Annotated in this window: 48 protein-coding genes and 5 pseudogenes (1 of these 53 only partly in view); 24 read left to right on the plus strand and 29 right to left on the minus strand. The window is 70.1% G+C overall.

The window, feature by feature from the left end; all coding sequences use genetic code 11:
• Positions 1 to 38: 38 nt before the first annotated feature.
• Both KUM49_RS34595 and KUM49_RS34600 read left to right on the plus strand, forming a co-directional pair.
• The gene (locus KUM49_RS34595; protein ID WP_217240920.1) at positions 39 to 1,379 is read left to right on the plus strand and encodes an MFS transporter; all 1,341 of its coding nucleotides are present in this window, start codon (positions 39 to 41) and stop codon (positions 1,377 to 1,379) included.
• Between the two features lie 51 nt (positions 1,380 to 1,430).
• Positions 1,431 to 2,660 carry a cytochrome P450 gene (locus tag KUM49_RS34600; RefSeq protein WP_217240921.1) on the plus strand — a complete coding sequence of 410 codons (1,230 nt, stop codon included), beginning with the start codon at positions 1,431 to 1,433 and terminating at the stop codon, positions 2,658 to 2,660.
• A 286-nt stretch (positions 2,661 to 2,946) separates the two neighbouring features.
• Here KUM49_RS34600 and KUM49_RS34605 read toward each other — a convergent pair whose 3' ends face one another.
• The 9 genes from KUM49_RS34605 to KUM49_RS34645 form a co-directional block, all read right to left on the minus strand.
• Positions 2,947 to 4,251, minus strand: a complete 1,305-nt coding sequence (locus tag KUM49_RS34605) for an NAD(P)/FAD-dependent oxidoreductase (RefSeq protein WP_217240922.1) — start codon at positions 4,249 to 4,251, stop codon at positions 2,947 to 2,949.
• Between the two features lie 64 nt (positions 4,252 to 4,315).
• On the minus strand, positions 4,316 to 5,326 hold the full coding sequence (locus tag KUM49_RS34610) for a zinc-binding dehydrogenase (protein WP_308406897.1): 1,011 nt from the start codon (positions 5,324 to 5,326) through the stop codon (positions 4,316 to 4,318).
• 32 nt (positions 5,327 to 5,358) lie between these two features.
• Positions 5,359 to 6,852, minus strand: coding sequence for an aldehyde dehydrogenase family protein (locus tag KUM49_RS34615; RefSeq protein WP_308406898.1), 1,494 nt, complete (start codon positions 6,850 to 6,852; stop codon positions 5,359 to 5,361).
• Between the two features lie 53 nt (positions 6,853 to 6,905).
• Positions 6,906 to 8,447, minus strand: a complete 1,542-nt coding sequence (locus KUM49_RS34620; RefSeq protein WP_217240923.1) for a GMC family oxidoreductase — start codon at positions 8,445 to 8,447, stop codon at positions 6,906 to 6,908.
• A gap of 62 nt (positions 8,448 to 8,509) precedes the next feature.
• A complete protein-coding gene (locus KUM49_RS34625; protein ID WP_217240924.1) occupies positions 8,510 to 9,754 on the minus strand; it encodes a cytochrome P450 in 1,245 nt (414 codons plus the stop codon).
• 118 nt (positions 9,755 to 9,872) lie between these two features.
• Positions 9,873 to 11,237, minus strand: coding sequence for an aspartate kinase (locus KUM49_RS34630; protein ID WP_217240925.1), 1,365 nt, complete (start codon positions 11,235 to 11,237; stop codon positions 9,873 to 9,875).
• Between the two features lie 102 nt (positions 11,238 to 11,339).
• Positions 11,340 to 12,452 carry a 3-dehydroquinate synthase II family protein gene (locus KUM49_RS34635; RefSeq protein WP_217240926.1) on the minus strand — a complete coding sequence of 371 codons (1,113 nt, stop codon included), beginning with the start codon at positions 12,450 to 12,452 and terminating at the stop codon, positions 11,340 to 11,342.
• A 115-nt stretch (positions 12,453 to 12,567) separates the two neighbouring features.
• Positions 12,568 to 13,401, minus strand: coding sequence for a 2-amino-3,7-dideoxy-D-threo-hept-6-ulosonate synthase (locus KUM49_RS34640; RefSeq protein WP_217240927.1), 834 nt, complete (start codon positions 13,399 to 13,401; stop codon positions 12,568 to 12,570).
• Positions 13,402 to 13,579: 178 nt separating this feature from the next.
• Positions 13,580 to 14,644, minus strand: a complete 1,065-nt coding sequence (locus tag KUM49_RS34645) for a ParB N-terminal domain-containing protein (protein WP_217240928.1) — start codon at positions 14,642 to 14,644, stop codon at positions 13,580 to 13,582.
• Between the two features lie 661 nt (positions 14,645 to 15,305).
• Here KUM49_RS34645 and car point away from each other — a divergent pair.
• Positions 15,306 to 18,818, plus strand: a complete 3,513-nt coding sequence (car, locus tag KUM49_RS34650; RefSeq protein WP_308406899.1) for a carboxylic acid reductase — start codon at positions 15,306 to 15,308, stop codon at positions 18,816 to 18,818.
• Between the two features lie 138 nt (positions 18,819 to 18,956).
• Complete coding sequence (locus tag KUM49_RS34655) at positions 18,957 to 19,562, plus strand: TetR/AcrR family transcriptional regulator (RefSeq protein ID WP_217240930.1); 606 nt, start codon at positions 18,957 to 18,959, stop codon at positions 19,560 to 19,562.
• An 86-nt stretch (positions 19,563 to 19,648) separates the two neighbouring features.
• Here the strand turns inward: KUM49_RS34655 and KUM49_RS34660 are convergent, their stop codons facing one another.
• The 3 genes from KUM49_RS34660 to KUM49_RS34670 form a co-directional block, all read right to left on the minus strand.
• Positions 19,649 to 20,392 carry an HAD family phosphatase gene (locus tag KUM49_RS34660; RefSeq protein WP_217240931.1) on the minus strand — a complete coding sequence of 248 codons (744 nt, stop codon included), beginning with the start codon at positions 20,390 to 20,392 and terminating at the stop codon, positions 19,649 to 19,651.
• The gene (locus tag KUM49_RS34665) at positions 20,389 to 21,624 is read right to left on the minus strand and encodes an acyl-CoA dehydrogenase family protein (protein ID WP_217240932.1); all 1,236 of its coding nucleotides are present in this window, start codon (positions 21,622 to 21,624) and stop codon (positions 20,389 to 20,391) included. Before KUM49_RS34665 ends, KUM49_RS34660 begins: the two co-directional genes overlap by 4 nt.
• Positions 21,625 to 21,929: 305 nt before the next feature.
• Positions 21,930 to 22,991, minus strand: coding sequence for a ScbA/BarX family gamma-butyrolactone biosynthesis protein (locus tag KUM49_RS34670; RefSeq protein WP_217240933.1), 1,062 nt, complete (start codon positions 22,989 to 22,991; stop codon positions 21,930 to 21,932).
• Between the two features lie 136 nt (positions 22,992 to 23,127).
• Here KUM49_RS34670 and KUM49_RS34675 point away from each other — a divergent pair, with 136 nt between their 5' ends.
• Together KUM49_RS34675 and KUM49_RS34680 are read left to right on the plus strand one after the other, a co-directional pair.
• Entirely contained in the window at positions 23,128 to 23,757 is a 630-nt protein-coding gene (locus KUM49_RS34675) for a ScbR family autoregulator-binding transcription factor (protein WP_217240934.1), read from the plus strand.
• Positions 23,758 to 23,805: 48 nt separating this feature from the next.
• Positions 23,806 to 24,819, plus strand: coding sequence for an aldo/keto reductase (locus KUM49_RS34680; RefSeq protein ID WP_217240935.1), 1,014 nt, complete (start codon positions 23,806 to 23,808; stop codon positions 24,817 to 24,819).
• A 61-nt stretch (positions 24,820 to 24,880) separates the two neighbouring features.
• Here KUM49_RS34680 and KUM49_RS49980 read toward each other — a convergent pair whose 3' ends face one another.
• Entirely contained in the window at positions 24,881 to 25,015 is a 135-nt protein-coding gene (locus KUM49_RS49980) for a hypothetical protein (RefSeq protein ID WP_302185529.1), read from the minus strand.
• Positions 25,016 to 25,294: 279 nt separating this feature from the next.
• Entirely contained in the window at positions 25,295 to 25,567 is a 273-nt protein-coding gene (locus KUM49_RS34685) for an alpha/beta fold hydrolase (RefSeq protein ID WP_217240936.1), read from the minus strand.
• A gap of 370 nt (positions 25,568 to 25,937) precedes the next feature.
• Between KUM49_RS34685 and KUM49_RS34690 the strand changes: the two genes are divergently transcribed.
• The 8 genes and pseudogenes from KUM49_RS34690 to KUM49_RS34725 all read left to right on the plus strand — a co-directional run bounded on the left by KUM49_RS34690 (position 25,938) and on the right by KUM49_RS34725 (position 35,101).
• Positions 25,938 to 26,585, plus strand: coding sequence for a choice-of-anchor M domain-containing protein (locus KUM49_RS34690; RefSeq protein WP_217240937.1), 648 nt, complete (start codon positions 25,938 to 25,940; stop codon positions 26,583 to 26,585).
• Positions 26,585 to 28,393, plus strand: coding sequence for a choice-of-anchor M domain-containing protein (locus KUM49_RS34695; protein ID WP_217240938.1), 1,809 nt, complete (start codon positions 26,585 to 26,587; stop codon positions 28,391 to 28,393). Before KUM49_RS34690 ends, KUM49_RS34695 begins: the two co-directional genes overlap by 1 nt.
• Positions 28,351 to 29,883: an anchored repeat ABC transporter, substrate-binding protein gene (locus tag KUM49_RS34700; RefSeq protein WP_217240939.1), complete on the plus strand. Its 1,533-nt coding sequence runs from the start codon at positions 28,351 to 28,353 to the stop codon at positions 29,881 to 29,883. The genes KUM49_RS34695 and KUM49_RS34700 overlap by 43 nt, the downstream gene beginning before the upstream one ends.
• A gap of 5 nt (positions 29,884 to 29,888) precedes the next feature.
• On the plus strand, positions 29,889 to 31,433 hold the full coding sequence (locus KUM49_RS34705; protein ID WP_217240940.1) for a TIGR03773 family transporter-associated surface protein: 1,545 nt from the start codon (positions 29,889 to 29,891) through the stop codon (positions 31,431 to 31,433).
• Entirely contained in the window at positions 31,426 to 32,181 is a 756-nt protein-coding gene (locus KUM49_RS34710) for an anchored repeat-type ABC transporter ATP-binding subunit (RefSeq protein WP_217240941.1), read from the plus strand. The genes KUM49_RS34705 and KUM49_RS34710 overlap by 8 nt, the downstream gene beginning before the upstream one ends.
• A complete protein-coding gene (locus tag KUM49_RS34715; protein ID WP_308406900.1) occupies positions 32,178 to 33,056 on the plus strand; it encodes an anchored repeat-type ABC transporter permease subunit in 879 nt (292 codons plus the stop codon). Before KUM49_RS34710 ends, KUM49_RS34715 begins: the two co-directional genes overlap by 4 nt.
• 134 nt (positions 33,057 to 33,190) lie before the next feature.
• On the plus strand, positions 33,191 to 34,015 hold the full coding sequence (locus KUM49_RS34720) for a class I SAM-dependent methyltransferase (RefSeq protein WP_217240942.1): 825 nt from the start codon (positions 33,191 to 33,193) through the stop codon (positions 34,013 to 34,015).
• 210 nt (positions 34,016 to 34,225) lie between these two features.
• Positions 34,226 to 35,101, plus strand: a pseudogene (locus KUM49_RS34725) (IS5 family transposase).
• On the opposite strand, the gene KUM49_RS34730 reads toward KUM49_RS34725, so the two are convergent.
• From KUM49_RS34730 to KUM49_RS34740, 3 genes are all read right to left on the minus strand, one after another.
• Complete coding sequence (locus KUM49_RS34730) at positions 35,092 to 35,553, minus strand: hypothetical protein (RefSeq protein ID WP_217240943.1); 462 nt, start codon at positions 35,551 to 35,553, stop codon at positions 35,092 to 35,094. The pseudogene KUM49_RS34725 and the gene KUM49_RS34730 sit on opposite strands and share 10 nt — an antisense overlap.
• A 258-nt stretch (positions 35,554 to 35,811) precedes the next feature.
• Complete coding sequence (locus tag KUM49_RS34735; protein WP_217240944.1) at positions 35,812 to 36,522, minus strand: AAA family ATPase; 711 nt, start codon at positions 36,520 to 36,522, stop codon at positions 35,812 to 35,814.
• A gap of 254 nt (positions 36,523 to 36,776) precedes the next feature.
• A complete protein-coding gene (locus KUM49_RS34740) occupies positions 36,777 to 37,151 on the minus strand; it encodes an HAD family hydrolase (protein WP_217240972.1) in 375 nt (124 codons plus the stop codon).
• A 602-nt stretch (positions 37,152 to 37,753) separates the two neighbouring features.
• Between KUM49_RS34740 and KUM49_RS34745 the strand changes: the two genes are divergently transcribed.
• Complete coding sequence (locus KUM49_RS34745; RefSeq protein ID WP_217240945.1) at positions 37,754 to 38,266, plus strand: NUDIX domain-containing protein; 513 nt, start codon at positions 37,754 to 37,756, stop codon at positions 38,264 to 38,266.
• 85 nt (positions 38,267 to 38,351) lie between these two features.
• Here KUM49_RS34745 and KUM49_RS50405 read toward each other — a convergent pair.
• The 4 genes and pseudogenes from KUM49_RS50405 to KUM49_RS34765 all read right to left on the minus strand — a co-directional run.
• Positions 38,352 to 38,486: pseudogene (locus KUM49_RS50405) on the minus strand (transposase); the annotation flags it as partial.
• A gap of 52 nt (positions 38,487 to 38,538) precedes the next feature.
• Complete coding sequence (locus KUM49_RS34755) at positions 38,539 to 38,673, minus strand: alpha/beta hydrolase (protein WP_374200236.1); 135 nt, start codon at positions 38,671 to 38,673, stop codon at positions 38,539 to 38,541.
• A 327-nt stretch (positions 38,674 to 39,000) separates the two neighbouring features.
• Positions 39,001 to 39,288: an antibiotic biosynthesis monooxygenase gene (locus KUM49_RS34760; RefSeq protein WP_217240946.1), complete on the minus strand. Its 288-nt coding sequence runs from the start codon at positions 39,286 to 39,288 to the stop codon at positions 39,001 to 39,003.
• A 111-nt stretch (positions 39,289 to 39,399) separates the two neighbouring features.
• Positions 39,400 to 39,879, minus strand: a complete 480-nt coding sequence (locus tag KUM49_RS34765) for a carboxymuconolactone decarboxylase family protein (RefSeq protein ID WP_217240947.1) — start codon at positions 39,877 to 39,879, stop codon at positions 39,400 to 39,402.
• A 181-nt stretch (positions 39,880 to 40,060) separates the two neighbouring features.
• Here KUM49_RS34765 and KUM49_RS34770 point away from each other — a divergent pair, with 181 nt between their 5' ends.
• Positions 40,061 to 40,993 (plus strand): RNA polymerase sigma-70 factor, encoded by a 933-nt coding sequence (locus KUM49_RS34770; RefSeq protein WP_217240948.1) that lies wholly within the window; start codon positions 40,061 to 40,063, stop codon positions 40,991 to 40,993.
• 729 nt (positions 40,994 to 41,722) lie between these two features.
• Entirely contained in the window at positions 41,723 to 42,265 is a 543-nt protein-coding gene (locus KUM49_RS34775; RefSeq protein WP_217240949.1) for a GNAT family N-acetyltransferase, read from the plus strand.
• Between the two features lie 203 nt (positions 42,266 to 42,468).
• Here KUM49_RS34775 and KUM49_RS34780 read toward each other — a convergent pair whose 3' ends face one another.
• Positions 42,469 to 42,942 (minus strand): GNAT family N-acetyltransferase, encoded by a 474-nt coding sequence (locus KUM49_RS34780; RefSeq protein WP_217240950.1) that lies wholly within the window; start codon positions 42,940 to 42,942, stop codon positions 42,469 to 42,471.
• A gap of 869 nt (positions 42,943 to 43,811) precedes the next feature.
• Between KUM49_RS34780 and KUM49_RS34785 the strand changes: the two genes are divergently transcribed.
• The 4 genes and pseudogenes from KUM49_RS34785 to KUM49_RS34800 form a co-directional block, all read left to right on the plus strand.
• A complete protein-coding gene (locus KUM49_RS34785) occupies positions 43,812 to 44,204 on the plus strand; it encodes an SgcJ/EcaC family oxidoreductase (RefSeq protein ID WP_151484518.1) in 393 nt (130 codons plus the stop codon).
• A 49-nt stretch (positions 44,205 to 44,253) separates the two neighbouring features.
• A pseudogene (locus KUM49_RS34790) lies at positions 44,254 to 45,178 on the plus strand (IS5 family transposase).
• 63 nt (positions 45,179 to 45,241) lie between these two features.
• Positions 45,242 to 45,811, plus strand: a complete 570-nt coding sequence (locus KUM49_RS34795) for a hypothetical protein (RefSeq protein WP_217240951.1) — start codon at positions 45,242 to 45,244, stop codon at positions 45,809 to 45,811.
• Positions 45,812 to 46,445: 634 nt separating this feature from the next.
• Positions 46,446 to 46,771, plus strand: a pseudogene (locus KUM49_RS34800) (transposase); the annotation flags it as partial.
• A gap of 499 nt (positions 46,772 to 47,270) precedes the next feature.
• Here KUM49_RS34800 and KUM49_RS48970 read toward each other — a convergent pair.
• The 3 genes from KUM49_RS48970 to KUM49_RS34810 all read right to left on the minus strand — a co-directional run bounded on the left by KUM49_RS48970 (position 47,271) and on the right by KUM49_RS34810 (position 51,093).
• Positions 47,271 to 47,564 (minus strand): hypothetical protein, encoded by a 294-nt coding sequence (locus KUM49_RS48970; protein WP_254402240.1) that lies wholly within the window; start codon positions 47,562 to 47,564, stop codon positions 47,271 to 47,273.
• Positions 47,561 to 47,878 carry a transposase gene (locus KUM49_RS48975; protein WP_254402241.1) on the minus strand — a complete coding sequence of 106 codons (318 nt, stop codon included), beginning with the start codon at positions 47,876 to 47,878 and terminating at the stop codon, positions 47,561 to 47,563. Before KUM49_RS48975 ends, KUM49_RS48970 begins: the two co-directional genes overlap by 4 nt.
• 368 nt (positions 47,879 to 48,246) lie before the next feature.
• Positions 48,247 to 51,093, minus strand: coding sequence for a helix-turn-helix transcriptional regulator (locus KUM49_RS34810; protein ID WP_217240952.1), 2,847 nt, complete (start codon positions 51,091 to 51,093; stop codon positions 48,247 to 48,249).
• A gap of 397 nt (positions 51,094 to 51,490) precedes the next feature.
• Here KUM49_RS34810 and KUM49_RS34815 point away from each other — a divergent pair, with 397 nt between their 5' ends.
• The 3 genes from KUM49_RS34815 (at position 51,491) to KUM49_RS34825 (ending at position 54,055) form a co-directional block, all read left to right on the plus strand.
• Positions 51,491 to 51,976 (plus strand): MarR family winged helix-turn-helix transcriptional regulator, encoded by a 486-nt coding sequence (locus KUM49_RS34815; protein ID WP_217240953.1) that lies wholly within the window; start codon positions 51,491 to 51,493, stop codon positions 51,974 to 51,976.
• A 97-nt stretch (positions 51,977 to 52,073) separates the two neighbouring features.
• Positions 52,074 to 53,567, plus strand: a complete 1,494-nt coding sequence (locus KUM49_RS34820) for an MFS transporter (RefSeq protein WP_217240954.1) — start codon at positions 52,074 to 52,076, stop codon at positions 53,565 to 53,567.
• A gap of 47 nt (positions 53,568 to 53,614) precedes the next feature.
• The gene (locus tag KUM49_RS34825; protein ID WP_217240955.1) at positions 53,615 to 54,055 is read left to right on the plus strand and encodes a pyridoxamine 5'-phosphate oxidase family protein; all 441 of its coding nucleotides are present in this window, start codon (positions 53,615 to 53,617) and stop codon (positions 54,053 to 54,055) included.
• A gap of 91 nt (positions 54,056 to 54,146) precedes the next feature.
• Here the strand turns inward: KUM49_RS34825 and KUM49_RS34830 are convergent, their stop codons facing one another.
• From KUM49_RS34830 to KUM49_RS34840, 4 genes and pseudogenes are all read right to left on the minus strand, one after another.
• A complete protein-coding gene (locus KUM49_RS34830; RefSeq protein ID WP_217240956.1) occupies positions 54,147 to 54,620 on the minus strand; it encodes a hypothetical protein in 474 nt (157 codons plus the stop codon).
• Positions 54,621 to 54,733: 113 nt separating this feature from the next.
• The gene (locus KUM49_RS34835; protein WP_217240957.1) at positions 54,734 to 55,657 is read right to left on the minus strand and encodes a hypothetical protein; all 924 of its coding nucleotides are present in this window, start codon (positions 55,655 to 55,657) and stop codon (positions 54,734 to 54,736) included.
• Between the two features lie 185 nt (positions 55,658 to 55,842).
• Positions 55,843 to 56,090 (minus strand): annotated as a pseudogene (locus KUM49_RS48980) (IS5/IS1182 family transposase); the annotation flags it as partial.
• A 474-nt stretch (positions 56,091 to 56,564) separates the two neighbouring features.
• A protein-coding gene (locus KUM49_RS34840; protein WP_217240958.1) for a GntR family transcriptional regulator crosses the window boundary here: on the minus strand, positions 56,565 to 56,962 show its 3' portion. Its footprint extends 286 nt past the window's final position; 398 of the gene's 684 nt are visible here — the last part of the coding sequence; its start codon lies beyond the right edge, outside the window — the gene reads right to left on this strand; its stop codon occupies positions 56,565 to 56,567.

The following is a 56,962-nucleotide window of genomic DNA, read 5'->3' on the forward strand; positions in this document are numbered from 1 at the left end:
CTCACCGGCACCGTCCACCACTGAGGCTCGGAGACGCCATGAATCATGTCCTCACATCCGAGGGGCAGCGCAGAAGCGCCGTACTGAGCAGCCTCATCGGCAACAGCATCGAGTTCTACGAGTTCCTCATCTACGGGGCGTTCTCGTCGCTGTATTTCGGCAAACTGTTCTTCCCCTCCTTCGCCCCCGCCACCGGAACGCTGCTGTCCCTGTCGACCTTCGCGGTCGCGTTCGTGGGCAGGCCCCTGGGCGCCCTCGTCTTCGGGCACTTCGGGGACCGACTGGGCCGCAGGACGACGCTGATCACCACGCTCACCGTGATGGGCGGCGCGACGGTCCTGATCGGTCTGCTCCCCACCCATCAGACGATCGGCGTCGCCGCTCCGATCCTGCTGACGGTCCTCCGGTTCGTCCAGGGGTGCTCGCTCGGCGGGGAGTCCAGCGGCGGATTCCTGATGGCGCTGGAGAACGCCCAGCCGGACAAGCGGGGCTTCCTCACCGCGATCGTCGGCACCGGAAACGCCTGGGGGCTGCTGCTGGCCAACGGCGTCCTGCTGCTCGTCACATTGCTGCCGGACCGACAGGTGCTGTCGTGGGGGTGGCGACTGCCGTTCCTGGTCAGCGCGGTGCTCGTGGCCTTCGCGCTGCGCGTCCGGCTGCGGCTGGCGGAGACCCCCGAGTTCGAGCAGGTGCAGTCCGCGGGCGCGGTCCGGACCGTACCGGCGCTCGAGGTCGTGTCGCGGCACGGTCTGCTCACGCTGTGCGCGTCGCTGTCGGCGCTCCCGATGTTCCTGGTGTTCTACCTCGGTTCGGTGTTCTCGCTCACCTACGCGTCGACCATCCATGTGAGCCGGTCTCAGATGCTGACGCTGCTCGCCGGGTCGTGCGTCTTCCTGATCGTCGCCATGCCCTTTTTCGGCCGGCTGGGTGACCGCCGCAACCGCAAGGCAGTCTTCGTCGGCGGCATCGTGGTCATGACGGCGGCCCCGTTCGCCTGGTTCCCGCTGCTCGGGACCAGGTCCTTCCCGCTGATGGCGCTCGGCTTCCTGGCGCTGTTCGCCGGGTTCGCCGCCAACTACGGCGTGCAAGGGGCGTTCTACCCGCAGCTGTTCCCCACGGCGCTGCGGTACTCCGGGATGTCCATCAGCTACAACGTGGGCGGTCTGCTCGGCGGCGCCGTCAGCCCGCTCATCGCCACCTCCCTGCTCGGCAAGTACCACAGCTGGACGCCCATCGCCCTGTACATGGCGGCGGCCGGCGTGATCGGCCTGGCGGCATCGATGTTCCTGCGGGAGCGCCTCGCCGACTCGCCCGTGCAACACCCCGCTGCCGCACCGGCGGTGGCCGCGCCTGCCGAGGTCGCCACCGCCAGGAGCTGAGCGGAACGGCGCGCGCATATCCCCGTTCGATCCCCAGTGAGGAAGTCCCCGATGTCGTCCCTGTCCACGACCAGTTGCCCCGTTCTCGATCCCACCGGCCGGGCCATGCACGCCGAGGCCACCTCGCTGCGCGAGGCGCCGGCCGTGCTCGTGGAGCTTCCCGGACCCGTCCGCGCCTGGGCGGTCACCCGACACAGCGTCATCCAGGCGTTGACCAACGACCCGCGCGTCTCGCGCGACATACGGCAGCACTGGCCCGACCTGACCCACATGCCCGACGGCTGGCCGCTCGCGGCCCTCGCCCTTCAGCAGAGCTTCTTCAACTTCTACGGCGAGGAGCACCGCAGGTCCCGGCGCCGCGTCGCCCCCACGTTCTCACCGCGGCAGGTGGAACGCATGCGCCCGCAGGTCCAGACGACCGCCGACCGCCTGATCGACGCGCTGGCCGCACTGCCCCCGGGAGCCGTCGCCGACATCCGCCAGGCCCTGGCGCTGCCGCTGACCATCACGGTCATCTGCGACCTGTTCGGCGTCCCCGACCACCTGCGCACCAGGATCGGCACAGGGATCGACGCGGTGCTCAACTCGTCGCTCGGGCCGAAGGAGGCGCTGGCCGCCAGCGACAACCTGTACGAGCGCCTGGGCGAACTACTGCGGTACAAGCAGGAGCACCCGGCCGCCGATCTGACCAGCGACCTGCTACTGCCCTCCGACCCCGGTCAGGAACCGATGTCGCAGGACGTGCTGCTGGGCACACTGTTCCTCATGATCGGCGCCGGTTACGAGACCACCGTCAACCTCCTCACCAGCGCCGTCCAGGCCGTGCTCAACCACCCCGAGACCCATACCCGGATCCAGGAGGGGACCATCGGCTGGCAGGACGTCATCGAGGAGACGCTGCGCATCGAGGGACCGATCATGCACATACCGATGCGCTGCGCCCTGGAGGACATCGACCTGGGTGAAGGCGTCGTCATCCGCAAGGGCGATGCGATCACCGTCGCCTTCGCGGCCGCCGGCCGCGACCCGGAGCTGCACCCGCAGTGCCCGGAGCGCTTCGACCCCACGCGGTCCAGCAAGGAACACCTCGCGTTCGGTCACGGGCCCCACTTCTGCCTCGGCGCGCACCTCGCCCGCCTCGAAGCGGACGTCGCCCTCAGCACCCTCTTCAGCCGACTGCCAAACCTCGCTCTGGCGCACCCCGATCAGCAGCCCGCGCGCGTGGAGTCCTTCATCATCAACGGCCCCCTGGGCCTGGAGGTCGTGCCCCGACCGGCATGACGCGCCCCCGCCGTCGGCGTCCGCCTCAGCTTCGTGAGCGGACGCCGGCGGCGCGTCCATGTCGTCGGCCGGGTCGCCCGGCCCGCTCCACCGCTGCGCCGGTCCTGTCCGGCACGGCCACCGACGTGGTGCGGACGTCGGCTCGGCCGACAGCACACGACACACCGGCGGCGCAGCAAGGCGGGGATGCAGCACGACCGGGGCGGAGTCGACGCAGCGGCGCCCGGCGGGAGGACCCGCCGGGCGCCGCTGTTCGCGTCGTGCCGACTGCCGAAGCCGACGGTGGTCAGCCCCAGAGCCGGCCGAGCGCCGCCGGCGAGCGGTGGCGCAGCGTGTTGTCCAGGTGGATGCCGCGGGCGACCCGCTCGGCCTGGATCCGGGTGGAGGCAATGAGCAGCGGCATCACCGAGCCGCCCTCGGGCAGGCCCGCGTAGTACAGCCCCGGCAGGGTGCCGCCCCCCGCGTGGTGCACCGGCATGCCGCTCTCGTCCAGGGCCCTGCGGGGCAGGATGCCGTAGTCGGGCACGAATCCCGTGGCCCAGACGATCGTCGTGATGTTCTGGGCGGCCAGGTCCAGCTTGTCGCCGTAGTCGGCGAACTGTGAGGGGTTGAAGGGGGGTACGGGCGTGCGCTCGGGCACGACCAGGCCGTGCCGCTCTATCGCGGTGTCGATGGCCCTGAGGAGTTCGGTCTCGGCGCGGGCTGCGTCCCGTGCGATCGCGCGGACGTTGTCCTCGAGCAGCAGGATGTCACCCTGCACACCGCGGACGGTGCCGACGAGGGTGACGCCCTTGCAGGCCAGCACCCCGAGGCTGAGGTCGCGGCCGCCGGCCTTGCCACTGAGCACCGACACGCCCGGCAGGACCGGAGAGTCGCCTCGCCCGCCGGACGCGGACTCCAAGTTGCCCTCCAGCGGCAGCAGTTGCAGCCAGTCCAGGACCTGGGCGCCCCGGTAGCGGCGCGGCGAGGTCTTGTGCCGGCCGACCGCGAGGTACACCTGCCGGCCGGCGTCGCGCAGATCCTCGGCGATCTGCTGGCCGCTGTTGCCCGAGCCCACGACGAGCACCGCGCCGGGCGGCAGGGACTGGGGGTCGCGGTAGTAGCGGGTGTGCAGCTGGGTGATCGACACGTCGATCCGGGCGGTCAGCTCGGGCAGGCGCGGCGAGGAGTAGCCGCCGAGGGCGGCGACGACGTTGCGGGCCTCGACGCTCCGGCCGTTCTCCAGGTGGAGCCGGAAGCGTGCGTCGGGGTGTGCAGGGGCGTCGAGGGGTGCCTCCACCGACCGCACGGGTGTGTGCTCGCGCACGTCGATGCCCGCCTCGGCCACGTAGCGCCGCAGCCGCCAGGCGACCTCGCGGGCCGGCATGTATCCCTCGGGGTCGTCTCCGTCGTAGGGCATGCCGGGGAAGGTGACGGTCCGGTTGGGCGTGTTGACGCGCAGGCTCTCCCAGCGCTCCTTCGCCCAGGCCTGGCCGATCTCCCCCCGCTCGAAGACCACCGCCCGGTAGCCGAGCCGGGCGAGTGAGCCCGCGACCGAGCACCCTTGCTGGCCCCCTCCGACGACGGCGGTCTCGACGAACTCGGTCATCATGGCAACGCTCCTGGTCCGCTTGGGAAATGATTTCTCGTCGGGCGGTGGTGCGTCAGCGATCGGTTCACGCGCCGGAGGCGTCGGCCCAGGGCAGCACGACCGTCTTGCCCGTGGCCTGGTCGGTCTCCATCCGGCGGTGGGCGGCCGCGATGTCGTCCAGGGCGAAGACGCGGTCGAGGTTCGGCCGGTAGACGCCCGCCTCGATCGCGTCGACGATCCGCTGCAACAGACCCTGGCCCGTGTTGCCCTTGAGGGTGTCGCTGTGAAAGGCGGTGAGTCTGGTCCCGGTGGGGATCATGGCGATCGGTTCGAAGTCGGGGATCAGCCAGCCGCTGAGCGAACCCGCCACGCATACCGTCCCGCCGCGGCGCACCAGCCGCAGTGAGTCCGGCACGGTGCTGGTCCCCACGAGGTCCAGCACATGTTCCGGGCCGTCGGGCCACAGTGCGTGCACGGTGTCCGCCAGCGGCCGGGCGTCGTCCAGCAGGACGTGGTCTACGCCGGCCGCCTTCAGTGCCTCGGCCTTGTCCCGGTTGCGGGTGGTGGCCGCGATCTCGACGCCGTGGGCAGCGGCGATCTGCGCCGCCGCCAACCCCACCGAGGAGGTCCCGCCGCGGATCAGCAGCCGTCCGCCGCCCTCGGGTGCGATACCCAGGGCGTCCAGGGAGCCGCGCGCGGTCAGGTAGGTCTCGGGCAACGCCGCCAGGACCTCCCACGGCAGGGTGGTGGTCACCGGCATCAGCAGGGCGTTCGGCAGGAGGGCGTACTGCGCGTAGCCGCCGTCGAACTGACGGCCCATCTCCCCCATCACCGCCGCGACAGTCGTCCCGACCGGCAGCAGGGGATCGGTGGAGTCGGCCACGACACCCACGCACTCGATGCCCAGCACGCGGGGGAAGGCGACGCTCGGGGAGTGTCCCTGACGGGTTCTCAGCTCGGAGCGGTTCAGGCCCGCGCCGTGCACGCGTACCAGGCTCCAGCCGTCGCGGACCTCGGGGACGGGCAGGTCGTGGATCTGCAGGACCTCGGGACCGCCCGCCGCGACGCAGACCGCCGCGCGCATCGTCGTACTCACAGGCAACCACCTTGCGGGTGTCCGGGTGCCGGTCAGGCTTCGTCGACGACGTCGAGGGACGGCGCCCAGCGGGGGATCGCCTCGCGGCCGGAGGGCAGGCGCAGGCTGCGGCTGAAGCTGTACTCCTGGAGCGTCTCCAGGGCGTGCTCACGGCCGTATCCGCTGGCGCCGACACCGCCGAACGGCGTGCCGGTGAACGCGCGGTTGTAGTGGTTGACGAACACGATGCCGGCCCGCAGCTCGCGGCTGACCCGCAGGGCGCGCTCGGAGTCGCGGGTGAACACGCCGGCGACCAGGCCGAACTCGGTGCCGTTGGCGATGCGGACGGCCTCGGCCTCGTCACGGAAGGGGATCAGGCACACGACCGGACCGAAGATCTCCTCCTGCGCGATCCGCATGTCGGGGGTGACTCCGGTGAACAGGGTCGGCGGCACGTAGTAGCCGTCGGCCAGCTCCGGGTCGGTGGGCAGGGGTGCCTGCGCGGCGATGGTGGCGCCCTCGCCGACACCGATCTCCAGGTATTCCAGGACCCGCTGTCGCTGCCCGGGACTCACCAGCGGGCCGACGTGGGTACTCGCGTCGGAGCCGGCGCCGACCTTCAACCGCCCGACGGCGGACGCGAGGCGGCGGGCCACCTCGTCGTGCAGGTCGGCGTGGACCAGGACCCGTGAGGAGGCGGTGCATGCTTCGCCCTGGTTGAAGTAGCCGCCCTCGACCGCCCAGGGCAGGGCCGACTCCAGGTCCGCGTCGTCGAAGATGATCAGGGCGTTCTTGCCGCCGAGTTCCAGCAGCGTCGGTGTCAGGTTGTCGGCGGCCGTCCTGATCACGGCCTGACCCGTGGTGGGCGCACCGGTGAAGGAGATCTTGCCGACCAGCTTGTGGCCGGCCAGGTGGGCGCCGATCTCGCCGCCGCCGGGCACGATGTGCACGACGTCGTCCGGCAGCACCGACTGGACCAGCTCGGCGATGCGCAGCACCGACAGCGGTGCCTGCTCCGGCGGCTTCATGACCACGGCGTTGCCTGCCGCCAGGGCGGGGGCGAGCTTGCCCGCCGTGTGCAGCGGGGGCCAGTTGAACGGAACGATCGCGCCCACCACGCCGAACGGCTCGCGCACCGTGACGTCGAGCATGCTGCCCGCGTCGCGGACCTGGCCGGGCATCGCCTCGCACATTCCGGCGAACATCTCGAAGATGGTGACCGCGCCCTCCAGGTCGAACTGGCGCGCCTGGGTGAGGGGCTTGCCGTTGTCGCTGGACTCCAGCGCCGCGATCTCGTCGGCGTGCTCGCGGATCACCTGGGCGACCTTCCACAGCCACTTGCCGCGCTCGCGGGGGGTGCGGGCCTTCCACGCGTGGTGGGCTTCGTGGGCGGTCCTGACCGCCTGGTCCACCCGGTCGGCGTCGGCACCCTGGATGACCGTCAGGGGTCGGCCGGTCGCCGGGTCGTCGACGGTGAACCGGTCGGCCTCGTTCTCGGACGACCAGCGGGTACGCAGGACTTGTACGGCTTCGACGGTCGTGGACACGGGATCCTCCTGATGGTGCGCCGGGCACCCCCGGCTTCGGCTGGTGGTGGGGCTCAGTTGCGCGGGGCAAGTCGTGCGCACAGCACCGAGGCGATCCGCTCGGCGACCACGATGGCGGGGACGTTCGTGGCCACGCGGGGCATCGCCGGGAACACCGAGGCGTCCGCGACGGTCAGTCCCTCGACGCCGCGCACGGCGCCGTCGGCGTCGACCACGGCGGTCGGGTCGTCGGGCCGGCCCATGCGCATCGTGGCGCTGCCGTGGTTGTAGTGCGCCGGTGCGCGGCGGACGGCGTCGGCCAGTTCCCGGTCGCTGATGTCCGGGCCCGGCACCCGCTCGTCGGCCAGCAGGTCGGCCAGCGGGCGGGTGCGGGCCAGACGGCGGGCCAGACGTACGCCGTCGGCGACCCGCTCGGCGTCGTCGACGGCGGTGTAGAGGCCGAGGTCGATCGTCGGCGCGTCCTCGGGGGCGCGCGAGGACAGCCGTACGCTTCCGCGGGAGCGGGGCTGGACGCAGGAGACGAAGAAGACCATGTCCCAGCCGGTGGGGTGGTTCTCGGCCCGCGGCACGAACTGCTCGGGCAGGCTGCCGGCCGGAACCGCCGCCGAGGGCAGGATCTGCACGTCGAAGTCGGGCTCGTCGGGCCCGGTGGCGATGCTGAGGACGCTGCCGAACACCGACCGGGCCTCGGCTGGGGGCGGCTTGGCCGCGTGGACGTTCCAGTAGGCGGGGTGCTCGGTGAGGTTGTGTCCCACTCCGGGAAGGTCGGCCACCACCCCGATGCCGAGCGCCGTCAGGTCGCCGCGGTCGCCGATACCCGAACGCAGGGCGACGGCGGGCGAGTTGTAGGCACCCGCGCTGAGCACGACGTGCCGGGCGGGGATCTCCTCCCCCGTGGCCAGTCGCACGGCCCGGGCCCGGGTGCCGCTGAACAGCACCCGGTCGACCAGCGTCTCGCCGCGCACCTGGAGATTGGGGCGGTCGCGGACCGGGTTGAGGTAGCCGATGGCGGTGCTCAGCCGGACGCCGTCGGCAGCGCTCAGCGGGGTGCGGGCGAAACCAGGCGGGCCGGGCGCGTTGAAGTCGGCGACCTCCGGGTGCCCGAGGCGCACGCCGGCCTGTTGCGCGGCGACGGCGTGCCGGCCGAGGTCGTCCGGGGCTGCCGGCGTCATGCGGTAGGGGCCGCCCAGGCCGTGGTACTTCTCCTCGCCGTACGGGTAGTGCTCCATCTCCTGGTAGAGGGGCAACATCTGCGAATAGCCCCAGGCGGAGCCGGCCGCGGCGGCCCACGCATCGTGGTCGGCGGGCCGGGCCCGCATGGCGACGCAGACGTTGACGGCGGAGGAGCCGCCGATGACGCGGCCCCGTGGAATGGGCACCTCGTTGCCGAAGGCATCCGGGACGGACCTGTAGCCCCAGTCGTAGGTGTACGGGGCGTAGGTGGCGTCCTTGATGTCCGGCGGTGTGTCGTCGGTGGTGGCGAAGTCGGGGCCCGCCTCCAGGAGCAGGACCGAGCGCCGCGGGTCGGCGCTCAGCCGGTGGGCGAGGACGCAGCCGGCGGATCCGCCGCCGATCACGATCACGTCGTAGGTCATGGCGGCCGCCTACCCGGGCCCGGGTCGGCCGGCGACGCGTCGCGGGTCGAGCGCTGGTGCGGTCATGGTGCTGCCTCTCGCGGGGAGGGGACGTTCCAGTGGAGGTGCAGTTCTTCGAATCCGCGCGCGATGACCAGCCGTTCGCGGGTGCGGGAGTCGGCGGGGCCCAGGCGCAGCTCGGGGAGGCGGTCGAAGAGCAGCGGGATGGCGACGCGCAGTTGCAGTCGTGCCAGGGAGGCGCCGAGGCAGGCGTGGACGCCGCGGCCGAAGGCCATCTGGTGCCGGCGGGGCCTGCCGCTGAGGGCGAACTCGTCCGGGTTCTCGAACACGCACGCGTCGCGGTTGGCGGAGCCCCAGTGGACCATCACGCGGTCGCCGGGCACGAGGTGGCGGCCGCCGAGTTCCGTCTCCCGTGTCACGGTGCGGAACAGGCCCTGCACCGGGGACTCGATGCGCAGGATCTCCTCGACCATCGCCTCGGTGGATGCCTCGCCGGCGCGCAGGGCCGCGAGCTGGCGGGGGTTCTGAAGCAGGGTGACCAGGCCGTTGCCGATGGCGCGGGTGACCGTGACGTGCCCCGCGATGATCAGGTTCATCACGATGCGCATCAGTTCCACGTCGTCGAGACCGTGCTCGACGCCGTACTGCGCCAGTGAGGAGGTGAGCGAGTCCTCGCCGGCCCGGTCGGTGTCGTCCAGCAGCCCCATCACGTAGTGCTGCATGGTGACGACGTCGCGGGCCCAGTCGATGCGCTCGGCTGGCTCACCGGTGCCGACGGACAGCTTCAGCCAGTTGGAGCTCCACTGCCGCAGCAGCGGCACGTCCTCGGGCGGCATGCCCAGGATCCGCGCCATGACCATCAGCGGTAGGGGCCAGGCGTAGCCCTCGATGATGTCGGCCCGGCCGTCCGCGGCGAACCGGGCGACGAGCTCATCGGCGGTGTCCCGGACGAAGGGCTCCAGCGCGGCCACGCGCCGCGGCGTGAAGACGCGGTTGACCGCCACGCGCAGCCGGGTGTGCTCCTCGCCGTCGCTCTCGGTCAGGTTCGGCGTCAGCGCCCAGCCTTCGGCCAGGACCTGCTTCACCTCGTCGGACTCGGGTCCTGCAGTGATCCGCACCGCGCTCTCGGAGGAGAACGTCTCGGGGTCGTGGACGACGCGCGCCACGTCCTCGTGGCGGGTGAGGATCCAGATGTCCCGGTCCCGGTCGTGGAGCACCGGGCACTGCGCGCGCATCTGCGCGTAGACGGGGTAGGGGTCGGCCAGTTGCTCGTCGGAGGTGGGGTCGAAGGTCGGTGTGGCGGTCATCGGGGACCCTCCGGCCGCGGCATCCCGGCGGGGCCGCGCGGTGTCGGTCCGCTCGGACGACCGGGGTCGAGTCGGATGACGGACATCGGTGTTCTCCCTCGTGGTGTGGGGACCGGGGTCACTCGGCGGCGGCCAGGGCGGGCATCGCGATGTCGAGCTGCCCGCACCCGGCGGCCAGCGGCCAGGCGGTGCCGGCGTGGTCCGGGTCCGCCGGGTGCGCCAGGGGCGTCACCGGCTCGGACAGGAAGGTGTCGTGGACGGTCTGGGTGGCCGCGGCCAGGTCGCTGCGACCGGTCAGCACGCTGAGCCGGTTGGAGGTGACGTGCAGGTCGGTGCGCGCTGCGCCGACCGAGCGCAGGGCTTCCAGCAGCCGCAACGGTGCGTACGGCCGCCGGCCGATGCCCAGGCCGACGACGGAGAGCCGGGCAAGGTTCGACGTCCAGTGCGCCTCGTCCAGGCGGATGCCGCGGTCGGTGTCGGCCAGCAGTTCGCGCATCTCCTCCACGCTGCCCTCGGGCAATGTGAGCGCGATGTCGCCGGCGTCCTCGGTGCCGAGGTTGCCGTAGCGGCGCAGCTCGACCTCGGTCCCGCGCTCGACCAGTTCACCGAGCAGGCGCAGGACATGGTCCGAGGTGATCCGCCGCAGTACGCAGCGGACCAGGCCGGAGCGCCCCGCGACCCCGGCGATCGGGCGGAGGCGGCCTGCGGGTGTCCAGGACTCCCCGGACGCCGCCCCGGCGGCGCGTCGGCCGTCGCCCACCCAGGTCTGCGGGCCGATCGCGGCACGGTTGGAGCGCACCTTCAGGTCGACGCCGTGGGTACGCGCGTAGTCGACCGAGTCGGAGGCGAGCACCTTGGCACCGCTGACGGCCAGTTCCGCCATCTCCTCGTAGAGCAGGGAGCTGTGCCGACGGGCGCCGGCGACCGTGCGGGGGTCGGCCGTGTAGACGCCGGCGACGTCGGTGACGATCTCGCAGTGGTCCGCGCCGAGGGCTGCGGCCAGGGCGACGCCGGTGGTGTCGGAGCCGCCGCGGCCCAGGGTGGTGCGGGCCCCGGTGGCGATGGACTCGCCCTGGTAGCCCGCGACGACGGGGACGGCTCCCCTGGCCAGCTCCTCGCGAAGCCTGCGCGGGTCCACCGCCACGATCGTGGCCCGGCCGTGGCGGTGGTCGGTGCGGATGCCCGCCTCGGGGCCGCTGAACGAGCGGCTGGCGACGCCCTGGTGATTGAGCGCCAGGGAAACCAGTCCGGCGGACGCGGCCTCGCCCGTGCACAGCAGGGCGTCGAGTTCGCGTACGTCGGGGCGGGTGGTCACCGCGGATGCCAGCCGGAGCAGTCCGTCGGTGGCCCCGCCCATGGCGGACACGACCACCACGACCTGGTTCCCGTCCTCGTGTGCCGCCCGGATCTGCCGTGCCGCTTCGATGACCTTGTCAGGTGTGGCGACCGAGGTTCCGCCGTATTTCTGCACTATGAGCGCCATCTCACGCACTCTCTTCCTTCAGATCCGTGGGACGTGGAGGACGTTGCCCCAGCGCCGCGGTGACCGCCGGTCCCCGGGGCAGTCACGTGACCGGCGCGGGCTCTACTGCTCGTGGAGGAACTCCCGGATCGCGTAGCCGACGTGGCGCTGGTCGGTCATGGTGTGGCCGAGGATGACGTCGCCGGGCCGCAGTTCGGTGAAGTTGTGCACGCTGCCGCCGGGGCCGAGTGCCCGGACGTGCCAGTCGTCCTGGCCGACCATGTCCACGAGTTGGCCGCTGCGGGTGCGGGCCTCGATCCGCAGCATCGGACGGGACTCCATCTTGATCCGGCCCACGATGACCGTGCGCACGCTGCCGTCGGTGCTGACGGCGAGGATCTCCGAGCCGCAGTGCAGCTCGGACAGGTACTGGGTGCGGTTGCCGGGCGTCAGGGTGTAGGAGGACAGAGCGGCCGCGTTCACCCGGAACGGGCGGGTGGGCATGTACGGCAGCGGGTGGGTCTCGCTGCTGACGAGCACCAGGCCGGTGGAGTACGACCCGACCAGGATGCCCTCGTTGGGCCGCAGGTGGGAGCAGGTGTCGACGCAGACCCGGTCGCCCAGGCCGAGGTGGGTGAGCTGGACGATCTCCAGCTCCTCCATCTCCAGCGAGGCACTCTCGCCCCGGGTGACCTGCATCAGCTCGGTGGCGTCGCCGACGCGCTTGGGGGCCAGCAGCACCGCGTCCGAGCCGCGCTCCAGCACAGCGAGGGTGGTGGCCGCGTCCTCGACGTCCTCGACGACGGTGACGATGGAGCCCTTGGCCTTGTCGGCCGCGGCCAGCAGGATCTCCAGCGGGATCTTGCTGGGGTCCTGGCGGAACTCAACGAGGGTCAGCTCTGCCTCGTTGGCGATCCGGCAGGCGAGTTCGAGGCTCTGCTCGTCCAGCACCTTGATCAGGACACCGGAGCGCAGGCCGGGGCGGAGGCCCTCGAACTTCTCCGCGATGCTGTGGTCGGCGATCAGGATGTCGATCACGTCGACGAGCTGGTCGATCAGGGTGGTGGGCGTCTCCCCGGTGACGACGGCGGCCTTCTGCACGTTCGGCGGGACCTTGCCGGCCAGTTCGGGGTCGTCCAGCACCACGGTCTCGATGCCGATGTGGGTGCCTTCCTCGACGATGGCGGTGGCGAGTTCGGAAGCGGTGCCGCGGAGGTCGATCCATGCGGATTTCATGTTCGCACCTTTGCTTGTGGATGGCTTGCCTGTCGTGGTCGCGCCTGGCTGTCGGTGACGGGTCGTCATGGTGTGCGGTGGAGGGATGGCAGGGGGAAGCGGCCGGGGGTGCCTGTCAGACGGTCGCCTCGGACAGCTCCTGGCCCAGGGCGGCCAGGGCTGCGAGCGACCGGGGTCCGGCGTGGACGCGGCGGGCCACCGAGCGGGCCAGGCCGCCCGGGTCCGGCGCCTGGAAGACGTTGCGTCCGACGGCGACGCCGAGCACGCCGGACTCCATCGTGCTGTCGATGCGGTCGAGGAACTTGCCGGTGTCCTCCAGCACGCCGCCGCCGGCGGTGACGACCGGGATCGGGCTGGCCGCGACGACCTCGCGCATCGTCAGGGGCGAGCCGGTGTACGGCAGCTTCACGATGTCGGCGCCGAGGTCAGCCGCGACGTTCGCGGCGTGCGCCAGCAGGACGGGGTCGGCCGGATCGGTGATGCGGGGGCCTCGCGGATAGACCATCGCGAGCAGCGGCAGGCCGAAGCGGGCGCAGTGGCCGGCGACCGCGCCGAGGTCGGTGAGCTGGGCGGCCTCGGTGCTGGATCCCAGGTTGATGTGCACGCTGACGCCGTCGGCGCCCAGGGCGACCGCCTCTTCCACGGCGCCCACCAGGATCTTCGCGTCCGCGTCCGGCGCGAGCTGCGTGCTGCCGTTGAGGTGGACGATCAGTGCCAGCCGCCCGAGCGCATCGGTCGGCAGGAACCGGACACGCCCTTTGTGGACGATGATCCCGTCCACCTCGTTGGCAGCCATCTCCTCGACGAGCCCGGCGAATCCGGCGGCGGAAGCCACCGGGCCGTCGGCCAGCGAGTGGTCGAGCGGAACCAGGAACGTCGTCCCGGAAGCCGAGTGGACAATCCGCTGAACCCGACGGTCCTTTCCGGTCCAGCCGTATACATCGGTCATTTTATTCAACACCCCGTCCCAAACCCAGATGACCAGATCAGTTGTCCGGTGCGCATTCGAAGCGCTTTCTGTGGAAGTTTTTCTGCGGTATTCCCGGTGTTGCCTCAATGACCAAACCAAGGAATTCGCCGACCCGTCAAGCCCTGCGATTTCCGCGCTCTTCAGCGTGTACCGCCGGCTACCTCTGCTCGGGTGGCTTCGACCGGCGCTGCGCCAGGCGCAGGGAAAGGTCCTGCCACGCCTGCACGCTCGCCTGGGCGAGTTCCGCGACGAAGTCGAGGCAGTGGTCGGGCAGGTCGAGGACAAGCCCGTCCTGCGCCTGCGGGTCGATGGCGGCCACCGCGAGGATGCTCAGCAGCAGACGGCCGGACTGGTTGAACCGCAGCGAGGGGTCGGTGCGCAGGGAGCGCAGCAGCGCGGTGGACCTGTCGAGCTTGCCCGGCACCGCGGTCGCGGCCTGCGCACGCGGCGCCTCCGCGTAGCGCGCGGGCGGGGTGCGCAGTCCCTCCGCGTTGCGCGCGGGCGGGGTGCGCCGCTGATCGGGGATCACCGCCCTGGCCTCCCGTTGGAGCTGGTCGCGCACGTCGCGGACGGTGCCCGGGGACACGCCGGCGACCGCGCTCACGGCCCGCAGGGAGGAGGCGGGTTCCCGTAGGAGCATCTCCTTGGCGCGCTCCCGCCCGGCGGCGGCGCTGACGGGCCGTAGGCGGCCGTCCCTGCCGAGCCTGGTCTGCCCGCCGGGCCGCCCGATCGCCTCGCGCAGGGCGGCGATCGTCTTGGGCGAGAGTCCGACGGCCGACGCGATCGCGCGGTTGGACCAGCCCTCCTGTTCGCCAAGGATGCGGGTGCCGGCCGCCTTGCGGTCGGCCAGCGACAACGGCAGTCCGTGCCGTACGTTCAGCCGCACCGCAAGGACGAAGGCGCTCGCGTCGTCGCCGTCGAACCAGCGCGCCCGGATGGCCTCTTCACCTTGTAATTGGGCTGCGCGGACCCGGTGCACGCCGTCGATGACCCGATGGGTACCGCGCTGCACAACGATGGGCGGCAGGTCGGCCTGCGATTCCGCCAGGACTCGTATGTGCTCGCTGTTCTCCCCCGCGGAGCGCGGCGAGTGGGACAGATCGAGCGCCCTGATCGGGATCCATTCCGTGTCCGTGCCGGCGTACCGCGCCTCGGCGTCCACGCGATCCGGAGGGTGGACGTCCGCGTCCCGTCGCTGGAGCACTGCTTCGCTGTCTGTCACGTTCGACCACTCCTCAGCCACACCTGCCGCTGTCGGTCAGGGGCTGCGGAGCCTGTGCGCACTCCGACGGCCCACCAAAAGAATACCTTCTCCAAGGTATTCTTTACAGCGGCCGCGGCACCCGGCCCGGTGTGCAACCGGAGATTTCCCCGGTTGCACACCGGTCGACCGCGGGAGCCGGTGCTGGGGCGCCCCGACCAGGGCAGCAAGGAGAACCCGCCGCCGGCGACAGGGGGCCGTACCGGCAAGCGGACAGACGGAGGCCGCCGCACAGTCTCGGGGGGTGGACCGCGCGGCGGCCGCCGGACGTAGCGCAGCCCGCGCGGCCCACAGTGCGGCGAGGCGACCGCACGGCACCGGATACGGAGCCGCACGCGGTGCGCGGTGATTTCCGTGGGAACCGCGCACCCATCCGCGCAGGAGGAATTCCGAACGGTGCCACGAGCACAATTCCCCGCTTCTCCCCCGCCACCCGACAGCCTGGCGTCCATTTCTTTCCGCACGCTAAGCTGACCGCGCCTTGGCCACCGGAGCCGTCTGCTCCCATGCGCCGGCCCGGCGCGTGGTGGTCTTCTTCGGCTTTCAGCCGGGCTCATGTGCCGGAAAGAATCCGCGGTGACAGAAAGGCGTGGTCATGGGTAATGACTCACCAGGCACCACTGTGCGCGCTTCCACAGGGAAATGCCGGAAGCAGCGCATTGCCGAACTGTTCCGGGCCGAGCCGGAGCTCGCCGACAGCATGCCGGTGGCCGGCATGTTCGAGGAAACCGCCGGACGCGGGCCGCGCCTGTCCGAGATCGTCAGGCGCACCCTCGCGGCGTACGCCGACCGGCCCGCACTCGGCGAGCGGGCCAGGCAGTACGCCAGCGTGGACGGCCGCGTCACCGCGCGGCTGCTGCCCCGGTTCGACACCATCTCGTACGGCGAGCTGTGGAAGCGGCTGAGCGCGGTCGCCGCCGACTGGTACCACCACCCGCAACACCCGCTGCGCGAAGGCGACTTCGTCGCGATCCTGGGTTTCGCCGGCACCGACTACACCACAGTCGATCTGGCGTGCGGCCAGGTCGGGGCGATCGCCGTGCCCCTGCACACCAACGCCTCGGTCGACCACATCCACCACCTGGTGGCGGAGGCCGCCCCGCGTGTCTTCGCCACCAGCGCCGACCGCCTGGCGACCGTGCTCGAAGCGCTGGCCGGGCAGACCTGCGTGCACCGGATCCTCGTCTTCGACCACCGCCCCGAGCTCGCCGAGCACCGAGAGGCGCTGGCGGCCGCCGGCCGGCTGCTGGCCACGACGGGTGCACCGATGTCGCTGGAGTTGCTGTCCGACGTCGTCGGCCGCGCGGACTCGCTGCCGCCGGTGCCCGAACTGCCGCCGGACAGCAGTGCCGACGGCGCGCTGTCGGCATTGGTGTACACCTCCGGCAGCACCGGCACGCCCAAGGGCGTGATGTTCCCGGAGTCGACGGTGTCCCTCATGTGGCGCCCGCCCGCGGGACCCGACAACCAGTACCCGTTGATCACGGCCAACTTCCTGCCGCAGAGCCACCTGGTCGCCAGGAGGCTGGTGATCAAGACGCTGGCGACCGGCGGCACCGCGCACTTCGTGGCCAACAGCGACCTGTCCACCCTCCTGGACGACCTGGCGCTGATCCGGCCGACCGAGATCGCCATGGTGCCGCGGGTCTGCGAGCTGCTCTTCGAGAGCTACCACGCCCAGGTGAACCAGCGAGTGGTGCGCGGCCGGCTGCGCGACGCCGACCACGCCGAGGTGATCGCGCATCTGCGGGACCACGTACTGGGAGGGCGTGTCATCCATGCCCCCTGCGGGTCCGCCCCGCTCGCCCCGGAGCTGGCCGAGTTCCTCCGCGACGCCCTCGACGTCCCACTCCTGGACAGCTACGGCACGACCGAGACCGGTCTGGTCATGCTGGACCACCGCGTGCAGAGCCCTCCGGTAGTGGACTACAAGCTCGTGGACGTCCCCGAACTGGGCTACTCCGCCGCCGACTCTCCCTACCCGCGCGGCGAGCTGCTGGTGAAGACCGCGCTCATCACCCCCGGCTACTACCGGCGCGCCAAGGACACCGCCGAGGTGTTCGACCAGGACGGCTACTACCGCACCGGCGACATCATGGCCGAGACCGCGCCCGGCGAACTGGTCTACGTCGACCGCCGCAGTAACGTACTCAAGCTCTCCCAGGGTGAGTTCGTCGCACTGTCCAAGGTGGAGGCGGCGCTCGTCGCCAGCCCGGTGGTGCGGCAGATCTTCGTGTACGGCAACAGCTCCCGTGCCTACCTGCTCGCCGTGGTGGTGCCCACCCCCGAGGCGATTGCGCAGGCCGGTGACGAAGCGGCACTGAAGGCGGCGATCAGCAGGTCGCTGCAGAGCGTCGCCACGCAGGCCGGACTGGCTCCGTACGAGGTCCCGCGCGACCTGATCGTCGAGACCGTGCCGTTCAGCCAGGACAACGGTCTGCTGACCGACTCGACCAAACAGCTGCGCCCACGGCTGAAGGAGCGGTACGGCGAACGGCTCGAACAGCGCTACGCCGAACTCGCCGCGGGTCAGGCCGCGGAGCTGCGCGCGGTGTGGCAGGACCACGACCGCCCGGTGGCCGAGACGGTCGCCCGCGCCGCGCAGGCGCTGCTGCCGGGGCTCGACATCGAGCCGGACCCGGAGCAGCGCTTCACCGATCTGGGCGGAGACTCGCTGTCGGCACTGTCGTTCGCGAACCTGCTGCGGGAGATCTTCGGCATCGAGGTCTCGGTCGGAACCGTCCTGGGGCCGGCCAACACCCTCGGCGAGATCACCGCCCACGTGGAGCGGCTGCGCGGTGCCGCCGCGGCCCAGCGGGCCACCTTCGCCGTGGTCCACGGCGAGCACGCCCTCTCGGTGCGGGCCGAGGAGCTCACTCTGGACAAGTTCATCGACGCCGCGACCCTCACCGCGAGCACGGCACTCCCCCGACCGGTCGGCGAGCCGCGCACGGTGCTGCTCACCGGGGCCAACGGCTACCTGGGCCGCCTGCTGTGCCTGGAGTGGCTTCAGCAGCTGGCCCCGGTCGGCGGCACACTGGTCTGCCTGGTGCGCGCCACCGACGACAGCGCCGCCCGGCAGCGCCTGGAGAAGTCCCTGGACAGCGGGGACACCGCCCTCAAGAGCCGCTTCGCCGAACTGACGGCCAACGGCTCGCTGCGTGTGCTGGCCGGCGACATCGGCGCGGCGCGTCTGGGCCTTGGCGAGCAGGACTGGCAGCACCTGACCGCGACGGTGGACCTCATCGTGCACCCGGCGGCACTGGTCAACCACGTGCTGCCGTACCGGCAGTTGTTCGAGCCCAACGTGGTCGGCACCGCCGAGGTCGTCCGCGCCGCCCTGACCACCCGGCTGAAGCCGGTCGTGTTCGTGTCCACCGTGTCCGTGGCCGCACACGGCGCGGCCACGGCGGACGAGGACACCGACATCAGGGAGGACAGCCCGGAACGTGCGATCGACGACAGGCACGCGGGCGGCTACGCCACGAGCAAGTGGGCAGGCGAGGTGCTGCTGCGCGAGGCCCACGACCTGTGCGGGCTGCCGGTGACGGTGTTCCGCTCCGGCATGATCCTGGCGCACGCCCGGTACGCCGGGCAGCTCAATGTCCCCGACACCTTCACCCGCCTGCTGCTGAGCCTGATCGCCACCGGGATCGCCCCCGATTCGTTCTACGGCGGCGCAGAGGGCGGCCCGCGCCCGCGGGCGCACTACGACGGGCTGCCGGGGGACTTCGTCGCCGCCGCGGTGGCCGCCCTGGGCTCTGGCACCGACGGGTACCGGACGTTCAACGTGGTCAATCCGCACGACGACGGAATCTCGCTGGACACCGTGGTCGACTGGCTGGCCGACAGCGGAATCAGCGTCCGTCGGGTCAGCGGCCACCGGCAGTGGTGCGAGCAGTTCGAGGCCGCGCTGCATACGCTGCCACAGGCGCAGCGCCCGTACTCCCTGCTGCCGCTGATAGCCGCATGGCGCGAGCCGCTCGTCCCTCGCACGACGTCGGCGCTGCCCACCGAACGGTTCCGCGCAGCGGTGCGCACCGTCGGCATCGGCGCCGAGCGGGACATCCCGCACCTGTCCCGGCCACTGATCGAGAAGTACGTGGCGGACCTGCGGCACCTGGGCCTGATCTAGTGCACCGGTCGTACACGCGCCGCCCGAGCCCGGTCGGCCCGGGCGACGGGTTTCGGCCGATGCGGTGCGTATTGAGGCGCGTTTATCCAACAAGAACATACCTTCGTGAAGGTCTTGTCTCTGGAGTGGAGGATCCGTGTGACTCAGGAGCGTGCGGTCCGCACCCGCGAGCAGGTGCTCAACGCTGCGGCGGAGGAGTTCGCCGCGCACGGCTACATGGGCACGACGCTGCTCGACGTGATCCAGCGCACCGGCATGACCAAGGGCGCGCTGTACGGGCATTTCTCCTCGAAGGAGGAGCTGGCGGCGGCGTTGATCGAGGAGGCCGGGGACGAGCTGAGCTCGCGGGCGGCACGGACCGGCGAGCCGGACGCGGCGGCGGTACGCACGTTGCGGGAGACCGTGCTCGATCTCGCCCGGCACCTCCGCCAGGACACGCGGGCCCGGTCCGCGTTGCGGCTCGCCGTGGAGAGCCCTCACCTGGACCGGCACGACCCCGGGCTGGTCCAGCGGATCTGCCTGCCGCTGACCTGTGCCGTCACGGAGGCACAGGCCGGTGACGGGAGCACCGGCGGATACCCCCCTGAGGCCGTGGCCCGCCTGTTGCTATCGGTCTTCTTCGGGGTTCCTCATCCCGTGCCGCGTGACGACGCCGACGCCGCGCGGCGGTTCGACGACCTGTGGGCGGCCGTGTCCGGGCCACCGAAGGACGGACGGGCCTCCGCCGGCCTGCACGAGCACTGAAGCGCCGGTCCGTCCTCGTCCGGCCGCTCGGCTCCGGTGGAGACGGGCGGACCCCGCCGAGGACGCACGACCATCTGTACGGCCGGTCAAGCGCCGTCCCGGCGAGAGGCGGCGCCGGCCACCGGTCCAGGTGAGAGCAGGGCACGGACGTCGAGCGCGGTGTGGGGGTCCAGCACCCGCGCCCGCGGCAACCGCGCCGTCAGTTCCGCCGAGCCGCCCACGATGACGGGGTGCCCCACCTCCGCCAGCATGGGCAGATCGGACAGGTGGTCCCCATACGCGTAACACCGCGCCGGGTCCACGTTCGGGCAGCGCCGCAGCGTGTCACGGACCGCTGCGCGCTTCGCCTCTCCGATACAGGGATCGCCGACGAGTTGGCCGGTCAGCACTCCATCATGAGTCCCGGGAACCGAGCACAGCAGGCGCGTCGCACCCACTTCGGCGGCGATGGGCGCGAGGACCGCAGGGAACGATCCGGACACCAGGATCACTGCGTCCCCTGCGTCGCGGTGCAGTTCCAGCGCCCGGCGTGTGGCGGCCAGGTAGAAACCGGGAGCCCTCGACCGCTCGGCATACCAGGCCTCGGCCAGCTCCGCGACGCGGGCGGCGGGCTCGCCCGCCCAGGTGCGGTAGTACAGGCGGTTCATGGCTTCCCGGGGAGCGCCGGCGGACGTCCGACGGGACAGGTCCCGGCGGACGTCCGCCGCGAGGCGGGCACCTCGCGTTCCGCGGGTGCCGCAGAAGTAGTACGCGAGGAAGTCGAACATCGACTTCACTGCGATGAGCGTCTCGTCGACGTCGCTGAACACCAGGCGGGCCGACCGGCTCACCGCGGCCCCCTCGGCATCGGCGCCGACCACTCGCCCTCGCCCCAGGCGGCGTACGCGCCGGCCGAGGCGTCCAGCCGCAGGGCGCCGTGCGCCGCCACCGTGTGCGTGTCCCGCCAGGCCCGCTGGACCTCGCTGGTGTCGTCCCGGGCGTGGACACCGCCCGTCCTGAACAGCCGTTCGACGGCCTCCACCAGCAACTCGGCCGCCACCGCGGCGTCGCGCCGGTTGACCGCCTCGACGCGCGGCGCGGTGGGCTCGGCGTCGGCGCTGGCTCCGGCCCGGTCCAGCAGCAGGGCCACGGCGTCGATCTCGGCGGCGGAGCGCGCCAGCACCCGCTGGACGGCCGTGTCACCCAGGGCCGCCGGGCGCCCGGCGGGCGGGGTCGTCGCCCAGCGTGTCCAGAACCGCAGAGCGAGCCGGGCCGCGCCGAGCGCCGGCGCGCAGAACATCGGGCCGCCGGCCAGATGCGCGGGCGCCTGGCGTGCCGGTGAGGCGCCGGGCTCGACCACGGCGGCGAGCACGTCGCCCAGCGGGCAGGCGCGCCGGTCGGGGACGAACACCCCGCGTACGTCGACGGAGTTGCTGCCGGTGCCGCGCAGCCCAGTGCTGCGCCAGGTGTCGAGCACGGTCACCTCGGAGCGCGGCACCGCCAGGACCCAGGCCGCGGCCCGCGCCGGACCGGCGGGGGCGGCCCCGGCCGCGACCGCGGTGTCGTCGACCGGGGTCGCGAGCAGGACCCAGTGGGAGAAGTCCACGCCGCTGACACAGTCCCACCGGCCGTCCAGCAGCCAGCCGCCCGGTAACGGGCGGGCCGTTCCGGCGGGCGGGGCGAGGGCCGCGGCGATCAGGGTGTCGGGGCCCCTCCCCCACAGCTCCCGCTGTCCTTCTTCTGGCAGCCTGGAGGCGTACCGCCCGTGCGCGGCCCAGAGCATGCCGCACCATGCGGCCGAGGGGCACTGTCCGGCGATCAGCGTCGTGGCGGTGATCAGGTCGGCGAAGCCGCCTTCCCGGCCGCCCCATCGGCGGGGCACGAAGTGACGTGCGAGACCTGCCTCTTCGAGCGCGGTCACGACCGCGGGAGCCAGCCGCCTGTCCCGGTCCGCCGCCGAGGCGGCCCGTCCTGCCGCCTGGGCGGCCCGCAGTACGGCGTCCTCGGCGAGCCTTCCGCCTGTTCGTTCCGGATGGGAAAGGCCGGATCGCTGCTTTTCTTGCGGCTCAGCATGATCGAGCATCATTCAGCTCCTTGTCGAGCCGGACGGGGACGTGTAAAAATACTTTCTCAACGGTTTCTTACTTGGAGGTGCGGATGCCGCGAGAGCAGGAACGCTCCCCGCGCACGTCCGCGTCGGCACACACCCCGACACGGGAGGCACTCGCGCCCGTGAAGTCCGGTCCACTGACCGATGGCGCCTCGAGTGCGGCCGTCAGCCGGCCGGCGTGGTCCGCCCAACTCACCGGGTGGGGTAGGCCTTTGGCTCCCCGGTACATCGCAGACCACGGCCGCGATCGAGGGAGGCCCGTCGATCTGTGCTCACCGCTACACCGCGGCGCCGGAGCCGACCACGCCACGGGAGAAAGCGACCTCCTCGGACGCGGCGGACAGTCCTCGATGCAGCCACTCCATGGTGACCGTGGCGACGCTGCCCTCCCCCTGTACGGCCGTGATGCACAGCCTCGTGACGTCCGACGCGATCACCGGCGGCTGCAACTCGGCGCACAACCGCACCGGTTCGTCGAGGTCGGCGAAGGCCGGGCAGTCCATCCGGACGGCGCGCAGCACCGCGCCCGCGGGAGCGTCGTGGCGGCGATGAAGCAGGCAGTGGCCCAGCTGACGGGCGCCTTCCAGGGTGACCATCAGCGGTATGTGGTCTCCCGGGTGATCAAAGAGCACGGCATGGTGAAGATCGACCAGCAGCCGCCACTCCCCCGCCTCCGTGCGGCCCAGCACGCTGTCCTTGGCCCGCAGGCGGCCGACCTCGGCCGCCGCCAGGCGAGTTGCGGCGGAGTGACTGACGCGGGCGGCCTCGTCACAACCCTGCCCCTCCGCCCCCCGCCAGCGCAGCCGCCGGTACAGCCCCTCGTCGACGGCGGAGACGCTCAGCCCGGCCCGGGCGCACTCACGGCCGGCCACGGACACTACTGCGTCCACCTGCATACCGAAGCGCCGGGGCGGTCTGTTCGCCACCCACGACCACTGGACGTCCAGCGTGACGTGCAACGGGGTGTCTCCCACCACGAGCGCGTCGTGGTCCGTGATCTCGAAGTGGGTGTCGCTGCCCACGAAGCGGTGTCCCAGCGGGATCCCGCAGTACTCGTGCGCCAGGTAGACCAAAGCCTGGCGCACCGTTTCGGTCAGCAGCAGCGGGTCGGACACGCCCTGAGCGTCGGGGTAGTACAGCGCGTGGTCCCGAGGCCATTGGGCTCCCACGAGGAACCTGTCCTTGCTCACTTGCAAGGCGTCCGTGATGAAGACCTCCGCGACCGCGGCCCGGTGGACCAGTTGGCGGGAGACTGGTTGAAGGAACTTCAGAGAGGCATCCACTACTGCCGTGCCCGGTTCGCCTGGGACCCTGGTCGACAGTTCGTACAACTGGTCCATGGTCTCTCCCCATTGGGTTAGAGAATACCGTGATGGCGCGATGTGAAAATATACCTTCGCAGAGGTATCTTGCAAGGGAACCAGGTCGTGCGGGGCATGCGCGCCAGGCACCGCCGAAGCGTACGGAAGAGGAATCATGAGCAAGCATCTCCGGACACCCGCCCGAGCCAAGGCCGCCCCGCGGGAACTCAAGCAGGAACGGGCCAGCCGCACCCGGAGGCAGCTCCTCGACGCCGCCGCCACGGCCTTCGCCGACAAAGGATTTCCCGCCGTCACGCTCCAGGACATCGCCGACCTCGCCGAGGTGACCAAAGGGGCCGTCTACTTTCATTTCATGAACAAGGAGGCGGTGGCCGTCGCGGTCACCGAGGAGTTCTACACACAGCTGCCCGCCATTGGCGAATCGGTCACGGCCAGGCAGCTCCCGCCGCTCGACGCGGTCGCCGAACTGCTCCTGCAGACCGCGATCGCCCTGCGGGACAACCCGGTGATGCAGGCCGGCGCCCGGCTGCAGATCGAGCGGAACCTGGTCAACGCCGACATGCCGACGCCGTTCAGCGAGTTCACCCAGCTCATCACCGAGCTACTGGCACGGGCCCTGGACGAGGGCACTTTGCGGCCCACCACCGACATCGCCTCCATGGCCCGGGTCCTCGCCGCCGCGTTCTTCGGCACCCAGCACATCTCCTGGGTCCAGCACAATCGTGAGGATCTCACGGACCGTGTACAGGAGATCATCGACGTCGTCCTCCCCCGCCACACCTGACATTCGCGCCCTCCCGGCCACCCACCGCCGCACAAGGAGAGCCTGCCCATGTCTGCCCTCACCCTCCCGGCCGTTCCCCTCGGCACCAGCGGCCCGTCAGTAGGCGCCCAGGGCCTGGGCTGCATGGGCTTCAGCGAGTTCTACGGACCCAGCGCACCGGCCCAGGCGCAGGAAACACTGCGGGCCGCCCTCGACGCGGGTGTCACCATGTTCGACACCGCCGACCTGTACGGACACGGCGAGAACGAGGTGCTCCTCGGCCCCTTCGTCCGCGCCCACCGCGAACGGGTCTTCCTTGCCACGAAGTTCGGCATCGTGCGCCAGCCGGGCCAGCGGACCTGGAACCGTGTCCGCGGCGACCGCGCCTACGTTCGCCAGTGCGTCGACGCGAGCCTGAAGCGCCTCGGTATCGACACGATCGACCTGTACTACGCGCACCGCCGCGACCCCTCGGTCCCCCTGGAGGAGACGGTCGGCGCGATGGCGGAGCTCGTCCAGGAGGGCAAGGTCCACCACTTGGGGCTCTGCGAGGTGACCGGCCCCGAACTGCGCGCGGCTCACGCCGTCCACCCGATCACCGCGCTGCAGTCCGAGTGGTCGCTCTTCAGCCGCGACGTCGAGACATCGGCGGTCCCCGCGGCCGCGGAACTCGGCGTGGCGTTCGTCGCGTACTCGCCCCTCGGCCGTGGCCTGCTCACCGGCGCGCTCCCCGACAGCAGCGAACTGAACGCCGACGACGCCCGGTTGACGATGCCCCGGTTCACCGGCGAGCACGCTCACACCAACTACGCGCTCCTCGAGACCGTCCGCGCGATCGCCGCGGACCACGCCGCAACCCCCGCACAGATCGCGCTGGCCTGGCTGCACCGACAATCCCACGTCCACAGCCTCACCGTCCTGCCCATACCCGGCTCCCGCAGGTCCGCCCGTCTGCGGGAGAACGCCGCCGCGGCGGCGCTCGCCCTGTCCGCGGCCGAACTCGCCGCGCTCGAACCGCTGGCGGCGCAGGTGGCCGGCGCCCGCTACGCGGACATGAGCAACACGGCGGCGGCCCGCGAATGACCCGCGGGCCCCGGCCGCGGCGTGCCACGCGCCGGCTCCCGGTCAGGGCCGCGCATCAGCATCACGCGCTCCCGCCAGCCGGCGGCAGCGCCCCGAGGACCGCTGCGAGACCGCCCGGATCACGGCGGGCGATGTTGTGGCCGGCGGGATTCTCCCGCACCCGCCGGCCCGAGGTGTGGCGCAGCCGTTCGGTCACGGCTACGAACAGGCTGCCTGGCCACGGGCCACCGCTGATGAACATGCGGTCGACCGCGCGTTCGGGGCCGCTCAGCAGCCTGAGCGACTGCAGGAAGCTCGCCAGCGGGTGTGGTCGCGCGCGGGTCGGCCCGCGAGGGGACCGCCACCCAGCGGCCGTCGCCGCGGGCACCGGCCATGAACAGGTACCGGAACCGGTCACTGGTCACTGGTCAGCGAACAGTACGAATCACCGTCCTTTGGGACGTAAACATCGATGAAGACGAGCTGATCGCTGGTGTCACGGGCGGTCAACAAGCCCGCCCGTGACACCAGCGATCACCATCCCTCCGTAACTGTGCCCGCACAGCGCGAGGGGACCTTCACCGCCGCAGCCGATGATCCCGGCCAACTGGTCGATGTGGGTGTCGAGATTCGGCGGCCGGTCACGTCGACCGGACCAGTCCGACTCCGGCCCCGCCAGGGTCACCGCCTCGACCTGGTGACCGTCGCGGGGCAACTCGGCCGCCACCGCGTCGAATGCCCACCCGCCCTGCCAACCACCTGGCACCATCACGCACTCCACCGCGTCGCAGCGGCGGGAGCCCCTGCCTGCGGCGGTGGCTGAGCCATGTCTCGAACTGATCCTCACCCTCCTCGTCGCCCCGGCGGCCGCCGCGGCCCGGGTCACGGCCTCACCGGTGCTGCCCGTGCTGAGCCTGGTGTGCTGTAGTGACGCCGCTCGTGCCGTCGGCGAACGGTGGTCGGCGCGTGTGCTCCCTCGGTCCCGCATCCGGTCGGGGTTCGCCTCCAACTCCCCTGCGCCTGCTCGGCCGTTCACGCCCCCGGACATCACCGCAATCGCATTGCCAATCGTTTATGAAAACGATTATCGTCTTTTGTTGTGCCCGAGGGGGCATGAACATGACCCATGGGGGTTTCTCTTGCGTACCCGCAGACGCCTGCTGACCGTCACCGGCATCGCCGCCGCCGCGCTCGCCACGGCCGGTCTCAACACCTCCGCCTTCGCCGCCACCACCCTGAGCAGCGGCCACGTCGACGTCCTCGACGCCGAGTGGGACGGCGCCGACCTGCACCTCCACGTCCACGACGAGGAGGCCGACACGGAGTACGAGCCCGCCGACGTGACCTTGTCGGTACCGGCAGCCGCGAAGGTCACCAACCCGGGCTACGGCTTCCTCGGTTCCGGCAGCCAGATCTGGCTGCTGCCCGACACCGAGGCCGAGGCCGACGCGGCTGGGGTGCTCTTCCCGGGCATCTCCACCGAGCACCTCACCACCGGAATCCTCGCCAACAACAACGTCACGTACACCCTGGTCAGCGCCACCCGCAACGGCGCGGTCACCGAAGACTTCAGCATCTACGCGGGCAGCGGAAGCCGCTGGTTCGACAGCAACACCGCCACCACCAGCTTCAAGTCCCGGACCTTCGCCGTTGCCACCCACAACCACGCCAACTGGGCCTTCGAAGAGGCCGGGACCTATGAACTGAAGTTCAGGGTCTCCGGCACGGTGAACGGTGCTCTCGAGTCGTCCGCCACCGAGACCTACACCGTCGTCGTCAGCTCGTGATGCGGGCCCTGACGCGCGACAGACGCGCCTTCACCGCCGCAGCCCTGGCCGCGGCGACCGCGGTGCTCGTGGGCGCGGCAGGGCTGGCCGCCGCCGGTGGCAGCGGGAACGCCCGCGCCGCCGGCGGTGTCGTCGTCCTGGACGAGGGTGAGCTCGACTTCACGCCCCGACTGGCCGACGGAAAGCTCCAGTTGCAGATCGACGACCGCAGTGGCGACGCGAGGGTCGTGCGCGAGCCGTCCCAGGTGGTGCTGCACGCTCCGGCGTCCTCCCTGCAGTACACCCCGGACCCGGTGGCCACGGCGCTCGGCACGACCACCATGGACTCCTGGCAGCTGGGCGGCTGGGAGGCGGAGAACATCTTCGCGCCGGAGCCGGGCTGGAACGGCTCCGCGGCAGGAGGCAGCACCGAGGTCACACTGTCCGGGTACGAAGGTCCTGGGGACTTCGGCCTGGCCATGTACACCCGCGAGATGGACAACGAGGACGCTCCGGCGATCCCGTATCTCGGCAGCGTCGAGTCCGTTCAGCGCAGCTTCACGCTGCCTGGCGACGAGGAACGGCTGCTGCCCATCTGGCAGTTCACCGCAGAGGGCGTCCACCGGCTCACCTTCACCGTGACGATCGGCGGTTCCTCGGACACCGAGACCCTCGCCGTGGTTGTCGGCGACGACGTCGACCCGTCGACCGTCCTGCCCGGTGACGGCTCCACTCCCCCGGCTTCCCCGACGGATTCGCCGACCGGCTCGGCGAGCGCGAGCCCGTCACCCTCCGCCCCGGCCGCGCATGTCATCGCCGAGGGCCACGTCGACCTGGCGGCCCGCCCGGCAGACGGCGACCTGGAGTTCCAGGTCAAGGAAGGCACTGAGCTCAACCACAAGTGGTACGAGCCGGGCGAGGTCGTCCTGCAGGTACGGCCCGCCGCCAAGCGGAAGATCCCGGAGGGGTACGAATTCCTCGGAGCCCCGGGCGACGCGGTGTGGTGGGTGCCGCTGCAGCAGAACGCCGGCATCGTGTGGCCGGGCTGGAACACCACGGAGTTCGCCAAGGCGGACCTCGACGACCGCGTCTCCTTCCGGCTGGACTCCGTGCAGGGCCCCGGAAACATCGCGATGTTCCACAACGGCGCGATGGGCGACCCGGTCGTCTCGCTCAACAGCGGTGACGGGCTGCCCGACAGCCACACCCTCGGTGCCGGCACGCACAGCCACTTCGACTGGGTGTTCGGCGCCGAGGGTGTCTACCGCACCACCTTCACCGTCAGCGCGACGCTCGCCGACGGCACGAAGGTCAGCGACACGGAGACCATCGCCTGGGTGGTCGGGGACGACACGGATCCGTCGACCGTGACGCCGGGTGAAGGGGACGAACCGACGGCGACGCCAACGGCCACCCACTCGGAGTCGGACTCCGCGACGCCGACCACGACCGCGTCCCCGTCGGCGACCGCGTCCGACTCTCCGAGCGCCTCGGCCCCGGCGACAGACCCTGGCGACGGCTCGTCCGGTACCGGCGGAGGTTCGTCGACGGGCGGCGGAGGTAGCAGTGGCACTTCGGTGTCCGGCGGGCTTGCCTCCACGGGTGTGCAGGTCGGCACGATCGCCGGCGTCGCTGTGGCCGCTGTGCTCATGGGTGGCGGCGCGGTGCTGTTCGTACGACGTCGCCGTCCCGCCCAGTGGAAGCACCGCGTACGGCGGACCGGCGCCTGGCAGCGACCCGGTCCGTCGTACGCGGCATTGTCGTGTTCGAGAGAAGGAGGAGCCCCATGCGGGGCCACCCCAGACGCACCATCACCACCGTCGCGCTGATCGCGGCGAGCGCGTTACTGTCCGGGTGCAGCGGGCTTCAAGCCGGTTCGTCCGATGCCGAATTGACGGTGTCGACGACCACCGCGGTCATCGCCGACCTCGTCGAGCAGGTCGGAGGTGACCGCGTCGCGGTCACCTCGATCGTGCCGCACCACGGCGACCCGCACTCCTACGAGCCGAGCCCCGGCGACGCGGCCGAGGTCGCCAAGGCCGACATCGTGTTCAGCAACGGCCTGCTGCTCGAAGAGCCCGGGATCATGAAGATGGTCCACACCAACGCCCGGAAGTCCGCCCCGAAGATCGAGATCGCCGAGAAGCTGGAGGAGTACGGCGGCACGGTCATGAAGCTGGAGGAGGACCTCGGGCTCGACGTGCTCTGGCTCGGCTGGGCCGTCGAGGGCGAGGTGGCGGGAGACGGTTCCCAGGTCCGTACGACCGCCACGAAGCTGGAGGGGCCCGGCGAGCTGCGTGTCTATCTCACCGACACACTCGGCAAGCCCAAGGTGTACGTCGACTCCGCTGACGGCCTCGACGACGCCGACTCCTTCACCCTGCCGCCCGAGGCGCACACCCACGTCAACTGGGCGTTCAGCAAGCCCGGTACCTACCGCCTGACCGTCCAGGGACAGACCGAGACACTCGACGGGAAGACCGCGGAGATCGGCAGCGGCACCTTCACCTTCACCGTCGGCGACGCCGAGGCGCCCGAGGGAGCCACCGTCCTCGACGGCGGGCACGCCGACGTCGCGCTCAACGCCGAGACCGGGAAGGTATACGTCCGCGCCGACGACGACAAGAGCGGCGAGCCGGCGCGCCTCGCGGCCGACGACGTGGTGCTCAACGTGCCCGACCGGGCCAAGGCGGCGATACCGAAGGAGGAGCCGTATTCCTTCCTCGGCAAGGCGGGCGACCCGCTGTGGGTGCTGCCGCAGGCTGTCATCGGCAAGCACGTGCACGGCGACATGGATCCGCACGCATGGGCGGACGTCGCCAACGCCGAGGCGTACGTCCGGCGGATCGAGACCGAGCTGATCAAGGCGGACCCGGCAGGGAAGGCGACATACGAGAAGAACGCCGCCGCTTATCTGAAGACGCTCGGGGCTCTCGACGAGGAGGTCGCGAAGAAGCTCGCGACGGTACCGGAGCAGAATCGCAAGCTGATCACCACGCACGACGCCTTCGGCTACCTCGCGAAGGCGTATGGCATGGAGATCGCGGGCTTCGTGGTGCCCGTACCGAACCAGGAGCCGAGCGCGGCCGAGGTCGAGGATCTCGGCAACACCATCCGGGACAAGCAGGTCCCGTCCGTGTTCCTGGAGCCGAACCTCGCGGCGCGCGCCGACGTGCTGCGCCGGGTCGCGGAGGACGAGGGGGTCGGGATCTGCACGATCTACGGCGACTCGTTCGACGACAAGGTTGACGACTACGTATCGATGATGCGGCACAACGCGACCGAGCTCGCCAAGTGCCTGGGGGAGGACGCCCGATGAGGGGCTTGCGGAAGGTTCAACGGGTCGCCGTGGCGGTGGTACTCGCAGCCACCCTGACAGGGGGTGGGGTCGCCGTCGCGGACGACGGTACGGCAGCAGGGCCCGGACTTGGCCGGATCGCCTACGTGGACGGGGCGTTGACCCTGGATCCGGCGGACGGCGCCCATGTGATTGAGCTCGGCAGGGCGGGCGTACCGGACGCATCGGCGCCCGGGTGGGACACCACCGGCGTACCCGAGGGCGCGGTGGCTGGGGACACCGTGCGGTGGTCGCTGACCGGGCTCGACGGCCCGGGTGATCTGAAGGTGTACTCGGCCGAGGACGCGGAGGAAGGCGACACCGCCGAGGACGCGCTGCTGTTCGACAGCGCGGACAACCTGCCGGACGAGCACACGCTCCCGGCGGGCCAAGCAGGCGAGACGCGCTGGGAGTTCACCCAAGACGGCACCTACCAGGTCATCTTCTCCGCAGAGGCCAAGGCGGCTGACGGGCGGGAGTTGTCCGTCGGGACCGTGTACACGGTGGTGGTCGGGGACACGACGGACGGGAACGACACAGCCACCGAGGAACCGGTCGCCGAGGAGACCCCCACCCAGGAAACCCCCGAGAAGGCGCAGACCCCGACGGCGGCAGGGAAAGCTGTGACGGAGGCGGCCGCAGCCGAACGGCGCACCGCTCTGGCCGCCACCACGGCTGCCACCGACGTCGTGTCCGAGAGGAAGGTCCTCGATGAGGGCCACGTCGACTTCGCCGCCCGCATCGTCGACGACAAGCTGCAGATCCACCTCAAGGACGGCACGGTCTCGGGGAAGACCACCTGGCGTGAGCCCTCCTCCGTGGTCCTGCACGTCAAACCCGCGGCCAAGAACACGCTGCCGGACAACGACGACTTCGCGTTCCTCGGCCAGGGCGGCGACCCGGTGTGGCTGCTCGACCAGGTCCAGCAGGAGGGACTGCTGTGGCCCGGCTGGTCGACGGACAACATCAAGGCCGGGGCGACCGAGGGAGGCGTGGAGTTCTCACTCACCAAGGTCGACGGTCCGGGGGCCTACGCCCTCTACACGTACGACGCGATGTCGGGCGCCAACGTCCTGTTCAACAGCAAGGACGGGGTGCCGGACGCCTTCGACGTCGCACAGAACACCCACGCGCACGGCGGATGGGCGTTTACCAAGGAAGGGACGTACCGGCTCACCTTCAAGATGAGCGGCACGCTCGCAAACGGCACGAAGGTCTCCGACACCGAGACGGTGACGTTCGTGATCGGCGACACCGACCTCGGCACGGTGACGCCTGGCGACGGCTCCGGCAAGGGAAACTCCGGGACGTCACGGACGCCGGGGACGTCTGGATCCTCGTCCTCGGACACGGCAGGTTCCGCGTCCGACTCCAACTCCACGGGCGGCTCTTCGACGGACGACACCGACGGCACGATGGCCTCCACCGGCGCCGGTCAGGCCGTACTCCTGGGATCGGCCGCCGCAGCACTCACCGCCGTGGGCGCCGCGTCCTTCCTGGCCGCCCGACGCAGGAGGACCGTACATGGCTGACAGCCTGACCGAGGGCGCGGGACCGCTGCTGCGGGTCACGGGCGCGACCGTCCTCCTCGGCGGCAGGACAGCCCTGGAGAAAGCCGACCTGACCGTCGACGCAGGTGAACTGGTCGGCCTCATCGGCCCGAACGGCGCCGGAAAGACGACCCTCCTGCGCGCCGCCCTCGGGCTCGTGCCACTGGCCGCAGGCGAGGTGACCGTCGAAGGACGCAGTGGGCGGCGGGCCGGGCAGCGCATCGGCTACGTACCCCAACGGCACGAGTTCGCCTGGGACTTCCCCATCGACATCGCGGGCGCGGTCCTCACCGGCCGCACCCGGCAGATGGGCTGGCTGCGCCGGCCGGGCGCGGCGGACCGGGCGGCGGTGGACGAGGCGCTGGAGCTGACCGGACTCGGGGACCTGCGTCGGCGGCCCGTCGGTGAGCTGTCCGGTGGCCAGAGGCAGCGGGTCCTGATGGCCCGCGCGCTGGCCGCCGGCCCGCGCATCCTGCTCCTCGACGAGCCGTTCACCGGAGTCGACGTCCCCACCCAGGACCTGTTGAACGAGTTGTTCGGCCGGCTGGCCGCCGAAGGCAGAGCGCTGCTGATGACCACCCACGACCTGGCGGCCGCCGCCCGTACCTGCCACCGGGTGGCGCTGATCAACCGCACGGTCGTCGCCGAGGGTGGCCCCGAACTCCTCGCCGACCCCGACCAGATGCTGCGGGCGTTCGGCTTGGACCGCGCGATCGGAGCCGCAGCGTGATCGAGTTCCTCGCGGACCCCTGGCAACTGCCCTTCATGCAGAGGGCGTTCGCCGTCGCCGCGGTCATCGGCCTGGTGTGCGGAGTGGTGGGCGTGTACGTAGTGCTGCGCGGCATGGCGTTCATCGGCGACGCGGTGGCCCACTCTGCCTTCCCCGGTGTCGCGCTCGCCTACGCCTTCGAGGGCAACCTCCTGCTCGGCGGCGCCGCGGCCGGCATCACCACGGCCGTGCTGATCGCATTCGTCTCCCAGAACAGGCGGCTCAAGGAGGACACCGTCATCGGCGTCTTCTTCGCCTTCGCCTTCGGCCTCGGCATCGTCCTGGTCTCCACGCGCGACAGCTGGACGACCGACCTGTCCTCCTTCCTCTTCGGTCAGGTCCTCGCGGTCAGCGCGGCGGACGTGTGGACCGTGGCCGCCATCGGGACCGTCCTGATCCTCGTCGTGCTGGCGATCGGCAAGGAACTGGTCGCCGTCAGCCTGGACCGGGAGGCGGCACGCGCCGCCGGGCTGCCGGTGTTCCGCCTCGACCTGGTCCTTTACGTGCTCGTCACCACGACGATCGTGATGTCACTGGAGGCGGTCGGCAACATCCTCGTCCTCGCCCTTCTCATCACACCCGCCGCCACCGCCCGCATGCTCACCGAACGCCTGTGGGCGATGACTCTGCTGGCCTCCCTCATCGGCTGCACCGGCAGCGTGGCGGGCCTGTACGTCTCGTACACCTACGACCTGGCCGCGGGCGGCTCCGTGGTCGTGGTCCTCACCGCCCTGTTCGCCCTCACCTGGTGTCTGGCACCCCGCCACGGCCTGATCGCGAAACTCGTCCGACGCCCGGACCCCACTGCCGCGGTCCCCGTGCACGCCGGACGATGACGGCCCACGAGCGGCCCCGCGCACCTTGCGGGGTTGCTCGTCGCGGTCGCCACACAGGTGCGGGTGCCGCGTGGCTCCGGCCACTGCCCGTGGGTGCGACGGACGCACGGCCGACAGTTGGAGAAAGGACACAGATGGCGAAGACCACCACGAGTGAGGCCGACCGCGCCGAGCAAGGGCTCGGCTATGCCGTTAACGGCCCCTACTACGACGTGATTTTCCCCGCGGCGGTGCGGGCCTCGCTCACGGACGCCCTGAGGCGGCTGGTGTCCGGATCCCGCGCGATTGCCGAGATCGGCCCTGGCACAGGGGTCTTCACGGAGACCCTCCTGGAGTTGCTCGGGCCGGACGGTGAGATCTTCGCGATCGAGCCGACGCGCATCATGCGCACCGCCCTGGTGACGCGGCTGTCCCGCATACCGGCCGCCGCCCACACGGTGACCGTACTGCCCGAGGACGCGCTGACAGCCGAAGTGGACCTACCGCTGGACGCCGTGGTGCTGTTCAACATGATCATGCACTTCCCGCCGGAGCAGCGTATCCGGCTCTGGCGCAGGTGGGCCGCCGCGCTCCGCCCCGGCGGCCTGCTGATCACGGAGTCGCAGCACCCCCAGACAGCGACCGCCGTCCCGCCGTCTGTGATCCCCGGGGGCACGCTGGGACGGCACCGCTACGACACCCTCGCGCGGGCGGACGTCGTGGGCGAGGACCTGATCCGCTGGGCGATGACCTACCGGACCTGGCGCGGCGAGAAACTGATTCGGGAAGAGACCGCCAAGTTCGACTGCCATGTCGTCTCCGACGAGGCACTGGCCGCCGAGCTGTCGGCGGTGGGGCTCGAACGTCACCCGGCCGCGCCCGAAGGCATCCAGGCATGGCGGCGTCCGCCCTGCTCGCCGACTGCCCCGGCCACCGAGAGGCCGGCGGCGAACGCGCCCTCAACGCCGCCCAGGCGGTAACCGAAGCGTGCACACATCGGCTGGACCCTCCCGGTGCCTCCCACCGCTCGACGACGTCCTAGCCGCCAACCCGCGCAGCGATTGTTCAACCCACGGCTGCCGGAACCGCCGAGCGTGGCCGAGACGGCCGGCGCGTAGGCGCAACAGAAAGCCCCCGCTCTGGAGGTCCGGGCGGGGGCTTCTTCTATGTCAGGTCGACGAGTGTGAGGGTTGGTAGTGATCACTGATGCGATGTGGGACCGGATCGAGCCGCTGATGCCGGCCGATCCGGTCCGCGGACGCCGGTGGGCCGATCACCGCCGCACGCTCGAGGCCATCGCGTGGAAGTACCGCACCAGCTCGCCCTGGCGGGACCTTCCCGAAGAGCTCGGCTCGTTCCAGACCGCTCACCATCGGCTGATCAGATGGGCCGTCGACGGCACGTGGGAGAAGATCCTCGCCACCGTTCTGGCGGCAGCGGATGCCGTCGACGACATTGGCTGGACCGTGTCGGTCGACTCCACCATCATCCGGGCCCACCAGCACGCCGCCGGAGCCAGGAAAAGGGGGCGCCGGTCCGATCCGAACCTGTCGATCACGCCCTCGGACGCTCTCGCGGCGGCCTGAGCACGAAGGCACCTGGCCAGCGACAGCAGGGCACGGCCCCTGGCCCTCCACGTCACAGCAGGCCAGACAGGTGACGCTCCTGCCTTCGAGACGGTCATGGCCAGGATCCGGGCGCCGCAAAGCAGGCCCGGCAGACCAAGAACCCGCCCCGAGACCGTCCTCGCGGACCGCGCCTACTCCTCGTGCGATCAGTGGCCATCTCCGCCGTCGCGGCATCCGGGCCGTCATTCCGCGGCCCGTCAACCAGGTCGAAAACCGCCTGCGGCGCGGTTCCGCCGGAGGCCGCCCGTCCGGCTTCGATGCCGAGGCATACAAGCAGCGCAACGCTGTCGAACGATGCAGCAACCGCCCAAGCAGTGGCGCGGCCTGGCCATGCGAACGGACAAGCTCCCCATCGCCTACCAGGCCGCGCTCCATCTCGCCGCCATCCTCATCTGGACGCGACGCTGCCGACCCCGAAGAGAGGGCCCTCAGTCGTAGAAGAACAGCTCAAGATCCTCGACGGTGCCTGGCCCGGTCAGGAAGCTCTCGGCCTGGGAAACCTCATCTTCTCGTGGCAGTCGGCCCATGCGAAGCTGTTTCATCCACATCTCGCCCTGCTCGCCGATCGCATAGATCCCGGACAGCAGCTCGGCCATGCCCGCGGGGCGCGTCGGTCTGTGTCCGACGACGGAGCGGAGTTCCCACCCGCCTGCCCGGGCGGCCAGCCGGAGCACACCGGCCCAGTTAGAGATCCGCCCGATACGTACGTGCCACGAGTCCTCTGTGAATGGCGCCAGTCGACCGCTGTGCAGGGCATTGGTGGCAGCCCTGATGTCCGCAATCACCTGCCGTTCCACGGCATCGCGAACCCAGCGCCCCTCCTGCGACTCCTCGATGGCCGCGGACCACCACGCCCATGCGCCGTCCAGCCTGGCTGTGAACGCATCCATGCCGACAGGTTTCCATGAGCGCCGTTGCCGGCCTTCAGAGGGAGGCCGATCACCCCAAGGACCAACCGTTCAAGGAGACAGGCTCTAGCCACCGGCCCGCCGTGTACCCGGCCAGGTGAAGCCCGCCCGGGCGCTCTCGTGGGCCACGTGCCGATCGTCGCGCGGAGCCCGGTGCAGGTCTCCGGGGCGGGCAAGAACTCCGGCCGGGTCTCGCCTGACGGGTACGTTGCCCCCCGTGACAGTTGAGGGGAGACCGCCCTACGGTTCGACGATGTGCCGCAGATAGGCGTGCGGGTCGGCGAGATAGCGGCGCCAGTGATCCACGATGCCGAGCTCCCGCCAGGCGACCCTCCGTATGCCGTGTTCGCCGACCTCGAGGATGTCCGCGCCTGGCAGGGCAGTCAGCAAGGGTGAATGCGTGGCACAGATGACCTGGCCGCCCTCCTTGGCCAACCGGTCGATGTGCCCGATCAGTTCCAGGCACGACGAGAAGGAGAGCGCCGCCTCCGGCTCGTCGAGAACATAGAGCCCGGCGTGGAGGAACTTGCCGCGGAATGCCGCGAGAAAGCCCTCGCCATGGCTGACCGAGTCCGGCGAGAACCCCTCCCTGTCCAGGGCGTCCACCGCGGTCTCGGCCCTCAGGAAGAAGCCCTTGCGGGCCGACCAGCTGGTGACCATACGGCGCCCGCGCGAGGCCGCGTCGAATTTCATCCGCTCGCCGAGCACCGACTTGCCACGCGGGGAGGCGTAGCGCCAGTCGTGGGAGCCGCCATAGGAGTCCAGACCGAACCCCTCCGCCAGCGCCTCGACCAGGGTGGACTTCCCCGAGCCGTTCTCACCGACCAGAAAGGTCACCGGCGCGGTGAAGCGCAGCCCTTCGTTGAGCAGCTGCCGGACGCAAGGCACGGACCAGGGCCAGGCGTCCTCGTCGTACGAGGAGAGATGGGCATACGCGCGTTCGACAATCACTCGGACAGTGTCGCCCAGGACTCGGACGACGTACGTGCCCCCATGTCGTCGGGACCAGCACCTCGTGCTCGTTGCTGCCATGCGTCCGGTCGGTCGCGCAGCCGTTCCCATGTGTTACTAGGCGGCGCTGAAAATACCGATGAGTGCGGCATTGAACGTGCCGATGAGGTGACTATGAGAAGGCCCTGCTGGGACGTCCCAGCGGGGCGATGGTCGGCGAGGTGTCGCTGTGGTCGGCAAGGTGCCGGTGGGGTTCAACGGGTGAGGGCGTCTGGGAGTTCGCGGAGGGAGCGGATGACGCGGATACTGCCGTTGGCCGCGTTGCCGGAGTTGCTGTTCGCCCGGTCGAGCCAGTAGGCGTGCAGCCCCGCGTCGTGGGCCCGCACGGCGTCGAGCGTGTACTTGTCTCCGACGTAGGCCACTTCGCGGGGTGGGAGGCCGAGCGCCGTGCAGCCCGCGAGGAAGATGCTCGGTGCGGGCTTGGCGGCGCCGTGCTGGTCGGAGCAGATGAGCGCGTTGTCGAAGTAGGGGCAGCAGGCCGATGGCGTGGAGTTTGTCGCGCTGGTGGTCGTCGGATGAGCTGGAGACGATCCCGAGGCGGTAGTCCGGTGCGAGTTTCCTGAGGACAGGCTCGGCGTCGGGAAATGCCGCCCAAGCGGCGTTGCGGTGGGCCTCGTAGCTGGCGAACCAGGCTAAGGCTTCGTGGTCCGGCATGCATGAGGTGTTCTGCCCGAGGTGGGAGAGGAATCGGCGGGTTTCGTTCAAGCCGCTGTTCGGTGAAAGTGAGCTCGCCGTTGAGGAAGCGTTCAGCCCAGTGTGGCCGGCCAGGGTACGTACCTCTGCGCCGGTGACGAGATTCCACATTCGGACAGTGGAGTCGGTACTGGTGGTGGCGGTGGAAACCGTTTTTGGCATGGGTGAGCCTCCCACGAGTGCGGTGGGGAGTCCGTCGCCGACCGCCTCGCTCACGGACGCGCGGGCGGCGGCCTCGTCGACCAGGTTCTTTTCATGAGGCTCTTCGGCACCACCGAACAGACCGCCATGCGCTACGTCTCTGCGGCGTATCCAGAGTGGACGGCCCGACTGCCCCGCTGACTTGAGCCTGAGCACGATAGGTGTCGCATTTGCACGACAACTGGTCGTCATACGCGTCCGGCCTCCCGGTGCAGGTTCTCCTGGGTCGGCCTCCACGGGGCTCCGAGAAGCGGCGTTGTCACTGGGAGCTGCCAGAGTGTGCGACGTGGACGAACTGGTGGAGCGTGTCGACGATCAAGATCGTGTGCTGGGGGTGGTGGTCAGCCGCCGACAGGCCATCAGGGAGGGTTGGCTGCACCGGGTCGCCGTGACGTTGTGTCGTGATGAGCGTGGGCGGTTCCTCCTTCACCGGCGGTCGGAGCAGCTGTCGCGCTTCCCCGGGCTCTACGAGGTCGTGGTCGGTGGCGCCGTGGATGTCGGTGAGTCCTATGAAGAGGCCGCCGCGCGGGAACTGGCCGAAGAGCTGGGCATTCGTGTGCGGCCGCGCTTGCTGTTCACGTTCCTCAACCGCAGCGGTTTGAGCCCTCACTGGCTCGGCGTGCACGAAGCCGTGGTGCCGGACGCCGTGGCCGCCGATCCTGATGAGGTCGCCTGGCATGGCTGGCTGACGGGGCCGGAGCTGCGGTCGGCCCTGCTGGAGTGGCGCTTCACCCCCGACAGCCACGAAGCCTTCAGCCAGTATCTCGCGTTCCGGACCGCGCACTCCTGACCTTGCCCGCTTTTCGGGCTGGGGTGCCTGCTTGCGGCCAACTTGCCTGCAAAAGCACGGAACACGTCAACAACGATGCGAATAAGCCGCCTGTCCTGAACCGCCCGATCACTCCCTGGAACTGATCCCGCAGCCGCTCCGGGTACGGACCGTACTCGCCAATCGGCAGGAACGGCTCGATCAGCTTCCACTGGTCGTCGGTAACTTGTCTGCGCGTCACGATCGTCTTCCTACCGGATCCGCCTTCCAGGCGGATCCGGATCGGCGAGTTGTCAGGACGGCACGGCGGGGCAGCTGGTGCCCCGTGATGGGACTGTCAGGTCGGTGAGGTAGCTGTCCACGGCGTCCTCCATACATGGGCCGCTGGTGACGCTGCCGTGGCCGTGGCCCTCGTAGGTGAGGAGCACGCCGCTGCGGCCGAGCTTGGGTGTGGGTGATGGTGACGCCGCGGTGGGCGACAGCGGCCAGGTCGACTGTCGGTGCCCGCCCCGGCTCGGCCGATCACCCGGAGCCGGTTGGTCAGTGCTGGATCGGTCACTGCTGCCAGGAACGCTGGGCGCAACGGGACGCCGGCCCGGGACTTCACCGCGTGATAGCGAGCCCGCCGCGTATGGTCTCGGCTAGTACGCCGCCCGATCATGCAGCAGTCCCGATCACTTCTCTCCATGGCCAGTAGGGAGCACGCGCACCCTGCAAGGTGGATTCCGGGTTCGTGGAGACGATGACGATCGGGGTCAGTGCACGCTGACCGCGACCTCGCCGCTATAGGTCTCCCGGGTGTTGACGATGGGCGGGGGCAGTTGCCCGGCCGCTTCACGCATCTTGTTCATGCCGTCGAGGAAGGTGTGCTGTGAGGTCCAGTGCTGGGTCACGACGACCGTCTCCTCATCAGCCTTCATCACGTCGAACGAGATGAAGCCGCTCTGTTCGCGCAGCGCCGCCGCGGTGCTCTCGGCTCGGCGCACCTCCTCGGTCACGTTGGCCGGGTCCAGCTTGAAGATGGCCACCACCTGGTAGGTCATCTGACGATTCCTTTCGTAAGAATGCGACGGTGCGAAGCCTTGTCGTCTGTGTCATGCACGGTCCGGCCCGGAGGGAACGGGTCCTGGGGCGGGCCAGGTTTGGCCTGGCGGTCAGCTCGACGTACTGGCGAACATGCCGGGCTCGTAGGAGCCTCCCGGGTTGTGCACGATCACGTTCATCCGGGTGGCCGCGTTGATCAGGGCGATCAGGCAGACCAGCGCGCCGACCTGGTCGTCGTCGTAGTGCTTGCGCACCTCGGCCCAGGTCTCGTCGGACACGCCGTGGTCGCCGAGCCGGGTGCCTTCCTCGGCGAGCGCCAGTGCGGCGCGCTCGGCCTCGGTGAACACGGTGCTGTGCTGCCAGGCGGCGACCAGGTTGAGCCGGAGCGCGGTCTCACCGGCGGCTGCGGCCTCCTTGGTGTGGACGTCGACGCAGAAACCGCAGCCGTTGATCTGGCCGACCCGCAACTCCACCAGTTCACGCAGGGTCTTCGGCAGCGTCGACCCCTTCAGGGCCAACGAGGTGTTGTAGAACCGCTTGGCGACCTTCGCGGCGGTCGGGCTGTCGAACAGGTTGAAACGGGGTTCCATGACGCCGTCCTCACTTGTGGTGTTGCGTGCCGCTGCACTGGACGAACACAAGATGCCGACCGCTCGGGCCTTGTGACGGCGCGGTGATGTGGCGTGCGTCACTGGCCGCGCGTGTCACAAAGCGGTGGGGGCCGGCGTCTGGTGTACGGCACAGTCGACAGCGAACGGGCAGGAGCCGACGATGGACGACCGAACCACGAGCGACTGGACAAGGGACACCTCCGAGCCGGTAGCTCGTGGCGACCGCATGGACAGCGCCACGCAGGCGTTCGTCGCCCACCGCAACCTGCTGTTCACCGTCGCCTACGAGATGCTCGGCTCGGCCGCCGACGCCGAGGACGTCCTGCAGGAGACCTGGTTACGGTGGGCGGGCGTCGATCCCGACACCGTGCGGGACCAGCGCGCGTACCTGGTCCGGATCACCACCCGTCAAGCGCTGAGCCATCTGCGCACGCTCAGCCGGCGCAAGGAGACCTACGTCGGCCCCTGGCTGCCCGAGCCGCTGCTCACCGCACCCGACCTGGCCGAGGACGTCGACCTGGCCGACAGCGTCTCCATGGCAATGCTGCTGGTGCTGGAGACGCTGACCCCGACCGAACGGGCGGTGTTCGTCCTGCGCGACGTATTCGACCTCGGGTACGACGAGATCGCCGAAGCCGTCGACAAGAGCCCGGCCGCCGTCCGCCAGATCGCCCACCGGGCACGGGCCCACGTCACCGCGCGCCGACCGCGCGGGGTCACTTCCCCTGCTGAGACCCGACGCACCGTCAAGGCGTTCCAGCGCGCGGTTGAAACGGGCGACCTGCAACGCCTGCTCGACATCCTCGCGCCGGACGTCGTCCTGCTGACCGACGGCGGCGGAGTCGTGCAGGCCGCCCTCGCGCCCGTCGTGGGAGCCGACCAGGTGGCCCAGGTGCTGGGCAGGGTCGCCGCCGCGATGTCGCTGCAGCCGACACAGGTCAACGGCGACCCGGCGCTGATCGTCCGCCTGGGCGCCCAGATCGACACCATCTTGGCGATCCGCATCGACGACGGCCTCATCACCGGGCTCTACGCCGTCCGCAATCCCGAGAAGCTGGCGCATCTGGAACGGGAGACCACCTTGCGCCGCTAGGCCCAATGACTGGGCCATCCGCCTCTCGAAATGCGGCGGCGCGAGCGGCCGGTCGCCCTGTGGCTCCTCGGCGCCCTCGGGGCGTGGATCGGCGTCGGGCGTCGGAGCCGCGGCGGTCGGCGGTGAGCCGGGGACCACAGGCAGGACAGGCGAGGAACGGGCAGACAAGGCGGGGCGCAGCAGCCGACTCGGGGATGACGGTGCCAGTGCCCCGCCCTCCGGCGGCCATTCTGCGCTGACCGGGTGATGTCTGGGCCCGGCAGCGCGCGGCTCCGCCATCGCGCGCGAGACGGCAGAGGGGCGCCCTGATCCCCTCGCCCGCGCCGCACACACCCCCCTTCCTTTCCTGGCGTCCGGGACGAGCGCGGGTGGCGTAGAAGAATGGCCCTGGCCCGACCACAGCCGGACCAGCATGGTCACCTGGAGGGTTTTCGGGTGGGTGAAGTCGGTGTCGACGTCGCTCGCGACACCTCCGACAGGCGGCGACATCCCGCACGCTGCCACCGCGCCCGCCCCGACCTCTCCCCCGGCGACGTCCCCATATGACGGCGCCGCCGCACTGACGGCGGCCGGGCGCGTCGGCCTCGGCCCACGCGCAGCCGGCGAGCGTGCCCGATCCCCGGCTGCGCCCGCGCCGCCCATCCCGCCCTCTTCTCCTCAGCTTGGGGCGTGGATCGAAAATGCCTGGTGATGATGACGGAGAGCCCCTGTGCGATCCAGAATGATGGGATGGTCACCCTTGAGACTTCACGTTTAATCTTGCGTCGCTGGCGCGAGGAAGACGTTGCGCCCATGGCTGCCATCAATGCCGACCCCGAGGTCATGCGGTGGATCCGTGACGGCAGCGTCCGTGACGCACAGCAGACTCGCGACGGGGTCCAGGCGTGGGAGAGCGAGTGGGAGTCACAGGGCTTCGGCCTGTTCGCCGTGGAGATCCGGTCCACTGGCGAACTGGCCGGGTTCACCGGCCTTTCGGTGCCCAACTTCTTGCCGGAGGTACTGCTGGCGGTTGAAGTCGGCTGGCGGCTGGGACGTTCCCACTGGGGGCAGGGCTTGGCCACCGAGGCCGCTGCGGCCGCTGTACGGTTCGGGTTCGATGAGCGAGGGCTGGAGCGGATCGTCAGCATCACTCAAGTGGGCAACGACGCCTCAGAACGGATCATGACCAAACTGGGGATGCATCTGGCCCGCGAGACCGTCAATCCCACCTGCGGTCGGCGCGTACGGGTATTCGAGCTGTCGTCGGACCAGTACGTCACAACCACTCGTTGATGGCGGCAGCGAGGACGGTAGCCTCGTAGCGGACCACGATTTCGTCGTACCTGGTGGCCACAGCTCGATGTCTCTTGAGGGCGATTGACGCCGCACTCGATCACGTGCCGGGCCATGTAGTCCTCTGGGTCGAACTTCGGTGGCCGGCCACCGCTGGACCCCCCGGCCTGGCTGGGGAGCAATTGCCAGCGACAGAAGGTTGGTCAGGGCCACGAGATGTTGAGCGGCAGATCTCGGTGGAAGACGGCCATAGCCAGGCCAGGGCCGTTGTAGTCGTCGACGGTCTTCGCATCGAAACCCAGGCTGCGATGGAAGGCGATCGAGCCGGTGTTCTCGATTGACGTGATCGCCTTCAACTGCTGTGCACCATGACGTTCTGCTGCTTCAGCGAACGCCGAATACAGACGACGCCCGAGACCGGTGCCACGGACGTCGTCCCGTGTGGCGATCAGATGCACGTACCCGGTGCCGTCTGGGGTGACGAACCCGAAGATGTACCCACGGATTCCGTCCTCGGCACGGGCAACCAAGCAGGTGGAACCGAACTCCTGCACCAGTGCCAGAAGGTGCAGGGACCGGAGATCGCGTCCGCCCCAGTATCGGGTGTGATCAGTCAGGACCCGGTGGAAGTCGGCCACCCCGGCTGGTGCGATGTGTATGTCCATGATGGCGATCATGGCAGGCGCCTCAGAGCAGCTACGAGACAGGTTCTGGCACCGCTTGGCGGTGTAGCTGCGGGCCTCGCGCAAATCGTCCACGGTGTCTGCGGCTTTTGGAAAACCCCATCGGCCCGGGCAGGCTGCGGCGGGGACTCCGGGCCAACCGGGCCGGACCCGCGCAGCCGTCAGCCTCGTCGGCGGAACAGGCCGCTTCCGCCCCCGCAAAACCGACACCGGCCGCCGTGCCGTCACCGGAAGGATCAGAAGTGCCGTTCTCTAGACAGTGGAGCGGAGCGGGGTGTACCGCCCCATGACAGCCGTACTACTACAGCAAACGCCCCCACGGCAGCGACCACGCTCTTACTCAACGTCCGACCAGCGAAGACACCCGGCCTGACATACCGTCACTGACACCAACCCACTGACACCAACCCGGCACATCACAGGATCGGAGCTCGAGATCAGACGGAGGCCGTGTTCACGTCCCCGGATCCCCACACGGGCGATCACATTCGGGGCACCGCTCGAGGCCATCATGTGATCAGCCCCGGGCCGCTCGGGTGTCCAGCGGACAGCGAAAGATGGTAATCAACCAGATCGCCGGGCGCTTGAGCCGGAATCGCGTCCGTCCAGAACTTCAATGTCGGTGATAGGGGTCCGGGAGGTATCCAAGCTCAGCCGGATGATGTCCAGGCCACCGCGTTCGAGTTGGATCATCGAAGAACCCGACGAAACGGGTGGCGCGGTCAGCAGGTTGATGCAAGTTGCGGTACATGTGCACGGGCCGCAGTAGGGCCGGTCAGCGACCCCTTCGGCTAGGACCTGTCTGCGCGGTCTCGCGGCTGGACCTTGACCTCAAGTTGACTTGAGGTTCCAGAGTGATCTGCATGGATACTGAAACCGCAGATATCAAGGCCATCGAACAGGTCGTCACCACTGTCGAGCGCGCTCAGCGCGCCAAAGACGTCGAGGGGTTCCTCGCACTCTTCCACCCCGACGCCCTCTGGACGACCGGCCACGGCAAGGTCCTGATCGGCTTCGATGCGATCGCGGAGTTCACCCGCGCCGTGCTGCCCGCAGCCAGCTGGGACGGTGAAATCACTTACGAGGCAGTGCACACGCAATTCCTGCGGCCCGACGTGGCGGCCGTCAAGGTTCGGCAGGTCTACCACTCGCCAGAGGGCGACACGGAAGGCGCTCCGCTCTACGTCATGACCAAGCAGGATGACGGGAGGTGGCTGCTGCACGCATGCCAGAACACCGAAGTCCGGGTCGAATAGAACCCGATCGACCACGTGACTGGTCCATGTTCGGATCGTTGTCCTGAGCATGACGCGGGGTGGTCTGACAGCGGCGGAGTGGGAACGGCTGCGGCCGTTCCTGCCGGTGAGCAATGGACGTTGTGGCCGGTGGCGGGATCACCGGCCGGTGATCGACGGGATTCTCCACTGGGTGCGGACCGGCGGGCAGTGGCGGGATCTGCCCGAGCGGTTCGGCCCGTGGAAGACGGTCTATGAGCGCCATCGGCTGTGGTCGGCCGACGGCACGAGGGAACGCCTGCTGCGGCAGGTCCAGGCCGCAGCCGACGCCGCTGGTGAAACCGACTGGGACAGCGCGGTGGGCTCCACCATCGTGCGAGCCCATCAGCACGCGGCCGGTGCCCGGTCCGACCCGCCGCCGGCGCCCGCGTCAAAGGGGGCCGAAGCGGCAGAACATCAGGGCGAAACACCGTGGCAAAGCCTGCTCGCCCGGCTGGCGGAGGTGGTGCAGGAGGTGAGGGACTGGGCCGCTCGCGGGGCGGGTTCACCAGCAAACTCCACCTGAGCGCCGACGGCCGTTGTCGCCCGCTGTCCTTGGTCATCACGCCGGGGCAGCGGGTGCACTGCACCCAGTTCCAGACGGTGCTGGCAAAGATCTGCGGGTCGGTTCGGGACGGCCTCGCACGAAGCCCGACAGCCTCGCCGCCGACAAGGGATACAGCAACGGCCCGTGCTACGAGTCTCTGCGGCGTCGGGGCATCCGGCACACGATCCCGGAGAAGCCCGACAGTCAGGCCGCCCGCCTGCGCAAAGGCTCATCCGGCGGGCGGCCATCCGGCTTCGACGAGGAGCGGTACAAGAAACGCAAGACCGTGGAACGGGCGATCAACCGACTCAAGCAGTCCCAAGCGGTGGCCAGGCGGTACGACGAGCGCGGTTACCTCTTCCTTGGCACCGTCACCGCCGCGTCGCTTGCCATATGGCTCCGGTCCTGACAAATGCGAGGCAGGTCAGAACCCGCTCGGACCGGTCTGTGAGTGCCGTCTTATGGTTCCGAAATGAGTAACTCTGCTGCGGCTGCTGTCCTCACCACCACCGACCTGCCCGAAGCCATACGTGCGGTGCGTACCTTGCTGGGCATGGCAGACCTCGGTCAGGGAGAGGTCGACTTCGAAGCCGTGATCAGGTCGCCGGATGTCCTGGCGCAAGTACGTCACGTACTGCCCGACCTCGAATGGTGGGCGTCGGCCGGCGAGGAGCGCGGTTCGTCGGAGGGCGGCGACAACCCTGCGGACTGCCTGCCGATCCAAGTGTTCGACTGGGGTCGTTCGCTGGACCGAGCTGAGCCCTTCATCGCCGCTCTGGGGCCAGATCCCGCGGCTGTTCGGTGGGATCTGCACGCATGGCCTGCGGTTCCCGAAGCGGGACTGGAGGCGATCTCGCAGAAGTACGCGTACCTCACGCTGACAGTGAACTCCCGGGACCTCTATCAGGACGAGCCGTCGCAGGACCACACCATCCACGTACACGTCCGGAACCGGAACGGCGACCAGATCGCCCGCGTCCACTGGCTCGCCGATCAAGTGGGTGGCCGGTTCACAGGCAGGGTGGAGGTGGCGCCTCTGTAACCCCTCAGCAAACAGGCAAGGCCGCCGTCTCCATCTGCCTCTGCCTCTGCCTCTGCCTCTGCCTCTGCCTCTGCCTCTGCCTCTGCCTCTGCCTCTGCCTCTGCCTCTGCCTCTGCCACATGATCGGCCGGACACGTCCCAGCGGTTCGCCCTCAGCACGCAGCAGTTCAGCTATCTCGGTAGCAAGTGCTGGGAACGCATCCGCCAGTTGTGGATACAGCCCGTCTGTCACCAACGCACGAGCGATACTCCACCTCACATACGACAAGGAGGGCGGTGACGGCGCCGCAGGGAAGCTGTTGCCGGCCGCGACGGCGGCACCTGCTACGGGAATGGCCCCCTGGGCCTGTTTCAGGTGCGACTTCCTTGCCCAGGTCGCTGGCTCCGGGCACACGGTGAGCCGGCCGCAGTCAGCGTCGTGCCGACGTGGCAGGCGAGGTCGGGATCGATGGCCTCCCACTCGCCGGCAAAGCCGCCTCGCAGCCACCTTGCTGTAGCAGTTGATGCACGTGAGCCCGTGCGGCGGCCCGGGCTTGAGTGAGGGACGGGGCGCGCGCAAAAGAGGCGGTTCAGCGCGTGCGTGGGATGACGAGTCCGGTGCCCGGGTAGCCGCCGTCGGCGATCGTGAGCGTCTTGCCGCCCCAACCACCAGGTCGTCATCGACGCCGACACCCGCCTGGTCGTTCGTGGTCGGCCGGCCGCTCGCCGGCAACCGCAACGACTGCAAGGCGTGGGAGGAGTCCGGCCAAGGCCGCTGTCGCCGCGAGCGTGGCCAGGCAGAACTCCCGGACTGGAAAGAGGAACACAACAGGTCCCACAAGCAGGTCCGCGCCCGCGTTGAGCACGTCTTCGCCCGCATGAAGACCTGGAATCCTCCGCGACTGCCGCCTTAAAGGCGACGGCATCCATCACGCCATGCTCGGCATCGCCCGGATGCACAACCTTGCCCTCGCCGGCTAGATCAGAGAGCCGTGCGGCGGCCAACCCTGCCCGAGCCGATACAGGGATCATTTATGCGCCATCCCTTGGCCCAGCACGGACGGTCTGACGGAGTCTCACGGCCCCATTCCCCTCAAATGCGGCGATCTCAAATGCGCTGGCGGACTGAAGAATGAGCCAACAGCGCACACAAAAAGCCAAATTGATTTCGCCCCATCCGCAGGTAGCGGAGAAGCCGGCAAACGAACCCGGCCTGTTGGGCGGGGACCTTCCGTCGAACAGGCCCTACCCTGACCTTACTTCCGACATTTTCACCGTTGCGTGTGTCCGCAGAAGATGAAGTTTTCCATCCTGGGCCCGAGACATCCAGACAGAAAACTGTACCCCCCACGAGATCAGGGCTTCGGCGTAGTCGGCGGGCGGCGCCCGTTTTGTGATCACACGAGGCCGAGGAGTGCGAGGGGTCGGTGGGCGTCGCGTGCGTTGCGACGGAGGCCGGCGGCGATGTTCTTGACACCGCTCAGCCGGAGGGCGCCGACGGCGAGGTTGCGCCAGGTCGCCATCGCGCGGGGTGCGTTGCCGGTCCGCAGCTGGGAGGCGTCCTCGGCAAAGGTGGTTCGCGGACGTGGTGCAGGGCCTCGATCTTCCAGTGGTCGCGGATCAGTCTCGCGAGTGGGACGGGGGTAGCCTGCTCGGCGGTCAGGCTGGTGAGCGCGTAGACGGTCGTGATGGTGGTCTTGCCGGTCTTGCGGTCGGTGCGGCGGCGCTTGATCTGGACGGCCTGGCGGGCGCCGGGGAAGAGCAAGTTGTTCACCGTGGCGACCTTGATCCGGCGGATCTCCGCGCGGCCGTGGCCGATGCCCCGGGTGCGGCCCTGGAACGGATGTCCTTCCAGGGAAGGGACTTCAGCTGCTTGCGTAGCCTCTTCTGGTTGCCCTTGACGATCGCGATGTAATGGGCCCCGCGGCCCAGGAGGTAGGCAGCGTGCTCGCGTTGCGTATGGAGCGCGTCGCTGGTGACCACGGTTGCGGCAAGGTCGGCGACAGTGTCGAGCAGCGGCTGGAAGCGGTTGACCTCACCGGTCTTCTCGCCGACGTCGAGCTGGGCCAGGACCAGCCCGGCGATCAACAGGCTCAGCAGGCCAGGGCCGTGGCACTCGTTACGACAAACGCGGCTACGTCTTCCTCGGCACCGCCACCGTCGCAGCCCTCGTGATTTGACGAGGCGAGCCGTGGAGGAGCGGCCTGATGCCTATGTCACCGCCCTGTGGACACGCTGGGCTGAGCCCGGGCGGTCCGGGGCGCGGGCATGGCGGCGAGCGCCGAACCCGCCTTCCACGTCCGGCAGCGGAGCCGACCGCACCCCCGTACCGGAGCATCTCGAGTGCACCAGCACCACCGCTCGCTCACACAGTTTCGCGCCTCGTGGCTTGCTGACTTGTGACGTGTGGCTGATGCTCAGGACCCCCGGTATCCGCGGCTCGAACCGTGCGTGGCTCATCCTCCCAAGGAAGGCCTCGGCGTGCGCCCCGCCATCAGGCCCGCCAGAGCTGCCCGCGATGAGACTCCCGTCTTGCGGTAGACCCGGGAGATGTGGGTCTCGACCGTGCGACGGCTCAGGCAGAGTCGTTCGGCGATCGCCGGGCTGGTGAGGCCGTCGGCGACGAGGTCGGCGATCTCCCTTTCGCGGGCGGTCAGTTCTGCGAGGCGGCGCTCGGGCCCGTCAGCGGCGGCGGCCACCGCCGGGCCAACCGCCTCGGCAAGACCGGTCAGCATCCCGCAGCCGCCGGCCATGGCGAGCCGCCGCCCCCGGTGCCAGGCCGCCTGCCCGCGCCGCGAATCGCCCGGGTCCGCCGCCATCAGGGAGGCGCCGAAGAGCAGGGAGAACGCCTCCCAGAACACCCCTCCGCTGCGGGCGCTCTCGTCGGCCGCCGCCACGAACAGGTCCGCCGCCGCCTTGTCGTCACCGAGACCGAGGCGTATCTGCGCGGCGCTGCGCATGGCAGAGGCGCGCTGTACGGGCAGATCGAGCCGCTCGGCCTCCTCGTGGGCCCGCTCGGCCCAGTCCTTCGCCGCGTCCAGGTCACCCATGGTGACGGCGGCGGTCACCAGGACCTCCAGGAACAGCGGACGCATGGAGGGCTGCATCCGCCGCAGGCCGGGGCCGCCGGCACGCAGGACCGCCTCCCGGGCACGAGCGGGGTCGCCGGCAGTGAGCGCCGCGTAGCCGAGTACACACCAAGCGATGGAAGCCCACCAGTTGACGCCCAGACCCGCCGCGGCCACCGCCTCCTCGGCGGTGGCCAGTGGCCGCGGATCGCCGGGTGGGCAGGCGTCGACCAGGGCGTGGGCCCTGGTGGCGAGGACGAAGGCGAGCAGTTCGTCACTGCCGATGCCGCGGGCGATGTCCTCGGCCTCCTCGGACAGTTCCACCGCCGACGCGAGCTGGCAGGTCTGAGTGCGCACGTGTGTCTTGCACAGGAGAAGATGGGGCAGGAGGTAGATCTGGCCGGTGCGGCGGGCTATGGCCAGGCCGCGATCGGCGTGCCGCTCGGCGTCGGCGAAGCGCTCCAGGAACGCCTCCGCCCAGGCCAGCCGTACCAGCGGCTCGCACAGGCCGGTCAGATCGCCGTCCGGCAGCGAGTCCACGAGGGCCGCCGCCCGGCGGGTGAAGTCGTCCGCCGCGGCCGTCTCCCCCTCGTACGCCTCCCCCAGCGCCGCGACGCTCAGCGCACCCGCCACCCCCGTCTCGTCCCCGAGGGAGCGGGCCACCTCCAGGGTGTGTGCCACCTCGGAGCGCACCGCCTGGTACGAAGTGTCGTGCGGGGCCGAGGAGCCCAGCTCCAGGCCCAGCGCCACCTGGTCGGCAAGCGACGGCGCTGGATCAGTGCGGTGCAACTCGCGGCGGAGCAGGGCGACCGCCTCCGAGTAGCGCCCCAGATGGCGCTCCATGACGGCGCACAGCACGACAGCTGACGCCCGCGACCCCGTGCCGTCGCCCGGGTCGGGCAGGGCGATCACCTGGTGCAACAGGTCCCGGCTCTCCCGGAGCCGGCCGCCGACGCCCAGCGCCCGGGCCCGCCGCAGCATCAACTCGCGCCGTCTGGCCGCGTGTTCCGGCCTGTGCGGAAGGTGCCGCAGCACCACCTCAAGCCAGTGCGCGCTGCTCGCGGGCGCCGTCTGCGCGGCCTGCTCGGCGGCCTCGTCCAGCACCGCCGCCGCCCGCGGGTCCCAGCCGGACAGCGACTGCTCGGCGTGGTGCGCCCGCCCGGCCAACGGGGCGCCGGTACGGGCGAGTTCGGCGCCGACGAGCCGGTGGATCTCCGTGCGCTGCCAGGGGTCGGTGCCGTCGCGGACGAGGCTGCGCAGCACGGGGTGACGCAGCGCGATCCGCCCGTGTGTGCCGGTGCGCAGCAGGTCGCGCCGGGTCAGTACGGCGAGGTCGTCGGCCAGTTGCCCCGGCTCGTGGCCGGTCACCGGGCCGAGCAGCGCGGGCGTGGCGTGGTCGCCCAGAGCTGCCACGACTTGGACGAGCCGGCCCTGCGACGGCGTCAGCGGGGTCAGCTCGTCGAGCAGCAGTGCCCCGAGGCCGGTCGTGGACAGTCGGCTCACCGACGCGCCCTCGCGGTGCGCCTGGAGCAGGGTCAGCAGGTACAGCGGGTTGCCCTCGCTCGCTGTGAAGAGCCGTACGGCCTGGTCGCGGGCCAGGTCAGGGGTGAGCAGTTCGACGCAGTCCCGCTCGCCGAGCGGGCCGAGGACCGTCCGCCGTACCGTGCCGGTCTCCGTGCCGCGGGTGAGGGTCGCGGCAAGCGGCGCGGGGCTCTGTCGGTCGCGGCGGGCGAGGACCAGCAGGACGCGGGCGCGCACGGGGTGCCGTACGAGATGGTCGAGGAGTTCCAGCGACGCGGCGTCCGCCCAGTGCATGTCGTCCAGGACCACGACCAGCCCAGACGCCGCGGCGTGGGTCAGCAGGGCGGCTGTGGCCCGGTGCAGGTGGAAGCGGTCCGTGCTGCGGGGAGCGCCGCTCAGCACCGGGGCGACCTCGGCAGCCTCCGGGAAGGATTCGACGGCCTCCGGGGCGAGGTCGGAGAAGGCGTCGGTGAACGGCTGGAACGGGATGTGACGTTCGTACTCCGTCGCCCGGCCGCGCAGCACCGCCGCCCCACGCCGCGTCGCGGCCAGGCACAGCTCGTGGACCAGCCGGCTCTTGCCGATGCCCGCCTCACCGCCGACGTCCAGCACCGCCGGGCGGCCGGGCACGTCCCCCACCAGTTCCGCCAGCAGCCGGTCGAGCCGCGCGAGTTCCGCCTCTCTGCCGACCAGCGGTGTCCGTTCCCTCGTCATACCCTCACGCCCCCGCGACAGTTGGTAGCCCCGCATATCCTGTCGTACTCCACTGACAACCTGTGGCTTCGTGTCCTCGATCTCACACCGCGTCGACGGCTACGCGTCGACGGCGAGCCGCCGGCCCGAGCGGGCGGGCGTCGATCAGCGCGGGACGGGTAACCCTCGAACCACTGTCCTTGACTGGCTGGTCGAGATCTTCAACTATCGCGCTCCTGGCGTCCTGCGACTCCGGTGACGGGGCACGAGGACTCCTTGTTCAGCGCGCGGGGACGTGAACGGGGCAGGTCCTCCATCACGGCATCGGGTCCAAGCTGTCGGACCCTGTGACCAGCGATTACATTAAGGTCTCTTCTGGATAATCCGCCTCGGATCGATTTGCTTTAGGCTGGCAGGCATGACCGCCATGACGCCCGCCCGCACCGAACCGGACTTGTCGTTCCTCCTCGACCACACCAGTCACGTCCTGCGGAGCAAGATGTCCGCCGCCCTCGCCGAGATCGGCCTGACGGCCCGCATGCACTGCGTGCTCGTCCATGCCCTGGAGGAGGAGCGCACCCAGATCCAGCTCGCCGAAATCGGGGACATGGACAAGACCACGATGGTGGTGACGGTGGACGCCTTGGAGAAGGCAGGTCTGGCCGAGCGCCGCCCCTCAAGTACGGACCGGCGGGCCAGGATCATCGCTGTCACCGATGAGGGCGCCCGTATCGCCGGACAGAGTCAGAAGATCGTCGACCGCGTGCATCGCGACGCCCTGACGACGCTTCCCGAGGGGGACAGGGAGGCCCTCCTGCGGGCCCTGAATCACCTGGTCGACGACAGTTTGGCAACCCCCGTCGAGGCCCCGCGCACCGCCCGCCGGGCGCGCCAGTCCAGATAGACGGGGAAGCAGACCAAGGTAAGTCCGAAAAAAATAGTCTGCAACAAAACCATCTGCTACGGTCTCTCCTGTCGCCCCAACTGACAGGAGAGACCGCATGTCTGACGCATCCGACTCCGCGCCGTCGCCCGCTTCTCCCGCCGCCCAGCGCTCACGCCGGCTCGCCCTTGGAGTCATCGCCAGCGGGATGCTGATGATCATCCTGGACGGCTCCATCGTGACCGTGGCGATGCCGGCCATCCAGAACGACCTGGGATTCACCCCCACCGGCCTCAGCTGGGTCGTCAACGCCTACCTCATCGCGTTCGGCAGCCTGCTCCTGCTGGCCGGCCGTCTCGGCGACCTGATCGGTCGCAGGCGCATGTTCCTGGCCGGCACCGCCGTCTTCACCGGCGCCTCGCTGCTGGCCGGCGTGGCCACCTCGCCCGCCGTACTGATCGCCGCCCGCTTCCTCCAGGGCAGCGGCAGCGCGATGGCCTCCGCCGTCAGCCTGGGCATCCTTGTGACGCTGTTCACCGAGCCCAGGGAGCGCGCCAAAGCCATCGCCGTCTTCAGCTTCACCGGCGCCGCGGGCGCGTCCATCGGCCAGGTCCTCGGCGGCGTACTCACCGACGCGCTCAGCTGGCACTGGATCTTCTTCATCAATCTGCCGATCGGCGTCGCCACCCTCGCGATCGCCGTCCGCGTCCTGCCCGGTGGCGTCGGTTCGGGCCTCAAGGCGGGCGCGGACGTCTTCGGCGCGGTTCTGGTCACCGCCGGTCTGATGCTGGGCATCTACACCGTCGTCAAGGTCGGGGAGTACGGCTGGACCTCGGGCCGCTCCCTCGGCTTCGGCGCCCTCGCCGCCGTATTGCTCGCCGCGTTCCTCGTCCGTCAGGCCACCGCGAAGAACCCGCTGATGCCGCTGCGGATCTTCCGCTCGCGCAGCGTCTTGGCCGCCAACCTGGTCCAGATCCTGATGGTCGCCGCGCTCTTCTCCTTCCAGATCCTCGTCGCCCTGTACCTCCAGAAAGTGCTTGGATACGGCGCCGCCGAGACCGGCCTCGCGATGCTCCCGGCAGCCGCCGCCATCGGTGCCGTCTCCCTGGGAGTCTCGGCGCATCTCAACGCCCGCTTCGGTGAGCGCAACGTCCTGCTGGCGGGCATCGTGCTCCTCATCGGCGTCCTCGCCCTCCTGGCCCGCGTCCCCGTGCAGGCCAGTTACGCCGTCGACCTCCTTCCGGTCATGCTGCTCGCCGCGGGTTTCGGCCTCGCGCTGCCGGCGCTGACCACACTCGGCATGTCCGGCGCAAGCGAGGAGGACGCCGGTCTCGCGTCCGGCCTGTTCAACACCACCCAGCAGATCGGCATGGCTCTGGGCGTCGCGGTCCTGTCCACCCTGGCCGCCTCCCGCACCGAGAGCCTCGCGGTGGAGGGCCGGACGGCGGCCGAGGCACTGACCGGCGGCTACCGGCTCGCCTTCGCGGTGGGTGCGGGACTTCTGGTCATCGCCTTCGCCGTCGCCTTCACGATGCTGCGCCGCCCGGAGCGGCAGGACACCCAGGAGCCGGCCGCCGACACGCCGGCTCCCGCCCACGCCACCGCCGTCTGACCCGCCCTCTCCCCACCCACACCCCGACCGCCGAAAGGCTGATCCCCATGAGCGAGAACACCGCCACCGAGACCACCCCCGGCACCACCAAGAACGACGGCCCGGCCCCCCGGGTGCTCACCGACCAGGAGCTCTCCCAGTTGCTGCGGCAGCAGCGGTTCGGCGTGCTCGCGAGCGTCAGGAGCACCGGCCACCCGCACCTGTCCACAGTCCTCTACGACTGGAACGCCGAGGAGCGCGTCCTGCGCGTCTCCTCCACCGCCGACCGCCTCAAGGTCCGCCGGCTGCGCCGCGACCCGCACACCTCACTGCACGTCAGCGGTCCGGACGTCTGGTCGTTCGCCGTCGCGGAGGGCGAGGCGGAGATAGTGGACCCGGCCGACGGGGCGGCCCCCGGCGAGCAGCCGCTGCCCGACCGGCGTGTGGTGATCCTGATCCGGGTCTCCCGCCTGTACGGGACCGCCCTGGACATCCCCGCCCAGGACTGAGGACTACTCACTGTATGACCTAGGCTTAACGAGCGCTTGGTCCTGCGGTGGTGTCTGGTTCGCAGATCAGGGATCTCGCCAGGGGGTCGCGCTAGCTGGGCGGCCACCGGAGAGCGTGCCCGCCGAACGAAATCAGCGGCGAGCCGGGCCCGCGCACCCCGTCCTCGTACCTCCAGTAGCTCAGGCCGAAGGTCCCGGAAAGGAACCCGGCGAGGAAGCCCAGCGCCAGCGGGCCCACCGGGTTGGAGGCCCCCTCCTCGGCCACTTGCCCGCCGACCTGGAAGATCGCCACCCCGAACCCGAGCGCCGCCGCTACCCCGGCCACGCCCAGCAACAGCCACGCCCACCGGCGGCTCCTGGTCGCCGCGACACTGAGCACCTTGAACTTCAGGGGCTTCTGGCAGCTCCCGCATTCCAGCGCCTCCACCCGCCGGCCCTTCTCCGGCCGCTCGATGTCGATCGGATGGAGCGCAAACTGGCGGACGACATGGCTGCTGTGGATGTCCTTGGACACCATGTGCGCATATCTCAGACCTGGATACGGCCCCAATTCCCGCTTACTCATAGCAGCCTCCCTATATCAGATACCTGTCGGACCGTCCCGATAATCGGTCGATCCTTCCCCCACCAGCTATTCCGTGAACCCACGGCCCCGTCGGTCGCCGGGTCCCCACATGCTCAATCTCCGTAACTCGGGGAGCGCAGGACGTCGTTCACGTCGAAGCTGAACGTCGGCGTCGGGTACAGCGGGTCGGGCACACCCGTGGTGTCGGGCACGTCGTACGGGTCGGCGGTGGGCTTGCCCTCGGGGCTGCAGACGTTCGGCGCCGCTGGAGGCGACAGCTCGTACATGGCCACCCGCTCGGTCCTGAATTTCACGTTGCCGCCGGAGATGTTGAGGCCCCCGGACTCGGTGCTGATCTGCTCGGGCAGTTCCTTGCCCTTGAGGGGCCTGCCGACGTACACCGCGACCAGGGCACCCACGCAGACGCTACGGTCGCCGGCGTAGAGCCTCTCCGGCGTTTTCACGAGGTGCTCCTTGCGACCGTCGACGCGCAGCTCGGTCCGCTTCACGGAGTCCATGTCGAAGTAGTAGTCCGGCGGGGCCCCCGTGGCGCTGGTCGTGTACTCTCCGACGCCCACCGAGCCGTAGGTGAGCTTCCAGAACTCCACCTGAACGGTGACCGTTTCGCACAGCGGGCCGGAGTAACCCTCCAAGCTCTCGTCGATCGTGACCGGGTCCTTGGAGGTGTCGACGCCTGCGGCGGGGACATCGGCCTCTATTCGCACCCAGCTCACAACCTGTTCCGTCGTCCACCCCCCGTTGGGGTGACAGCCCTTGGCGTTGGTCGGGTAAAGCGGGGAGGGCGTGGCCGAAGCGGTGGTCGGGACAGCAGTGGCAGTGCCGGTCACGGAGGGCGTGGCGGCCGATGCGTCGGTGCCGTCTCCGTCGCCCGAGCAGCCGGCCGTGAGCAGCGCGACGGCCGCCAGCAAGGCGGTGACCGGAGCGGCGGCATACCGAGCCGGCCGGTTACGTCCTGTCGGGGTGACGGCGCGGGCCAGCCACCGCACCCGGTCTCCTGCAGACTCCAGCAACGTCATCATCCCGACCTGTGCTCAGTGGCTCTACCGGTCGTGCACGGTTCATCCTCGATCAAGACCCTTCCCCAAGCGGACGTTGAAGAGATCAGTAGAACTACGCAATCTGCTACGTATGTTCGCCGGCCGCGGAGTTGCGGCAGTGGCATCCTCTCTACGGATCAAGCTTTGTGTCCCGGGGGCTGTCACGCGTCGATGACAGGAGCGCGGCGTTCGTAGCAGCGGGCGGGGCGCTGGAAGGCGTTGTGCCGGGCGTGGGTTCGTCAGACGTGCCAGCGTCGGCTCGCCTGGATCGACGCCTTTCACCCTCGTGGGCGATCGGGCCGTGCAGAACGCGCCGTTCGAGCAAGGTCCGTGTCTTGTCCGAGTCGTAGTCGGCGTCCAGGGGCACGGCGATGTCGTTGGGAAGCGGGCCCAGGCTAAGTGGCAGCGAAGGCCGTCAAGCGCATGCTGTCGGCGTCGGTTGGCGGCAACTGGGCGCCGGTACGGGCGTTGAGGTCTGCTCCCACCCTGTCGCGCTGAGTCCGATTCCGCCGCCAGCACGATTCGGCCCGACCGATACCACCGGCCTGCCGTCGCGCACAGCAGCCAACTAGCCACTCAGTCTCAGCCGCTGCGCCTGCCTACGACACGAGGCCCCACTGGACAACTTCGATGCACAGATGCAAGGTCAGATTGACCCGTCCCCTGACACCCACTCAACGCTGTCCAGATCGCCTTCGATGGCCGCCTGACCATGAGCAACAACTGACCACTCAAGAGCAGCCGTTGAGTCGGCACCCCCCCAGCAGTGTCAGACCGAAGTGTTCTGCGGCGGATTCGCGAGCTGACCGATGTCTGGGGCTGCGAGGGGTTGTTCGGCCCAGATTGTCTTTCCGGTCCGACCCGGCGCCGGTCGCCGCGCGTCACGTCACGTCACGCGAATGCCCTCGCGGTCTTCGAGGGCGCTGATGGCGGTTGCTGTGAGGCTGTGAGTGATGTGGCCTCGCATCAGCTGGGCGGCTTCGGCGGCGCGGCCGTCCACGATGAGGGAGACGAGTTGGTGGTGTTCCTGTAGGTCCCGGGTGCGGGGTTCGTCACCGGGCGGGAGTTCGAGGCCGAGGCGCCGGTAGCGGTCGGACTTGTCCCACAGGTCGTCCAGGAGACGGATGAGGACGTCGTTGTGCGAGGCCCGGTACAGCGCCTGGTGGAAGGCGCGGTGGGCCGTGAGTGCCTCTTCCCCCCACTGGCGGGTGACGGGGAGGAGCTTGTCGACGGCAGCCCGCATGGTGGCGATGTCGTCGTCGGTCCGTCGCTGGGCGGCGAGTT

It is taken from the genome of Streptomyces sp. AC555_RSS877, assembly GCF_019049245.1.
Taxonomy (GTDB): Bacteria; Actinomycetota; Actinomycetes; order Streptomycetales; family Streptomycetaceae; genus Streptomyces.

Excerpts from the sequence above, each read along its gene's own strand:
- KUM49_RS34785 (WP_151484518.1), top strand. The coding sequence starts at position 43,812 with ATGGATACTGAAACCGCAGATATCAAGGCCATCGAACAGGTCGTCACC.
- KUM49_RS34835 (WP_217240957.1), bottom strand. The coding sequence starts at position 55,657 with ATGACGTTGCTGGAGTCTGCAGGAGACCGGGTGCGGTGGCTGGCCCGC.
- KUM49_RS34775 (WP_217240949.1), top strand. The coding sequence starts at position 41,723 with ATGGTCACCCTTGAGACTTCACGTTTAATCTTGCGTCGCTGGCGCGAG.
- KUM49_RS34810 (WP_217240952.1), bottom strand. The coding sequence starts at position 51,093 with ATGACGAGGGAACGGACACCGCTGGTCGGCAGAGAGGCGGAACTCGCG.
- KUM49_RS34685 (WP_217240936.1), bottom strand. The coding sequence starts at position 25,567 with ATGGTGCCAGGTGGTTGGCAGGGCGGGTGGGCATTCGACGCGGTGGCG.
- KUM49_RS34765 (WP_217240947.1), bottom strand. The coding sequence starts at position 39,879 with ATGGAACCCCGTTTCAACCTGTTCGACAGCCCGACCGCCGCGAAGGTC.
- KUM49_RS34710 (WP_217240941.1), top strand. The coding sequence starts at position 31,426 with ATGGCTGACAGCCTGACCGAGGGCGCGGGACCGCTGCTGCGGGTCACG.
- KUM49_RS34780 (WP_217240950.1), bottom strand. The coding sequence starts at position 42,942 with ATGATCGCCATCATGGACATACACATCGCACCAGCCGGGGTGGCCGAC.
- KUM49_RS34795 (WP_217240951.1), top strand. The coding sequence starts at position 45,242 with ATGAGTAACTCTGCTGCGGCTGCTGTCCTCACCACCACCGACCTGCCC.
- KUM49_RS34820 (WP_217240954.1), top strand. The coding sequence starts at position 52,074 with ATGTCTGACGCATCCGACTCCGCGCCGTCGCCCGCTTCTCCCGCCGCC.
- KUM49_RS34695 (WP_217240938.1), top strand. The coding sequence starts at position 26,585 with ATGCGGGCCCTGACGCGCGACAGACGCGCCTTCACCGCCGCAGCCCTG.
- KUM49_RS34630 (WP_217240925.1), bottom strand. The coding sequence starts at position 11,237 with ATGGCGCTCATAGTGCAGAAATACGGCGGAACCTCGGTCGCCACACCT.
- KUM49_RS34815 (WP_217240953.1), top strand. The coding sequence starts at position 51,491 with ATGACCGCCATGACGCCCGCCCGCACCGAACCGGACTTGTCGTTCCTC.
- KUM49_RS34665 (WP_217240932.1), bottom strand. The coding sequence starts at position 21,624 with ATGCTCGATCATGCTGAGCCGCAAGAAAAGCAGCGATCCGGCCTTTCC.
- KUM49_RS34625 (WP_217240924.1), bottom strand. The coding sequence starts at position 9,754 with ATGACCGCCACACCGACCTTCGACCCCACCTCCGACGAGCAACTGGCC.
- KUM49_RS34720 (WP_217240942.1), top strand. The coding sequence starts at position 33,191 with ATGGCGAAGACCACCACGAGTGAGGCCGACCGCGCCGAGCAAGGGCTC.
- KUM49_RS34595 (WP_217240920.1), top strand. The coding sequence starts at position 39 with ATGAATCATGTCCTCACATCCGAGGGGCAGCGCAGAAGCGCCGTACTG.
- KUM49_RS34760 (WP_217240946.1), bottom strand. The coding sequence starts at position 39,288 with ATGACCTACCAGGTGGTGGCCATCTTCAAGCTGGACCCGGCCAACGTG.
- KUM49_RS34670 (WP_217240933.1), bottom strand. The coding sequence starts at position 22,991 with ATGGACCAGTTGTACGAACTGTCGACCAGGGTCCCAGGCGAACCGGGC.
- KUM49_RS34680 (WP_217240935.1), top strand. The coding sequence starts at position 23,806 with ATGTCTGCCCTCACCCTCCCGGCCGTTCCCCTCGGCACCAGCGGCCCG.
- KUM49_RS34620 (WP_217240923.1), bottom strand. The coding sequence starts at position 8,447 with ATGACCTACGACGTGATCGTGATCGGCGGCGGATCCGCCGGCTGCGTC.
- KUM49_RS34830 (WP_217240956.1), bottom strand. The coding sequence starts at position 54,620 with ATGAGTAAGCGGGAATTGGGGCCGTATCCAGGTCTGAGATATGCGCAC.
- KUM49_RS34700 (WP_217240939.1), top strand. The coding sequence starts at position 28,351 with ATGCGGGGCCACCCCAGACGCACCATCACCACCGTCGCGCTGATCGCG.
- KUM49_RS34640 (WP_217240927.1), bottom strand. The coding sequence starts at position 13,401 with ATGACCGATGTATACGGCTGGACCGGAAAGGACCGTCGGGTTCAGCGG.
- KUM49_RS34605 (WP_217240922.1), bottom strand. The coding sequence starts at position 4,251 with ATGATGACCGAGTTCGTCGAGACCGCCGTCGTCGGAGGGGGCCAGCAA.
- KUM49_RS34635 (WP_217240926.1), bottom strand. The coding sequence starts at position 12,452 with ATGAAATCCGCATGGATCGACCTCCGCGGCACCGCTTCCGAACTCGCC.
- KUM49_RS34770 (WP_217240948.1), top strand. The coding sequence starts at position 40,061 with ATGGACGACCGAACCACGAGCGACTGGACAAGGGACACCTCCGAGCCG.
- KUM49_RS34600 (WP_217240921.1), top strand. The coding sequence starts at position 1,431 with ATGTCGTCCCTGTCCACGACCAGTTGCCCCGTTCTCGATCCCACCGGC.
- KUM49_RS34675 (WP_217240934.1), top strand. The coding sequence starts at position 23,128 with ATGAGCAAGCATCTCCGGACACCCGCCCGAGCCAAGGCCGCCCCGCGG.
- KUM49_RS34730 (WP_217240943.1), bottom strand. The coding sequence starts at position 35,553 with ATGGATGCGTTCACAGCCAGGCTGGACGGCGCATGGGCGTGGTGGTCC.
- KUM49_RS34825 (WP_217240955.1), top strand. The coding sequence starts at position 53,615 with ATGAGCGAGAACACCGCCACCGAGACCACCCCCGGCACCACCAAGAAC.